This window comes from Coprobacillus cateniformis (assembly GCF_009767585.1).
Classification (GTDB): Bacteria; Bacillota_I; Bacilli_A; order Erysipelotrichales; family Coprobacillaceae; genus Coprobacillus; species Coprobacillus cateniformis.
In genome coordinates this window covers 1,528,146-1,585,816 of the sequence record NZ_WSNW01000001.1, presented here as the reverse complement: position 1 = coordinate 1,585,816, position 57,671 = coordinate 1,528,146, and the positions used below count along the sequence as shown (strand labels likewise).

General features: G+C 34.2%; 52 protein-coding genes, 1 other RNA gene and 2 pseudogenes (1 of these 55 only partly in view). 53 read left to right on the top strand and 2 right to left on the bottom strand.

Annotated features, from left to right (window positions below; all coding sequences use genetic code 11):
• The 3 genes from rnr to ssrA form a co-directional block, all read left to right on the top strand.
• Positions 1 to 1,075: the end of a ribonuclease R gene (gene rnr / locus GQF29_RS08020; RefSeq protein ID WP_054325214.1), read on the top strand. Its footprint begins 1,130 nt before the window's first position; the window shows 1,075 of its 2,205 coding nt (coding positions 1,131-2,205); its start codon lies beyond the left edge, outside the window; its stop codon occupies positions 1,073 to 1,075.
• 16 nt (positions 1,076 to 1,091) lie between these two features.
• Positions 1,092 to 1,538: an SsrA-binding protein SmpB gene (smpB, locus tag GQF29_RS08015; RefSeq protein WP_054325213.1), complete on the top strand. Its 447-nt coding sequence runs from the start codon at positions 1,092 to 1,094 to the stop codon at positions 1,536 to 1,538.
• Between the two features lies 1 nt (position 1,539).
• Positions 1,540 to 1,891: a transfer-messenger RNA gene (gene ssrA, locus GQF29_RS08010) on the top strand.
• A 107-nt stretch (positions 1,892 to 1,998) separates the two neighbouring features.
• Here ssrA and GQF29_RS08005 read toward each other — a convergent pair.
• On the bottom strand, positions 1,999 to 3,138 hold the full coding sequence (locus GQF29_RS08005) for an IS3 family transposase (protein WP_117769115.1): 1,140 nt from the start codon (positions 3,136 to 3,138) through the stop codon (positions 1,999 to 2,001).
• 273 nt (positions 3,139 to 3,411) lie between these two features.
• On the opposite strand from GQF29_RS08005, the gene GQF29_RS08000 reads away from it, so the two are divergent.
• The 29 genes and pseudogenes from GQF29_RS08000 (at position 3,412) to GQF29_RS07865 (ending at position 33,635) form a co-directional block, all read left to right on the top strand.
• On the top strand, positions 3,412 to 5,514 hold the full coding sequence (locus GQF29_RS08000; RefSeq protein WP_117769116.1) for an AAA family ATPase: 2,103 nt from the start codon (positions 3,412 to 3,414) through the stop codon (positions 5,512 to 5,514).
• A gap of 182 nt (positions 5,515 to 5,696) precedes the next feature.
• Positions 5,697 to 6,881 (top strand): recombinase family protein, encoded by a 1,185-nt coding sequence (locus GQF29_RS07995; protein WP_117769117.1) that lies wholly within the window; start codon positions 5,697 to 5,699, stop codon positions 6,879 to 6,881.
• A gap of 57 nt (positions 6,882 to 6,938) precedes the next feature.
• A complete protein-coding gene (locus tag GQF29_RS07990; RefSeq protein WP_117769118.1) occupies positions 6,939 to 7,484 on the top strand; it encodes an ATP-binding protein in 546 nt (181 codons plus the stop codon).
• A gap of 2 nt (positions 7,485 to 7,486) precedes the next feature.
• Positions 7,487 to 8,980 (top strand): GNAT family N-acetyltransferase, encoded by a 1,494-nt coding sequence (locus GQF29_RS07985; protein ID WP_117769119.1) that lies wholly within the window; start codon positions 7,487 to 7,489, stop codon positions 8,978 to 8,980.
• A gap of 32 nt (positions 8,981 to 9,012) precedes the next feature.
• Entirely contained in the window at positions 9,013 to 9,387 is a 375-nt protein-coding gene (locus GQF29_RS07980; protein ID WP_054325198.1) for an ASCH domain-containing protein, read from the top strand.
• A gap of 12 nt (positions 9,388 to 9,399) precedes the next feature.
• A complete protein-coding gene (locus GQF29_RS07975) occupies positions 9,400 to 10,326 on the top strand; it encodes a DUF2971 domain-containing protein (protein ID WP_117769120.1) in 927 nt (308 codons plus the stop codon).
• Positions 10,327 to 10,458: 132 nt separating this feature from the next.
• Positions 10,459 to 10,596 (top strand): annotated as a pseudogene (locus tag GQF29_RS19045) (recombinase zinc ribbon domain-containing protein); the annotation flags it as partial.
• A 9-nt stretch (positions 10,597 to 10,605) separates the two neighbouring features.
• A complete protein-coding gene (locus GQF29_RS18620; RefSeq protein WP_236916406.1) occupies positions 10,606 to 10,785 on the top strand; it encodes a hypothetical protein in 180 nt (59 codons plus the stop codon).
• Positions 10,757 to 11,056 (top strand): hypothetical protein, encoded by a 300-nt coding sequence (locus tag GQF29_RS07965; RefSeq protein WP_117769122.1) that lies wholly within the window; start codon positions 10,757 to 10,759, stop codon positions 11,054 to 11,056. The genes GQF29_RS18620 and GQF29_RS07965 overlap by 29 nt, the downstream gene beginning before the upstream one ends.
• A gap of 381 nt (positions 11,057 to 11,437) precedes the next feature.
• A complete protein-coding gene (locus tag GQF29_RS07960) occupies positions 11,438 to 11,824 on the top strand; it encodes a Fic/DOC family protein (RefSeq protein ID WP_160340780.1) in 387 nt (128 codons plus the stop codon).
• 145 nt (positions 11,825 to 11,969) lie between these two features.
• A complete protein-coding gene (locus GQF29_RS07955) occupies positions 11,970 to 15,404 on the top strand; it encodes a VaFE repeat-containing surface-anchored protein (protein WP_160340779.1) in 3,435 nt (1,144 codons plus the stop codon).
• A gap of 249 nt (positions 15,405 to 15,653) precedes the next feature.
• The gene (locus GQF29_RS07950; RefSeq protein WP_005363246.1) at positions 15,654 to 15,968 is read left to right on the top strand and encodes a YdcP family protein; all 315 of its coding nucleotides are present in this window, start codon (positions 15,654 to 15,656) and stop codon (positions 15,966 to 15,968) included.
• Between the two features lie 15 nt (positions 15,969 to 15,983).
• Positions 15,984 to 16,376, top strand: a complete 393-nt coding sequence (locus GQF29_RS07945; protein ID WP_009203304.1) for a YdcP family protein — start codon at positions 15,984 to 15,986, stop codon at positions 16,374 to 16,376.
• Positions 16,377 to 16,392: 16 nt separating this feature from the next.
• Entirely contained in the window at positions 16,393 to 17,796 is a 1,404-nt protein-coding gene (locus GQF29_RS07940) for an FtsK/SpoIIIE domain-containing protein (RefSeq protein WP_009203305.1), read from the top strand.
• 182 nt (positions 17,797 to 17,978) lie between these two features.
• The gene (mobT, locus tag GQF29_RS07935) at positions 17,979 to 19,184 is read left to right on the top strand and encodes a MobT family relaxase (RefSeq protein WP_464227765.1); all 1,206 of its coding nucleotides are present in this window, start codon (positions 17,979 to 17,981) and stop codon (positions 19,182 to 19,184) included.
• A 93-nt stretch (positions 19,185 to 19,277) separates the two neighbouring features.
• On the top strand, positions 19,278 to 19,499 hold the full coding sequence (locus GQF29_RS07930) for a hypothetical protein (RefSeq protein WP_008393067.1): 222 nt from the start codon (positions 19,278 to 19,280) through the stop codon (positions 19,497 to 19,499).
• A gap of 59 nt (positions 19,500 to 19,558) precedes the next feature.
• Positions 19,559 to 20,155: a hypothetical protein gene (locus tag GQF29_RS07925; protein WP_054688755.1), complete on the top strand. Its 597-nt coding sequence runs from the start codon at positions 19,559 to 19,561 to the stop codon at positions 20,153 to 20,155.
• A gap of 67 nt (positions 20,156 to 20,222) precedes the next feature.
• On the top strand, positions 20,223 to 20,468 hold the full coding sequence (locus GQF29_RS07920) for a hypothetical protein (protein WP_015530244.1): 246 nt from the start codon (positions 20,223 to 20,225) through the stop codon (positions 20,466 to 20,468).
• On the top strand, positions 20,441 to 20,944 hold the full coding sequence (locus GQF29_RS07915) for an antirestriction protein ArdA (protein WP_040015660.1): 504 nt from the start codon (positions 20,441 to 20,443) through the stop codon (positions 20,942 to 20,944). The genes GQF29_RS07920 and GQF29_RS07915 overlap by 28 nt, the downstream gene beginning before the upstream one ends.
• Before the next feature lie 23 nt (positions 20,945 to 20,967).
• Positions 20,968 to 21,456 (top strand): antirestriction protein ArdA, encoded by a 489-nt coding sequence (locus GQF29_RS07910; RefSeq protein WP_008393064.1) that lies wholly within the window; start codon positions 20,968 to 20,970, stop codon positions 21,454 to 21,456.
• A 115-nt stretch (positions 21,457 to 21,571) separates the two neighbouring features.
• The gene (locus tag GQF29_RS07905) at positions 21,572 to 21,961 is read left to right on the top strand and encodes a conjugal transfer protein (RefSeq protein ID WP_021865983.1); all 390 of its coding nucleotides are present in this window, start codon (positions 21,572 to 21,574) and stop codon (positions 21,959 to 21,961) included.
• Entirely contained in the window at positions 21,948 to 24,398 is a 2,451-nt protein-coding gene (gene tcpF, locus GQF29_RS07900; protein ID WP_160340777.1) for a conjugal transfer ATPase TcpF, read from the top strand. Before GQF29_RS07905 ends, tcpF begins: the two co-directional genes overlap by 14 nt.
• A 5-nt stretch (positions 24,399 to 24,403) precedes the next feature.
• Positions 24,404 to 26,533: a CD3337/EF1877 family mobilome membrane protein gene (locus tag GQF29_RS07895; RefSeq protein WP_160340776.1), complete on the top strand. Its 2,130-nt coding sequence runs from the start codon at positions 24,404 to 24,406 to the stop codon at positions 26,531 to 26,533.
• On the top strand, positions 26,530 to 27,534 hold the full coding sequence (locus GQF29_RS07890) for a bifunctional lytic transglycosylase/C40 family peptidase (protein WP_118011477.1): 1,005 nt from the start codon (positions 26,530 to 26,532) through the stop codon (positions 27,532 to 27,534). The genes GQF29_RS07895 and GQF29_RS07890 overlap by 4 nt, the downstream gene beginning before the upstream one ends.
• A gap of 14 nt (positions 27,535 to 27,548) precedes the next feature.
• Positions 27,549 to 28,454 carry a conjugal transfer protein gene (locus GQF29_RS07885; RefSeq protein ID WP_160340775.1) on the top strand — a complete coding sequence of 302 codons (906 nt, stop codon included), beginning with the start codon at positions 27,549 to 27,551 and terminating at the stop codon, positions 28,452 to 28,454.
• Positions 28,455 to 28,579: 125 nt separating this feature from the next.
• Complete coding sequence (locus tag GQF29_RS07880; RefSeq protein WP_008788620.1) at positions 28,580 to 29,527, top strand: helix-turn-helix domain-containing protein; 948 nt, start codon at positions 28,580 to 28,582, stop codon at positions 29,525 to 29,527.
• A 132-nt stretch (positions 29,528 to 29,659) separates the two neighbouring features.
• Entirely contained in the window at positions 29,660 to 31,474 is a 1,815-nt protein-coding gene (locus GQF29_RS07875) for an ABC transporter ATP-binding protein (RefSeq protein ID WP_160340774.1), read from the top strand.
• Between the two features lie 5 nt (positions 31,475 to 31,479).
• The gene (locus tag GQF29_RS07870) at positions 31,480 to 33,213 is read left to right on the top strand and encodes an ABC transporter ATP-binding protein (RefSeq protein ID WP_005335599.1); all 1,734 of its coding nucleotides are present in this window, start codon (positions 31,480 to 31,482) and stop codon (positions 33,211 to 33,213) included.
• Positions 33,214 to 33,251: 38 nt separating this feature from the next.
• Complete coding sequence (locus GQF29_RS07865) at positions 33,252 to 33,635, top strand: iron dependent repressor, metal binding and dimerization domain protein (protein WP_054688747.1); 384 nt, start codon at positions 33,252 to 33,254, stop codon at positions 33,633 to 33,635.
• Here the strand turns inward: GQF29_RS07865 and GQF29_RS07860 are convergent.
• On the bottom strand, positions 33,632 to 33,988 hold the full coding sequence (locus GQF29_RS07860; RefSeq protein WP_054688745.1) for a helix-turn-helix domain-containing protein: 357 nt from the start codon (positions 33,986 to 33,988) through the stop codon (positions 33,632 to 33,634). The two genes, GQF29_RS07865 and GQF29_RS07860, sit on opposite strands and share 4 nt — an antisense overlap.
• A 581-nt stretch (positions 33,989 to 34,569) precedes the next feature.
• Here GQF29_RS07860 and GQF29_RS07850 point away from each other — a divergent pair.
• The 21 genes and pseudogenes from GQF29_RS07850 to GQF29_RS07745 all read left to right on the top strand — a co-directional run bounded on the left by GQF29_RS07850 (position 34,570) and on the right by GQF29_RS07745 (position 57,617).
• Positions 34,570 to 34,986 carry a sigma-70 family RNA polymerase sigma factor gene (locus tag GQF29_RS07850; protein ID WP_005335591.1) on the top strand — a complete coding sequence of 139 codons (417 nt, stop codon included), beginning with the start codon at positions 34,570 to 34,572 and terminating at the stop codon, positions 34,984 to 34,986.
• Positions 34,987 to 34,988: 2 nt separating this feature from the next.
• Positions 34,989 to 35,225, top strand: a complete 237-nt coding sequence (locus GQF29_RS07845; RefSeq protein WP_005335589.1) for a helix-turn-helix domain-containing protein — start codon at positions 34,989 to 34,991, stop codon at positions 35,223 to 35,225.
• A 495-nt stretch (positions 35,226 to 35,720) separates the two neighbouring features.
• Positions 35,721 to 36,572: a metallophosphoesterase family protein gene (locus GQF29_RS07835; RefSeq protein WP_054688743.1), complete on the top strand. Its 852-nt coding sequence runs from the start codon at positions 35,721 to 35,723 to the stop codon at positions 36,570 to 36,572.
• A gap of 297 nt (positions 36,573 to 36,869) precedes the next feature.
• The gene (locus tag GQF29_RS07830) at positions 36,870 to 38,483 is read left to right on the top strand and encodes a recombinase family protein (protein ID WP_009203313.1); all 1,614 of its coding nucleotides are present in this window, start codon (positions 36,870 to 36,872) and stop codon (positions 38,481 to 38,483) included.
• Positions 38,470 to 38,748: a hypothetical protein gene (locus tag GQF29_RS07825; protein WP_437177867.1), complete on the top strand. Its 279-nt coding sequence runs from the start codon at positions 38,470 to 38,472 to the stop codon at positions 38,746 to 38,748. The genes GQF29_RS07830 and GQF29_RS07825 overlap by 14 nt, the downstream gene beginning before the upstream one ends.
• A gap of 323 nt (positions 38,749 to 39,071) precedes the next feature.
• Positions 39,072 to 39,689, top strand: coding sequence for a GNAT family N-acetyltransferase (locus GQF29_RS07820; protein ID WP_054325194.1), 618 nt, complete (start codon positions 39,072 to 39,074; stop codon positions 39,687 to 39,689).
• Positions 39,690 to 40,337: 648 nt separating this feature from the next.
• Entirely contained in the window at positions 40,338 to 40,451 is a 114-nt protein-coding gene (locus tag GQF29_RS18615; RefSeq protein WP_236916405.1) for an MBL fold metallo-hydrolase, read from the top strand.
• Between the two features lie 24 nt (positions 40,452 to 40,475).
• Positions 40,476 to 40,943 (top strand): annotated as a pseudogene (locus GQF29_RS07815) (MBL fold metallo-hydrolase); the annotation flags it as partial.
• A 47-nt stretch (positions 40,944 to 40,990) separates the two neighbouring features.
• Positions 40,991 to 41,404, top strand: a complete 414-nt coding sequence (locus tag GQF29_RS07810) for an ASCH domain-containing protein (RefSeq protein WP_008789095.1) — start codon at positions 40,991 to 40,993, stop codon at positions 41,402 to 41,404.
• A 476-nt stretch (positions 41,405 to 41,880) separates the two neighbouring features.
• A complete protein-coding gene (locus GQF29_RS07805; protein WP_017144030.1) occupies positions 41,881 to 42,744 on the top strand; it encodes a PRD domain-containing protein in 864 nt (287 codons plus the stop codon).
• Positions 42,737 to 44,110 (top strand): PTS transporter subunit EIIC, encoded by a 1,374-nt coding sequence (locus GQF29_RS07800; RefSeq protein WP_008789097.1) that lies wholly within the window; start codon positions 42,737 to 42,739, stop codon positions 44,108 to 44,110. Before GQF29_RS07805 ends, GQF29_RS07800 begins: the two co-directional genes overlap by 8 nt.
• Entirely contained in the window at positions 43,996 to 44,562 is a 567-nt protein-coding gene (locus tag GQF29_RS07795; RefSeq protein ID WP_282767595.1) for a PTS sugar transporter subunit IIA, read from the top strand. Before GQF29_RS07800 ends, GQF29_RS07795 begins: the two co-directional genes overlap by 115 nt.
• A gap of 49 nt (positions 44,563 to 44,611) precedes the next feature.
• Positions 44,612 to 46,501 (top strand): oxidoreductase, encoded by a 1,890-nt coding sequence (locus GQF29_RS07790; protein WP_008789099.1) that lies wholly within the window; start codon positions 44,612 to 44,614, stop codon positions 46,499 to 46,501.
• Positions 46,502 to 46,510: 9 nt separating this feature from the next.
• Positions 46,511 to 46,999, top strand: a complete 489-nt coding sequence (locus GQF29_RS07785) for a PTS sugar transporter subunit IIA (protein ID WP_008789100.1) — start codon at positions 46,511 to 46,513, stop codon at positions 46,997 to 46,999.
• Positions 47,000 to 47,469: 470 nt separating this feature from the next.
• A complete protein-coding gene (locus tag GQF29_RS07780; RefSeq protein ID WP_236916404.1) occupies positions 47,470 to 47,655 on the top strand; it encodes a hypothetical protein in 186 nt (61 codons plus the stop codon).
• 99 nt (positions 47,656 to 47,754) lie between these two features.
• On the top strand, positions 47,755 to 48,126 hold the full coding sequence (locus GQF29_RS07775; RefSeq protein WP_008789102.1) for a YkvA family protein: 372 nt from the start codon (positions 47,755 to 47,757) through the stop codon (positions 48,124 to 48,126).
• A 327-nt stretch (positions 48,127 to 48,453) separates the two neighbouring features.
• On the top strand, positions 48,454 to 49,836 hold the full coding sequence (locus GQF29_RS07770; RefSeq protein ID WP_008789103.1) for a sensor domain-containing diguanylate cyclase: 1,383 nt from the start codon (positions 48,454 to 48,456) through the stop codon (positions 49,834 to 49,836).
• A gap of 204 nt (positions 49,837 to 50,040) precedes the next feature.
• Positions 50,041 to 51,612, top strand: a complete 1,572-nt coding sequence (locus GQF29_RS07760) for a tetratricopeptide repeat-containing diguanylate cyclase (protein WP_181987823.1) — start codon at positions 50,041 to 50,043, stop codon at positions 51,610 to 51,612.
• Between the two features lie 125 nt (positions 51,613 to 51,737).
• The gene (locus GQF29_RS07755) at positions 51,738 to 52,121 is read left to right on the top strand and encodes a PAS domain-containing protein (RefSeq protein WP_008789106.1); all 384 of its coding nucleotides are present in this window, start codon (positions 51,738 to 51,740) and stop codon (positions 52,119 to 52,121) included.
• A gap of 490 nt (positions 52,122 to 52,611) precedes the next feature.
• Positions 52,612 to 55,329: a sensor domain-containing diguanylate cyclase gene (locus GQF29_RS07750; RefSeq protein ID WP_008789107.1), complete on the top strand. Its 2,718-nt coding sequence runs from the start codon at positions 52,612 to 52,614 to the stop codon at positions 55,327 to 55,329.
• Positions 55,330 to 55,355: 26 nt separating this feature from the next.
• Positions 55,356 to 57,617, top strand: coding sequence for a bifunctional diguanylate cyclase/phosphodiesterase (locus tag GQF29_RS07745; protein ID WP_008789108.1), 2,262 nt, complete (start codon positions 55,356 to 55,358; stop codon positions 57,615 to 57,617).
• The last annotated feature ends 54 nt before the right edge of the window (positions 57,618 to 57,671 follow it).

The following is a 57,671-nucleotide window of genomic DNA, read 5'->3' as shown; positions in this document are numbered from 1 at the left end:
TCAAGAGGTTGTTCCATTATTTTTCTTAATGCAGGAACTTGCACTACTATTAAGAAGCAAAAGGGATGAGCGTGGTGCCATTGATTTTGATGTTAATGAAGCTAAAGTGCTTGTTGATGATAAAGGGAAACCTATAGATATTGTTCCAAGAACTCGTGGCGCATCAGATAAAATCATTGAAGAGTTTATGCTACGTGCTAACGAAACTGTCGCTCAACATTTTAAATGGATGGATTTACCTTTTATTTATCGTGTTCATGAGCATCCTAAATTGAAGAAACTTCAACAGTTTGTTTCTATTGTTAAGCCATTAGGTTATACTATAAAAGGTTCATTGGAACATGTTTATCCTAATGAATTAAGTGCAATTGTTGATGCTTCTAAGGGAACAGAAGAACATACAATTATATCTACTTTATTGTTACGTTGTATGCAAAAAGCAAGATATGATAGACAATGTTTAGGACATTTTGGGTTAGCGGATGAGTATTATACACATTTTACATCACCAATCCGTCGTTATCCGGATTTATTGGTACATAGATGTATTAGAAACTTCTTATTTGATCAAAACTATGAAGCAACTGCCCATTTTGAAGAAGTTATACCTTTATTGGCTGAACAATCTTCTTTTAGAGAAAGAGAAGCTATTGATATTGAGCGTGAAGTGACTGATATGAAGATGGCTGAATACATGTCTTATCATATAGGTGAAGAATTTGAAGGAATGATTTCTTCTGTTACACAGTTTGGATTCTTTGTTGAATTACCAAATACAATAGATGGTTTGGTTCATATGACTGAATTGACTGATGATTATTATCATTATGATGAAAAGAATTTAATGCTAGTTGGAGAAATGACAGGAAAGACATACAAATTATCTGACAAAGTGAAAGTCAAAGTTATTTCTTGTAGTAAAAAAGACCGTACGATTGATTTTGAATTGGTAGGTCAGAAAGCTAGAATTAAAAAGAAGAAAACAATTCAGATAAACGACAAAAAAGTAAAGACAAATCCTAGAAAAAAGGGTAAAATAAATAAGTCAAAGAGATTTCCAAGAAAAAGAAGATAGAAAGGGGTTGATATGTATGAAAATCGTTGCACAAAATAAGAAAGCTTATCATGATTATTTTATATTAGATACTTATGAAGCTGGTATAGAATTACAAGGAACAGAAATTAAATCTATTCGTAAGGGAAGTGTAAATTTAAAAGATTCATTTATTCGTATTAGAAATGATGAAGCTTTTATTGATAACATGCATATCGCTCCTTATGAGCAAGGAAATCGTTTTAACCATGAACCACTTCGTCAAAGAAAACTCTTATTGCATAAAAAAGAAATTAAAAAATTGCAAAAAGAGCTTAAGGAAAATGGTTTAACGATTGTACCTACAAAGTTATATTTCAATACATCTAAACTGAAAGTAGAAATTGCTTTAGCAAGAGGTAAGAAATTATATGACAAACGTCAGGATCTTAAAGAAAAAGATTCTAAACGCGATATTGAAAAAGCATTGAAACATGCTTATTAATGGGGGCGTCTTGGATTCGACAGGGGTCAGTTTGAATGAAGTTGCAGCCGTGGGCACACGTTACATGCACAAAAAAATATCTGGAAACAGACAAACTAATTACGCTTTCGCTTAGTCGACATAGACGAGAAAGCTGCCATTATTTAGCGTGCCTATAGCTATTTAACTGGTAACATAACTCATAGGATAAGGATATAAGGAGTCTGGACTTATGTCATGAAAATTTACAGAATCGCTAAGTGAAGGACTGCTTGTGGATCGTAGCTTAGTTAAATTCATTCCACAAGATAAGCTGTAGACGCTTCATATGGGACGGCTTTTGGACGCGGGTTCGATTCCCGCCGCCTCCACCAAATGAGATACCAACGATATTTTGAACCTAAAAACTGGACAACTCAAAATATTGTTTTTTATTTGCCATTTTTTAAAAGGAGATTTTATTCTCCCCTTTTTTTGATTGTTAATCATGATTTGAAGCGTAATCTGACTCTACTTGTGCAGGTGTTTTGTACCCCAAAGTTTGATGTGGACGTCTATTATTATAAAAATCAATATAATATCCAACATGATATAGTAAATCTTCAAAGTTACTGATTTCTTCTACATATAGCTGTTCTCTTTTTAAACAAGAAAAAAAGGATTCAATGACTGCGTTATCATATGGAGTGCCGGGTTTTGAAAAGGATTGTTTTACTTTTATTAATTCAAGTTTTTTCCTAAAATCAAATTCAGTGAGTTGACAACCTTGATCACTGTGGAAAATCAGTTCTTCATAATAGGGCTGTCTTATTTCAATTGCTTGATCAAATGTATGTACCAAGAGTTCAGTTCTTAAATGGTTTGCGATAGAATAACTAATGACTTTTCTTGAGAACAAGTCGATAATAACACATATATAATATTTTTGCTCATAATCAACATTGAACTGTGAAAAATCACTAACCCATACTCTATTTGGATGTTCAGGATAAAAATCCCTTTTTAATAAATCTTTAAGGGCAGGATTTGAGCCTTTTCGTGGAATTGTAATTCTATTAGCTCGTTTTGTTCTGGTGCATTTGATATCTAATTCCTTCATTAATCTTGATACTCGCTTTTCACAACATAAATAGCCTTCATTTTTCATTAATGCAGATAACTTTTTAGCGCCAAGTTTTCCTTCTGTTAAGCTAAATAATTCTAGCAATTTTATTTTATATATTTCATCAGTTTGCTGGATTTGCGAAATTTCAACTTTTCTATAGAGATGATTTAAAAAAGTCCCTTTTTTTACATCCAGTGTTTTGCACAGGGAAGCATGAGTAAATTGCTTTTCTACCTTTTTCATAGCTTCTAACTTCTGTGATAATGGCATTGATTTTACACATTGTGTTGCATCATAAATTTTTATAGTTTGACGAAGAGATTCTACTTCTTTTCGAAGTAGATAAATTTCTCTTGCAGATATGTTGAAATTATCTACAGATTTAGGTGCATTATCACTTCTCCACTGATAAATAGAGCTTCTGCTTACACCATATTCTTTGGTCAAATTATCAATGGGTTCACCTCCTTCCAAACGCTTTAAAATTTCCAGTTTGATGTTTTCTTTAATTGACATAATTTTGTCCTCCTTTTTTAATAAAAAACCTCTAGTATTCTGTAATAATTAGAGATTTTAAAGTATATCACAAAAAAATGAGGATAAAACTTACTATAAACAAATAAAGAACTTTTACAAAATTGAACTAATATAAAAAGGCATTGCGTAATAAACAAAGCTTTTAGAATAATTAATTAATCTTGATCTTTGTCGCAAGATAATTCAAATAAAATAGTAATATTTGTAATTCAGCGTTATAATGTTTATATAAGAATAACTGTGGAGGAAATTATGGAGATTAAAGTAGAAAATTTAGGTGTTATTACTGAGGGTAAAATTGAACTAAAGAAAAATGTTGTAAATATTAAGTATGGAATCAATGGTTCAGGAAAAAGCACAATTTCTAAAGGTATTGAACTTTCTGTTAAAGGTGAAGATTTGAATAAATTGAGAACATATGGAAGTGAAATTGAACCTACTGTTTCTATCAGTGAAGATATTTCAAGTGTAATTGTATTTAATCAGGACTATGTAGATGATTATCTATTTAAAGATGATTTAGCAAATAATAGTTTTGAAATAATGATTAATACTGACGAATACAAATTTGGGAAAAAGAAAATAGATACTATGTTTGTGGACTTGATTGCTAGTATAAATAACACGAACACAAAAACAATCATTGAAGAATTAGAAGCATTAAAAATTAATGTACCTATCGAGAAAAAAAAGACAAAAGCAAACGGTATTCAATACATAATGAAAGGTACTTCTAAGTTTGTTAAAGCTAGAAAACTTGCTGATTTAGATGAATTATTGGATGAACAAGCAATGAAGTATAAAGAAAGATTGGAAAGCAATAATAATCATATGTGGTTAAAATGGTTTCAAGCTGGAAAAGATTTTATTGAAGAAAACCAAAAATGTCCTTTTTGTTTAAATGATTTACCGACAGATTTCATTGATACAAGTGAAAGTATTAAAAATTCAGTAAATGCAACGGGATTGAAACAAAATATCGAAATTAAAGAGGTAATATCTAAAACTGAAAAGTATATGACAGAAGAGAATATAGATATTATGAATTCGGTTATTAACAATAATGAGGATTTAAGCGAACAAGAGTTGAAAAAAATATATGAGATTATTACAGTGTGTGATATAGAATTAACTAAGTTGTGTAATTTAAGGTCAATTAATATATCAGGAGTAAAAAAGAAATATGAAAATAATACTTTGATTGATTTTTTAAAGAGTAATATTCTTAATCCAAACTTCTTTGAAAAATTATCTGATGAAGTAAAAGCGGATGTAGAAAATATAAATGAAGCTATAAGTAAAATTATGGCTAAATCAAAGGAATTAGAATCAATAACAAAAGATTTTTCTGATAAATTGAATTTATTAGTAAAAAGCAAAAAAGAATATATTAATAATTTTTTGAGTATATCAGGTATACCTTATTTAATTGATATTGTTGAAAGTGATGATGCTAAATTTAAAACTGTCCTAAACCCTTTAAATTCTAGTGAGTTAATAACACAAAAGAGTCTAAGTTTTGGTGAGAAAAACGCTATTTCATTAATGTTATTTTCACTTGAGGCAAGCAAAGACTATGATTTAATTATATTGGATGACCCAGTATCTTCATTTGACAACAATAAAAAGTTTGCTATTTTATATTATTTATTTACAAAAGAAGATGCAGTATTTGAAAATAAATCAATTTTGTTATTTACTCATGATTTTGATATAATTGTTGATTTCATTTATAAAGATGAGTTTAAAAAAGTAGAGAATAAATGCTATTTTGTTAAAAATACAGGTGGGAATTTAGTCGAAAAGAAAATTGCTAAGGATAGTGTAAGTTATACAATAAGACACTGGAGGAAAAACGCTGAAAAAGAAAGCTTACATCCATTATTAAGGATTGTTAATCTAAGAAAATACCTACAATATACTCAGCCTAGTGAAACTGAGGCAATAAATATTTTGTCTTCACTGGAGCACAATGATGTAAAACCTATGGAAAAGATAAGCGGTAAAAAGCAAGAAATAGCTAATAAAATCAAACTAGATAAAGGTATGATTTGCATAAAAGAAAGAATAAAAGATTTTGATTATGATACATATCTTTTACGCATTCAAAATAAGGATGAATTAAAAAAATTATATGACAGTACTGACTCGTCTATAAGTAAATTACAAATATTAAGAATGATAGTGAATCTTACAGGGAGAAAAGTTGAGAATCAAGTCTTTTGGGATTATTTAACTGAATATTATCATGTTGAAAATAACGAAATGACATCTTTAGATGAAAAGAAATTTGATGTGGTTCCTAATTATATTATGAAAATGTCAGATGAAATAATTGGCGAAATTTTCAAATAAAATTAGTGATTACTTAATTGGAGGGATAACTGTGATTTCTGGACATCCGTTCTGGCACAGTGCTCCAATAAATCTAATTTTGTGACTCACAATTGTGCGAGTCATTTTTATATAGGTGTTATAATTTGATACAACAAGAGTATTTGTTGTATCTTTTTTTGTTGGAATGTGAGGTGGTTATTATGAAGAAGAGAGTAGCAGCGTATTGTAGAATAAGTAGTAATTCCAAAGAACAACAAACAAGTGGAGATGCACAAGTAATGTATTATATTAATTTGCTTTATAATAATGATGATTATATAGTTATTGGAATTTTTTATGATGTTGGAAGTGGATTAAGAACAAAGAATAGAAAGAATTATTTAAAGTTAAAGAACATTATAGAAAATAATGGAATAGATATATTGTTTTGCAAATCATTAGCAAGAATTTCTAGAGATAGTTTAGAGTTAATTAAGTTTATTAGGTTGTTAATTGAAAATGATGTAGTAGTAAATGAAGGAGGGAAAATGATTTATGATCTTAAAGATAAAATGTTTAATTATGAGATATATGCAGTCATATATCAATGGGAATCTCAAATTAAGAGTGATGCAATTAAATGGGCATATAAAAGAGGATTTGAAAATGGGAGTGTATATATGACGAATTTATATGGATATAGTAGTAAAAATAATAATATTAAGATAATTGAATATCAAGCTAATATTGTTAAAGAGGCTTTTAGCCTTTACTTAGAAGGGATGTCTGAGTATGAAATAGCAAAAAGTTTTGAAAATAGAGGATATATAAATAAATCAGGAAAAACAAGTTGGTCTTATTTAAAAATAAGAGATATGTTGACCAATGAAAAGTATATAGGACAAACTATTGGTCCTAAAACATATTGCAAGGATATAATTACAGGGAAAAGATATGTAAATGATTGTTTTAATCAATACTTGCTTGAAGGAAGTCATCCACAAATTATTTCTAAAACAATATTTGATGAAGTTCAAAGAAAAATAAAAGACAATAAAACAAATGGTTATCGTAAAAGAAAAGATGAAACAGCTTTAGCAAGAAAAATTATTTGTGGTGAATGTGGTGCTTTTTATATAAGAAAGACTTATTTGAATAGAGATAAAAGTGTACGAACTTATATGTGGAAATGCTCAAAAGCAAATAAAAAACAATGTGAAAAATCTATGTCCTTTCATGAAGCGTATATTATTGATAAAATTATAGAGTTTCTAAAAAATAAAAATTGTAAGGTAGTATATGAAGAAAAGAGTGTGAAGGATGAAAACATTAAATATTTAATTGATAAATATATAGAAAAAATTGAGATAAATGAGTCATCAATAATTATTTTTTTTAGAGGCTAAAATAATTGGAAAATGTTGATTTAAAAGATATAATTATAAACATAGAGGGGTGAGGGTATGGATAAAAAGATTATTTTTATTGCAGGAAGTTATGGTGTGGGGAAGACAACTATATGTAATCAATTAGCTAATATTTTAAAAATTCCTTCATATTCAGCAAGTGATTTAATTTCTAAACAGAATAAAGAATCATATGGTAAAAATAAATATGTGAAAGATAGTAACTTAAATCAAAATATTTTAGTAGAACAGGTTTCACAAATTAAAGATGAAATATTTATAGTAAATGGTCATTTTTGCTTAAAAGCACCAAATAATAATATCATTTTATTGGATAAGGATATTTTTAAACAATTATCCTTAGAGGCAATAGTATTAATTGAATCTAGCTCTGAATTAATATTGCAAAATCTATATAATAGAGATCAAAAAAAATATAATAATGAATTTATAGATAAACTACTTTTAAGCGAGAAAAACCAAGCTATTTATGTTTCTAAAACTTATAATGTTCCATTATATTTTTATAGAATGAAATATGATGGAGAAGATTTGAAAAAAATATTACTTATTTTTGATAATATACTTGAAGGGGTGAATTAGATATGGAGTATATTCTATTAGATACTAATATCTTAATATATCGAGAAGGGGAAAAGATTTTAGAACCAGATGTTCAATTACTTTCTAGATTACTTATGGATTCAATGGATTATAAATTATGTGTTCATCCAATGTCTATTGATGAGTTATCTAAGCATAAGGATGAACGTCAAAGACAAGTTATTTTATCTAAAGTAGGGATATATAAAAAATTAGAGGATATTCCAATTGTTACACAAGAGTTTATTACAAAATGTGAAAAAAATGGTAATGAGCATGAATACATAGATAATAATTTATTATATACAGTGTATAGAAACTGTGTTAGTTATTTAATAACGAATGATAAAGGAATTTTAAAAAAGTCAGAAAAGTTAGGTTTATCAGACAAAGTACTTACAATATCTAAGGCACTAAGCTTGTTATCAAATAAGTATGATTCTATTTTATTGAAAACACCAGCAATAATCAAAAAAGAATATCTATATAACATTGATAATGAAGATTCATTTTTCGATTCATTAAGACAGGATTATAAAGGGTTTAATGATTGGCTAACTAAAAAAAAGTTAAAACATGAAATTGCTAGAGTGACTTATAAGGATAATGGTAAACTAGGAGCGTTTTTAATGCTTAAAACAGAAGATGAAAAGGAAGACTATAGTAGCTTTGATACACCATTTCAAAAAGGAAAAAGAGTTAAGATATCTACATTCAAGGTTGAAGATAATGGGAAATCAATAGGTGAGGCTTTTATTAAGATTGCTATAGATTATGCTATAAGAAAAAATATTTATGAAGTATATGTTACTATTTTTGATAAACAAGATAGATTAATAAACTTATTTAAAGAGTATGGTTTTGATTTGTATACATATAAAGAGACTCAAAAACAAGATGGTACATTTGAAAAAGAGGGTGTTTATCTAAAAAGAATGTATTTTGACAAAACAAATTATCCAATAATAAAACTAGATGAACAAGATATATATATACTGTCAATACAAGAGGAATTTGGACAGATGCTTTTCCCTGATTTATTTAATAATCATCAATTATCCTTTTACGATTTAGATGGAACATCTACTTATAGCAATGTTATAAAGAAAGTATATATATCAAAGAGTAAGATAAAACCAATGAAGAAGAATGATATATTAGTTTTTTATACCAGTCAAATTAAAAAATCTATTGCATGTGTTTGTGTAGTTGATGATGCCTTTAGAGCAAATGAAATTGAAAGTTTTGATGCTTTTGAAAAGATAGTAAGGCGAAGAACGGTTTATCCATCATCATATTTAAAAGAGGCTTATGAAAATGGATATTTAATTATTTTATTTAAATACTATGTGAACTTACCAATACATATACCTCTTAAAGTGGCAATAGCTGAGGATATTGTAAAAGCAGCACCTCAATCTATCCAAAAATTATCAAAAGAGAAATTTGAAAAAATAGTAAAATTAAGTGGAAGTGATAAGCAAATTAAAATATAATATACAAATAACAATGTAAGGGGGAATAAATAGTGTGTAAAGTTTTAATGCCGATTAAACCAGAATATGCAATGCAAATTTTAGAAGGTAGTAAAACATTTGAGTATAGAAAGAATAGATTCAAAAGAACAAATGTAGATGCAATTGTTATTTATGTGACTTCTCCAGTAATGAAAGTTCTTGGTGAAGTTGAATTAATAGATACATTAGAGGGCTCTCCTATAAATATTTGGAAAGAAACTTCACAAAGCGGGGGCATCAATAAAAAATCTTATGATAAGTATTTTGAAGGAAGAAATAAAGCAGTGGCATATGTACTAGGAAAAGTAAAAAAATATAATAATGCGAGGTCACTAGATGATTTTAATATTAATTATTATCCACAGTCATATGTTTATTTAGATTAGGAGGAATTAGAATTGTTATTTCATGAAGATGCAAAAGAGCTTGTTAAGCTATACAATAGCATGGGAGTAGATGAATATTTAAAAAAACAAGATATTGATATTTTTCATTATACGTCCCCGTCTGTTTTAAATAGTATATTAAGTAAAAATCGATTTTGGTTTACTGATAGACAGTATTTAAACGATAAAACAGAAGGTTTATATGTTTTAGATAACTGTATTAATTTAATAGATGAAAATAGTTTCAAAGATGAATTCTATAGATACTTAAGAGAAGAGTGTAAAAATAGAAAGAAAATGCCATCTCGAGGGCGAGGATTTTATGTGTATCAAATATCTTTTTCATATGATGAGGATAATCTTGGTTTATGGAATTATTATACTAGAGGTGAGGGAATTAAGGGATATAATTTAAAATTCAAGTCTAATGATTTATTAAGTAAGCTAAATATAAAACCGAAGTTGCCTTCTGGGAATAGACCGAAACCTTATGGTGGAAAAGTAATCTACAATAAAGAAGAACAGGATAAAATAGTTTATGAGATAATTGATAAATTTAGAACTCATTATGATAAATATGGCAATACAGATAATCTTTTATTTGAATGGTTAGTTGATAAATTACTTATGATTGGTACTTTTTTTAAGCCAGAATGTTTCTCGATTGAAAAAGAGTATAGAATAATTATTGATCTATATATAAATAAAGAAGGTGAATATGATACTATAGCTAATGAATCAGGAATATTTGAAAGGAATGGATATTTAATACCTTATATTGAAGTTGAATTTAATAAATCTTGTTTGCAGGGTATAACAGTTTCACCCACAATGGAGTATGAAGATATCCGTACTAATATTTTAAATGTGACTATAGGAAAATTTGAAAATATTAATCAAGAAACTATAAGGAAATCAAAAATACCATTACGTTATTAATTTAATCAATATTTTTGGGAGGGTATTTCGTTATTAGACAATAAGATAAAATATTAATAATTTTATTATGAAAATTTAGATAAGCATGATTCAAAAAGTAGGTATTCAGGAAAAAATCATCTTAGCGATAGGATCATCTGTTCAGATTGTGGCTCCTTTTTTAGAAGGGCTGTCTGGAGAAAACGTAATGGTGAAAAAGAGCCAGTATGGAGATGTTCCAATAAATTGAAAAATGGCAAAGAGGCATGTCCACATAGTATTACTTTAAAGGAGTCATTGTTGTTAAATGAATTAGGAATAATGGTTAATAGTAAATTAAATTTAAAAGAGAGGACGAAATCAGAATTAGCCAAAGTATTATCGGATTTTGTGAATCCAAAAGATATAAAAACAAGACAGGATCAAATCAATAAAGAACTATTAGAAGTTGATGATAAAATCAAAAAAAATACTAGATAAGGAAATGCTGCTGGTATCTAGAGGCGTTCAAGATGAAAGTCTATTAGAGGAACACTTAGAACAATGCAAGGTGACTAAAAGAAAGCTCAAAAATGAATTGCAAAGTTTGGATGAGAAGTTAGAGTCCATTAAACAAAGTAGACAGAATAAAATATTAACAACGTTAAATCAAGAAGATTTTCAACTAGATGAAATGACTCAAGAAGAAATATCAGTATTTATTACATATAGTTGTTACAAGAGAGAAACTCCAAGTGACAACAATGGATGAACAAATGCAGGAGATAGAACTAAGTAAGGTCAGGTAATGTGATAAATGTAATAAATAGTAATTATTAAGAAGTTATATGTTAGAATATGACTTTTTATTTTGTTAAATAAGATTTGTGTACATAACAATCATATGATATAATGCTCAAAAAGAATAATTACGAAAATTAGATTATATCTTTTAACTTTTTTTCTACATTACATTTAATAAAGATTAAATTAATGCAGTTCGTTCGAGGAGGAAGTGGGTATATATGTTATCCGTTTTACCTCTTCTTTTCTGAGCTATTAAATGATTAATGGTTGAGGTGAAGGTGAAAGGAAAAAGAAAAAGGATTAATTTATAATCCTTTTTTTGTATATAAGAAAGGAGCAAAATAAAATGTTAAAAAATAAACTTGGTATAAATAATTCAGCAGAACTTGCACGCAAAGGAGAACAGATTAGTAAGGCAAAAGCAGTGGATCTATTTGAAAATGAATTACTTAAAACTTTTGAAGTTGGTACTTTTAAAGGCTTGGCACAAATACACCATTATTTATTTAGTGACATTTATGATTTTGCTGGAAAAATAAGAGATGTAAATATTGCTAAAGGTGGATTTCGTTTTGCTCCTGTTATGTATTTAGGGGCAGCTTTAAAAAATATTGATGAGATGCCACAATCTAATTTTGATGAGATAATTGAAAAATATGTAGAAATGAATATAGCACATCCATTTCGTGATGGTAATGTACCATTGAGATACCAACAACAAATAGCGGCATAACAGCAGCAAACAACTTCATATCACATAAATACAGTTAAATAACATATAGAATTAGGAATACTTGAAAAACGGTATTCCTTTTTTATTTCCAGACGTTCAGAAATGAGCGTCTATTTTTTTACCCAAATGAAAGGAGAATCAAAAAATGAATAAGATATTGAAACGATTGCTTACAGGTGTTCTTACTCTCGCAACCGTCTTTACTGCTCTACCCACAACTGCTGTCCATGCTGCGGAAACACAATACTGGACAGAATCGGAGGAACGTGTCGGCATTGTTGAGAAAGTAATGAATGATGGTTCTATCGGCTCTACATTTAATGAGGGGCATATGACCGTTGAGGGCGAGGACGCTTATTGTATCGACATCAACACAGGCTTTAAGAATGGATATAAGACCAGAAGTGACGCAAGTACACGCATGACTGCCGACCAGATAGAGGACGTTGCTTTATCTCTTGAATACGTCAAACAGTACACGAAAAGCCATACAGGATTGAGCAGCCAGCACGCCTACCTTTTAAGACAGCTTGTAGTCTGGCAGAGATTGAGCGTCCATCTTGGGTGGAGCTGTGACAATGTACGAGCTTCCTATGATGAAATCTCAAAATCCGTGCAAGATGAAGTATTCGCCGGAGCGAAAGCCTTTGTAAGAGAAAATAAAGGACGCTATGACTGTTACGGTTATATCTACACTGGTGAGGGGCAGGATTTAGGACAGTTCTTCGCAGAGCTGGCTGTCGGCAATGGCAAGATTCAGAAATCTTCCAGTAATACCACAGTCACAAACGGGAATGACTGCTATTCTCTCTCTGGTGCGACTTATGGTGTCTATTCTGATAAAGGCTGCACGAAATCTGTTGCCATACTTACGACAAATGCCAATGGTAATACGGACACTGTGGAATTAAGAGCTGCGACATACTATGTGAAAGAAACGAAAGCTCCAAAGGGATTCCAGTTAGATAAGAACGTCTATACTATGACGGTCAAGGTTAATGAAACTACGACTTTAAAAGTCAGCGACAAACCAAAAGTCACTGACACTTTGGTTGAGCTTTTCAAGATTGATATGGAAATTTCCAAAGCTACGCCACAGGGTAACGCTTCTTTAGAGGGTGCGGAGTTCGTCTGGAAGTATTATGACGGTTACTATACAAAAGACAATCTTCCATCAGAACCAACACGCACATGGACGACAAAGACAATCGCTGAAAAAGACAGCAACAATGAAGTCCATTACATCACAAGATTAGCCGATTCCTACAAGGTATTGGGTGACAGCTTCTATACACAGAATGGTACTATCTGCTTGCCGCTTGGTACTATCACTGTAGAAGAAAAGACAGCTCCAAACGGTTACTTATTGGAGGGTGCTTATATGCAGGCTGCCGGAAGTTCTGAACAGATAAAAGGTGTCTATGTGGCACAGATTACAGAAGATGGTGAGCTTGCAGCGTTAAGCGGCAGCAACCAGTATTCCGTATTAGACAAGGTTATCCGTGGCGGTGTCAAAATCCAGAAACGTGACCTTGAAACCAAAGATACAAAAGCACAAGGCGGTGCGACTTTGAAAGATACTGCCTTTGAAATCATTTCCTTAAATGATAACGCTGTCTTGGTAAATGGCAAGTTATACAACAAGAATGAAGTCGTCAAAACAATCCATACTGGCGTTGACGGTATCGCTACAACTGCCGCCGATACATTACCATACGGAAAATACCATATTGAGGAAAGCAACGCCCCAGAGGGATATTTGACGGACGGTGCAAAACCGATTGAATTTGAAATCACAGAAGATGGAAAAATCGTGGATTTAACAGATGAAGCACATTCCATCTACAACCAGATTAAGCGTGGAGATATTGAGGGTGTAAAAATCGGTGCTGGCACTCACAAGCGACTTGCGAATGTTCCCTTTAGGATCACAGGCAAGACGACTGGTGAGAGCCATATCATTGTGACAGACGCAAATGGTCAGCTTTCCACTTCCTCTGATTGGGTATCTCATAAGCAGAATACCAACGCCGGAAAGACCAGTGAGGACGGTATCTGGTTCGGTACTTCCACACCAGACGACAGCAAAGGTGCATTGCTCTATGATACTTACACAATCGAAGAATTACGCTGCGATTCCAACAAGGGAATGACGCTAATTCCGGCATTTGATGTAGTGGTGTCAAGAAATAAAGTAGTCGTGGATTTAGGTACGCTTACAGATGAATACGAGCCAGAAATCACTATCCATACGACTGCCACAGATAAGGTGACAGGTGAAAAATCAATCGTTGCTGGAAAGAACGTGACTATCGTTGATACTGTGACTTTAGATGGTTTGACAAAAGGCACAAAATATCAGTTGAAAGGCTGGCAAATGGTGAAGTCTGAAAACGCACAGCTTTTGATTGACGGTCAACCTGTGGAAAGTAATTACACATTCACTGCGAAAAAATCAGAAATGGAAGTTGAGGTTTCCTATACGTTCAATGCTTCTGCTCTTGGCGGAAAAGACCTTGTGACATTCGAGGAATTGTACGACTTATCCAATCCAGAAGAGCCTATCAAAGTGGCAGAACACAAGGACATTGAGGATGAGGGGCAGACCGTGACTATCGAAGAACGAGTGATTGAAATTCATACCAACGCTGTCGACAAAGCCACAGGTGAAAAGATGATTGTTGCTGGTAAAGAGGTAACTGTCATTGATACGGTCACTTTAGATGGCTTGGAAAAAGGTACAACCTATCAGCTCAAAGGCTGGCAGATGGTGAAGTCTGAAAACGCACAGCTTTTGATTGGCGGTGAACCTGTAGAAAGTGACTATACCTTTACTGCAAAAGATTCTAGCATGGAAGTCCAGATTGCCTTTACATTCAATGCCAGTGAGCTTGCAGGAAAAGACCTAGTAACATTCGAGGAATTATACGATTTATCCAATCCAGACGAGCCTACAAAGGTGGCAGAACACAAGGACATTGAGGACGAAGGGCAAACAGTGACGATTACGGAACGTATCATCACTATGCACACAATCGCTACCGATAAGGCAACAGGTGAAAAGACGATTGAAGTAGACGACAAAGTAACTATCGTTGATACGGTCACTTTAGACGGTTTGGAAAAAGGCGTGAAATACACTCTTAAAGGTTGGGAAATGGTGAAGTCTGAAAATGCTGAACTTCTGGCGAATGGTAAACGTGTGGAAAATGACCTTACTTTTACCGCTACTGACACGAAGATGGAAGTTCAGATTGAATTTACATTCAATGCCAGTGAGCTTGCAGGTAAGGAGCTTGTTACTTTTGAAGAATTATATGACGTAACCAATCCAGAAGAGCCTATCAAAGTGGCTGAACATAAGGACATCAAAGATGAGGGGCAGACTGTAACAATCAAAGAGAAACCAGAATCCCCTACCACACCAGATGAACCTAGCACACCAACTAAGGCAAGCACATCACCAAAGACAGGTGACAATACGCCATTTGCCGCATTATTCGCCATGATGGGGATTTCCGCTGCTGGTCTTATCTTTGCATGTTATAAGAGATTCCGCAGAGTAAAAAAGTCTAAATAATACGGGAGGTATCAGCTTATGAAAGCAACGCCCCGTTCACCGCCCATCATAAAAAAGTCAGTCTGTGGCTGACACTATATCTAACTTCTGCTTGATTACGATTTATCTTTCTGAATGGGGATTGTCAAGGGTGCTTTTAGCACAACGCTTGCCCTTGATAATTCACAGGCAGACAGATATTATCTCGACAGCAGAATGACACTAAATAACAAATCAATCAAAATCAGAAAGAAAAGAGGTAAACAATTTATGGAATTAAAACACGTTATCCCAAACATGGAAAAGACATTCGGGAATTTGGAGTTTGCAGGTGAGAATAAGGTGGAACAGCGTAGGATCAACGGACGTATGACGGTCGTTTCCCGTAGCTTCAACCTTTATTCGGATGTACAGAGGGCAGATGATATTATCGTGGTGCTGCCCGCTTCTGCTGGTGAGAAGAACTTTGAATCAGAGGAAAAAGTGAAACTTATCAATCCTAAAATCACCGCAGAGGGTTATAAAATCGGCACAAGAGGATTCACGAACTATATCCTGTCAGCAGACGATATGGTGAAAGCATAAGGAGTTACAGAGATTATGAGATTAGCAAACGGAATCATTATAGACAAGGAAAAGACTTTCGGAGTATTGAAATTCTCTGCATTAAGACGAGAGGTACATATTCAAAATGAGGACGGTACGGTTTCTGAAGAAATTAAAGAACGTACCTACGATTTGAAGTGTAAGGAGCAAGGACGCATGATTCAGGTGAGTATTCCGGCTTCTGTTCCGTTAAAGGAATTTGACTACAACACAGAGGTGGAAATCATCAATCCTGTAGCTGATACGGTGGCAACCGCTACATTTCAAGGTGCAGACGTTGACTGGTATATCAAAGCAGATGATATTGTCTTGAAGAATAAGAACGGTCAGCCAGCCGGAAATAACCACGCTCCCAACAATCCGCAGCAGCCACAGCATAAAAAATAAGGAAAGGATTTAGCCTATGCCACAATTCAATAAACGTGGGAATCGTATCAGAGCCAGTGACAAATCGCTGGTTTTTCGTTTCTCGTCTGGTTCGTTGCTCCTGCTGTTCCTTGCGGTGGTTATGCTGCTGAACCTAAAAACAATCATCACTACGGACTGGAAAGTAATCTCGCTTTTTCAAGATGGCAGTGTCCATCTGACGGTCACACCATATAGGATAATGACTATCGTTTTGGCAGCTTTGGTCTGTGTACTGGCTACCCTTTTCTATCGCAGATTCCAGTATGACAGAGTGAAACAGCTCTTTCACCGTCAAAAGCTGGCTCGTATGCTGTTGGAAAATGGCTGGTATGAATCGGAATCCACACAGGATAGCGGATTCTTCAAGGACTTGCCAGCTACTACTAAAAAAGAGAAAATCACCTATTTTCCAAAACTGTATTACCATATGGAGCATGGACTTTTATATATCCGTACGGAAATTACATTAGGGAAATATCAAGACCAGCTTTTACACTTGGAAAAGAAGCTGGAAACAGGCTTATACTGTGAGCTGGTTTCCAAAGAATTGAAAGACAGCTATGTGGAATATGTGCTGCTCTATGATACGATTGCGAACAGAATCACTATCAATGAGGTACAGGCTGAACATGGCAGCTTGCGTCTGATGAAAAATGTCTGGTGGGAGTATGACAAGCTCCCACATATGCTAATTGCTGGCGGCACTGGTGGTGGTAAAACCTACTTTATCCTTACTATCATTGAAGCTCTGCTCCGCAGCAATGCGGTCATGTATATTTTAGACCCAAAGAACGCCGACCTTGCGGATTTGTCCGTTGTCATGCCGGAAGTCTGGTACAAGAAAGACGATATAACCGCCTGTATTGACAGGTTCTATGACGGTATGATGGCAAGAAGTGAAGCAATGAAGCTCATGGAGAATTACAGGACAGGTGAAAACTATGCCTATTTAGGACTATCGCCCCACTTCCTTATTTTTGATGAATATGTGGCGTTCATGGAAATGCTCACCACAAAGGAAAATGCTGCTGTCCTTAACAAGCTGAAACAGATAGTCATGCTCGGACGACAGGCAGGATATTTTCTCATTCTCGCCTGTCAGCGTCCAGACGCAAAGTATCTCGGTGATGGAATCCGTGACCAGTTCAATTTCCGTGTGGCTCTTGGGCGTATGTCGGAGCTTGGGTACAGTATGATGTTCGGTGAAGTAGACAAGGACTTTTTCTTGAAGCAGATTAAAGGGCGTGGCTATGTTGATACGGGAAACAGTGTCATATCCGAGTTTTACACTCCCCTTGTACCCAAAGGACATGACTTTTTAAAAGAGATAGGAAGATTGTCACAAAACAGGCAGGACGGACAGGCGGCGTGCGAAGCGAAAGACGCAGGTACGGACTAGCCTGTGTTGGGGTGGCGTAAGCCGCCCCAACCATCTGCCCCCGTTATCTAACAGGGGGGCACAAATTATCTGGAAACAGTCAATTACATATCAAAAAGTCCTTGAAAACAGAGGACTTTTCAAACATTCAAAGAAGTGTGACAAAATCGGTAACTGTCACATTTCTTTTTCGATTGGAGGGATTGAAACTGAATGATACCGATTGGATAAACGATTTTAAGGAAAAACGGACGCAGTACGGCGTTTCCCAGAATCGTCTTGCGGTCATGGCTGGTATCAGTCGTGAGTATGTCAGCAGGATTGAATCTGGAAAAGTAGCCTTGACAGAAGAAATCAAGGGGAAATTCACGGACGCTCTGGAAAAGCTGAATCCAGAGAATCCGTTGGAAATGGTCTTGGATTACGTCAGAATCCGATTCCCCACACAGGACGTTCGGCACGTTGTTGAAGATATTCTGCAATTAAAGCTGGATGTAATGATACATGAGGACTACGGATTCTACTCCTATGCGGAACATTATGTGCTTGGTGATGTGTTCGTGCTGACATCACCCGATAAAGAGAAAGGCACACTGCTGGAGCTGAAAGGCAAAGGCTGTCGGCAGATGGAAAGTTATCTGCTGGCACAGCATAGGAGCTGGTATGACTTTCTCATGGACGCTCTGGTGGAAGGAGGTGTGATGAAACGTCTTGACCTTGCCATCAACGATATGGCAGGAATCTTGGATATTCCAGAGCTGACAGAGAAATGCAACCGTGAAGAATGTATTTCCGTATTCCGCAGCTTCAAGAGCTACCGCAGCGGTGAGCTGGTGAGAAGCAATGAACAGGACAGATACGGAATGGGAAATACGCTTTATATCGGTTCGCTCAAATCAGAGGTTTATTTCTGTATCTATGAAAAGGACTATGAGCAGTATGTGAAATACGATATACCCATTGAAGATACGAAAATCAAGAACCGTTTTGAAATCCGGCTGAAAAATGAGCGAGCCTATTATGCGGTGCGTGACCTGCTGACCTACCATGACGCAGAGCGTACCGCTTTTGACATTATCAACCGTTATATGCGGTTCGCTGACAAGGAGGTGGAGAAAAGACGCAGCGAATGGCAGACCAATGAGAAATGGGCGTACTTTATCGGCTCTGATCGTGGGCGTTTGAAACTGACGACCAAACCAGAGCCTTATACGCTCACTCGGACGCTCAACTGGATAAGCAGACAGGTAGCTCCCACTTGGAAAGTCTTACAGAAGATTGACAGTACCAACGGTACGACTTATCTCAAAGACATTTTAGACCATGCGAAGCTCTCGGAGCGTCACAAAAAGCTGATTGAACAGCAGACAACTTCCACAGAGGAAATGATTACAGAAACGGAGGAATGACAACATGAAGCATATCTTATTTGATTTATTCCTGTTCTCACTTGGAGCAGCCGCAGAAAGAGAAATTGAAATGATGGAAAGGAGCAGAAAATAATGAATTTCGGACAGAACTTATACAACTGGTTTTTATCTAACGCACAGAGTTTGGTACTCATGGCGATTGCGGTTATCGGCGTATATCTCGGATTCAAGCGTGAGTTTTCTAAACTGATTGGATTCTTGGTGATTGCCTTAATCGCTGTCGGCTTGGTATTCAATGCTTCTGGCGTAAAAGACGTACTGTTGCAGTTATTCAATAAGATTATCGGGGCGTAAATTGTATTTATTGTGTAAAAGTAGTATAATTTAAGCAGAATTTGAAAGGAGTGTTTTGTGTGAAAGAAAGTACAAAAGCCTATTTAGTAGATATTTATAACAGTATTCCTAAAAAAACAAAGGCTACTTGCTTAAAATTTTACTATCAATATCACAATGTTAATGTCAATGTATATTTTGACGCATTTGATAATCAAAGTGTAGTATTGAGCATTGTTCTTTCCTCTAAAAAGAAATATTATTATACGCCTTTAAATATTTTGAATACTGGTATGATAACAGAGTATTTGAGTGAAATTCCTCCTCAAATACTTGAAAAGATTTTAGTTGACAATCATTTAGATGATTTCTATGAAAATATGGAAAAACATCTTTTAGAGGACAAACCACATTTTAATTACTATAATGAGGACACATACTTTGTCAACACTATAAAATATGCTAAAAGTAAATTGGATTTACCTTTCTGGTGGTATCTTCGTAAAGTACCTATGTCGGATGATACTCTATATAAATTAAATGCTAGAGCAGATATTACATTTGATATATTAAGAAAAATACAGCAAGAAGGATATACTTTAGTCAGAACACCAGACCCAGAAAAGCGAAAAGAACTTACTTTAATTTTGAAACAAATAGGAATCAAATTATCATAGACAAAGAGCAGTTAATTCTTTTGAGTTAGCTGCTTTTTCTATGCAAATTTTAAGATTGGAGGACAACATGAAAACAGATATATTTGAGGATATGAAAGAGCGTGTCGGCTGTGAAAATATTTCCGACCTTCCCTACCGCAAACGTATGGTGTGGGAAATCATCAAGCAGCACTCACCACTTGATTATCCAAAAGAACAGTTAGAAAAGTTTTCTCATTATGTATTCGGTGTAGATTATGCTGTTATAATGGGAATACTGGATATGATGAAAGGAAGTGACAGACCATGCAGGAAATGCGAATCTACCTGTTAAACAATACAAAACCGTATCGTGAGGGTGACGAAGAATATTCCGGTGCTTGGTTCAACTGCCCTGTGGACTTTGAGGAAGTCCGAGAAAAAATCGGCGTGGAACATGAAGAACAGATTGAGATTGCAGACTATGAGCTGCCCTTTGACTTACACAGTGATATGCCACTCTGGGAAATCAACGCCAACTGCCGCATGGTGCTGGAATTGGAGGGTACGCCTATCGGCAATGAAATGAAAGCAATTCAGCAGAAATGGTTTTCCAGCTTCGAGGAATTTATCGACCACAAGGACGAGATACGCTACTATGATGTGGGTGACGGTGCAGCTCTGGCAGAATACCTTATCCGTGAAGAATATGTTTTTGGTGAGATTCCTCACGAACTGTTGAAACATATCGACTATCACTCCTATGGTAGTGAGCTGGAAATGGACGACAGATACTTATTTACCACAAGCGGCGTATTCCGCTATCAGTAAAGGGGTGATGTGGTATCGAAGAAATGCGAATCTATATCGCCAATCTTGGGAAATACAACGAGGGTGAGCTTGTGGGTGCATGGTTTACGCCGCCCGTTGATTATGACGAGATGGCAGAACGTATCGGCTTGAATGACAGATACGAAGAATACGCAATCCATGATTATGAGCTACCCTTTGAGATTGACGAGTACACACCCATTGAGGAAGTCAACCGCCTGTGTGAAATGGTGGAGGACTTACCAGAGGACATACAGGACGAATTATCGGAACTGCTAGGCTATTACAGCAGCTTGGAAGATTTGTGCGAACATGCAGACGATATTATCCATTATCCCGATTGTGACGATATGACAGACGTTGCCTATTACTTCATAGATGAATGTCAAAGTCTGGGTGAGATACCAGACAGAATCCGCAGTTACATAGACTATGAAGCCTACGGGCGTGACCTTGATTTAGAGGGGCGTTTTGTCGTCACCAATCATGGCGTGTTTGAATGCTCGTATTAACAATTACAACTGAATATTTTTTATCTGCCAGTGAAATGACACTGGTTATTTTTTTGCAGCAGCCTTGAAACATAGGCTGCTGTTTCCATTTTAGAACAGAAAGGAGCTGTGAAAATTGAAGAAAATCAAAAGCTATACAAGCATATGGAGCGTGGAAAAAGTCATTTATGCAATCAACGACTTTCAGCTCCCGTTCCCGCTCACATTCAGTCAGATGGCTTGGTTCGTGGTGTCGCTGTTTGTGGTGATTCTCTTTGGGGAGCTGCCGCCCTTTAACATGATTGACGGTGCATTTCTCAAATACTTTGGAATCCCTGTGGCGTTCACTTGGTTTGTATCGCAAAAGACCTTTGACGGAAAAAAGCCTTTTGGATTCCTAAAATCCTGTGTGAGCTTTTTCCTCCGACCAAAAGTGACCTATGCAGGAAAAGCTATCAAACTGAAAAATCAGAAATTCAATACAAGCGTGACCGCAGTTAGGAGTGTGATGTATGTTCCCGATTAAGTACATAGAAAACAATCTGGTGTTCAACCATGACGGTGAGTGCTTTGCCTACTATGAGCTGACACCTTACAATTATTCGTTCCTGTCACCAGAAGAAAAATACATGGTGCATGACAACTTCCGTCAGCTTATCGCCCAGAACCGTGACGGAAAAATCCATGCCCTACAGATTGCCACAGAGGACAGCCTGCGTGCAGTACAGGAGCGTTCCAAAAAGGGAATCACAGGCAGATTAAAAGAGATTGCCTGTAAAAAGGTAGATGAACAGACAGAAGCGTTGGTTGAGATGATTGGTGAAAATCAGATTGACTACCGCTTTTTTCTTGGCTTCAAGCTGCTGGTAAATGAGGAAGAAATCAGCTTCAAGGGTATGCGAAAATCAGCAGCTATGACCTTTGCGGATTTTATCTATGAAGTCAATCACAAGCTGATGGGTGACTTCGTTTCCATGAGTAATGATGAAATCAACCGTTTCCTAAAGATGGAAAAACTCTTGGAAAGCAAAATCTCACGCCGCTTTCAGTTCCGCAGACTAGATAAGAACGACTTCGGCTACCTCTTGGAACATATCTACGGGAATACCGGCGTTGCCTACAGTGATTACAGTTATGACCTCCCGATAAGAAAGTCAAAGCGTGAAACACTGGTGAAGCGATATGACCTTATCCGTCCGACACGCTGCATGATTGAAGAAAACCAGCGATACCTAAAGATTGAGCGTGAAGATCAGACAACTTTTGTTGCCTACTTCACGATTAACAATATCGTGGGTGAGCTGGATTTTCCGTCAAGCGAGATATTTTATTATCAGCAACAGCAATTCACGTTCCCCGTTTCCACTTCTATGAATGTGGAAATCGTCACCAACAAAAAGGCTCTGACGACTGTTAGGAACAAAAAGAAAGAGCTGAAAGACTTGGATAATCATGCTTGGGAATCCAACAACGAAACAGGAAATAACGTCATTGAAGCTCTGGATTCAGTCAATGAGCTGGAAACGAACTTAGACCAGTCCAAAGAATCCATGTATAAGCTGTCCTACGTTATCCGTGTGGCGGCTAATACTCTGGAAGAACTGAAACGCCGCTGTGATGAAGTCAAGGACTTCTACGACGATTTGAATGTGAAGCTGGTACGCCCATTCGGTGATATGTTGGGGTTGCATGGTGAGTTTATCCCGTCCAGCAAAAGATATATCAATGATTATATCCAATACGTCACTTCTGACTTTCTGGCTGGACTTGGATTCGGTGCGACACAGCAGCTTGGGGAAACGGACGGTATCTATATCGGCTATAACCTTGATACAGGAAAAAATGTATATCTGAAACCCAGCCTTGCGGCACAGGGCGTTAAGGGTTCCGTCACCAATGCGTTAGCTGCCGCTTTTCTTGGTTCTCTTGGCGGTGGCAAGTCATTTTGTAACAACCTTATCATCTATTATGCGGTGCTGTTTGGAGGAAAAGCGGTCATTGTAGACCCTAAATCAGAGCGTGGCAACTGGCAGGAAACACTACCCGATATTGCACATGAAATCAAAATCGTCAACCTTACCAGCGAGAATAAGAACAAAGGACTTCTTGACCCTTATGTGATTATGAAGCGTACAAAAGACGCTGAAAGCCTTGCGATTGATATTTTAACATTCCTTACAGGTATTTCTTCCCGTGACGGTGAGAAGTTCCCTGTATTAAGGCGTGCAATCCGTTCTGTTACCCAGAGCAAAAAAAGAGGACTGCTCCGTGTCATTGATGAACTCCGCAAAGATGGTTCACTCGTGGCAGAGAATATCGCAGACCATATTGAGAGCATGACGGACTATGATTTTGCACACCTGTTATTCTCGGACGGTGATGTGGAACAATCCATCAGTTTAGACCGACAGCTTAACATCATACAGGTGGCTGACCTTGTATTGCCAGACAAGGACACAAAATTTGAAGAATATACCACAATGGAGCTGCTTTCCGTGGCAATGCTTATCGTTATCAGTACCTTTGCCTTAGATTTTATCCATTCGGATAGGAGCATTTTCAAGATGGTGGATTTGGACGAAGCGTGGACGTTCTTGCAGGTAGCACAGGGAAAAGCACTCTCTAACAAGCTGATTCGTGCTGGTCGTTCCATGAATGCCGCTGTGTACTTTGTGACACAAAACTCTGGTGATGTGGACGACGAAAAGATGAAGAACAATATCGGCTTGAAGTTTGCCTTTCGTAGCACAGATATAAAAGAAATCAAAAATACCCTTGAATTTTTTGGTGTGGATAAGGAGGACGAGGGCAACCAGAAACGACTTAGGGATTTGGAAAACGGACAATGCCTGTTTCAAGATTTGTATGGGCGTGTGGGCGTTATCCAGATTCACCCTGTATTCTCTGACCTGTTCCATGCCTTTGATACCAGACCGCCAGTACAGACGGAAGAAATGAGGTGAAGCCTATGGACAAGAGAAAAATAGTCCGTTATCTGCTTATCACGCTTTCGGTGATTCTCGGTGTGCTGGTATTTTTATCTATCACGGGTACGGTAGCTCATGCGGCTGGTCTGGTAGACAATACGGTGAGTGACGCTAACACCTATTCCAAATATCCGCTGGAAAACTACCAGCTTGATTTCTATGTGGATTCAAGTTGGGATTGGCTGCCGTGGAACTGGCTTGACGGTATCGGCAAAAGTATTCAGTACGGACTATATGCCATCACAAACTTTGTCTGGACGGTGAGCTTATACATTTCCAATGCGACAGGCTATGTAGTACAGGAAGCCTATAAGCTGGACTTTATCTCTGATACTGCAAGCTCTATCGGAAAGAACATTCAGACATTAGCTGGTGTGACTTCCAATGGCTTTTCCAGTGAGGGATTTTATGTAGGATTCCTGCTTATCCTCATTCTGGTAATGGGAATCTATGTGGCATACACAGGACTGTTAAAAAGAGAAACCACAAAAGCCATTCATGCGGTTATCAACTTTCTTGTGGTATTTATTCTGTCAGCGTCCTTTATTGCCTATGCCCCAAACTATATCAGCAAAATCAATGACTTTTCCGCAGATATAAGCAGCTCGGCATTATCGCTCGGTACAAAAATCGTGCTGCCCGATTCCAACAGCAAAGGAAAAGACAGCGTAGATTTAATAAGAGACAGCCTGTTTTCCATACAGGTGAAACAACCGTGGCTGCTTTTACAGTACGGGGAATCGGATATAGAAACGCTCGGTTCTGACCGTGTGGAAAGCCTGTTATCGGAAAGTCCAGACACGGACGACAGAGAGGACGTTGTGATTGAGGAAATCGAGGATAAGGACAATGACTATTTGAGCGTCACAAAGACCATGACCCGTTTAGGTATGGTAGTGTTCCTGTTTATCTTCAATATTGGTATCTCGGCATTTGTCTTTCTGCTTACCGGCATGATGATTTTCTCGCAGGTGCTATTCATCATTTACGCCATGTTCCTGCCGATTAGTTTTATCCTCTCCATGATACCGACTTATGAGGGCATGGCAAAAAAGGCTCTTACGAAGCTGTTCAATACCATTATGATGAGAGCCGGAATCACACTGATTATTACCACAGCCTTTAGTATCTCGACTATGTTTTATTCCATTTCCTCCGGCTATCCGTTTTTCATGGTGGCATTTCTACAGATAGTCACCTTTGCCGGAATCTATTTTAAATTAGGTGACTTGATGGCAATGTTCAGCCTGCAATCCTCCGATACACAGCAAGTCAGCAGACGAATCATGCGACACCCGTATATGTTCCTCAACCGCAGGGCAAGACGCTTGGAGCGTAAAATCGGTAGGACAATGGCGGCTGGTGCTGCTGGTGGTGTAGCTGGTGCTGCGGCGGCTTCTGCTTCTACAAAAAAGGCAGACAATACCAAACAGACAGGTAATACGCATACCAGAGCAAATCACAATACTTCTGCTTCTTCCAGTGGAGGTAACAGCAAGCCGCCAGCTCTGCCGGATTCCAAATCACAGAAGCCGCTTGCATTGCCGGATAAGAAAAGTCAGACGGATTCCTCACAGACCGTACATAGTTCACAAAGCAATACACAGGAATCACAGTCTACCTCAAAGCGTGGAATTGTGGATAAAAAATCGGTATCGAAACAGCCGCAGTCAGACAAAAAGAATCCGCAGCGTCCGATTGTGGATAAGGAGCGACAAATCAACGGATCAGCGACAAAGAGAGCTGCCCCGGTGCATGAGCGACCAGCCACAACGCCTGTTCCTCTAAAATCGGATTCACAGGCGGCAGCTTTAAAGCCGGAGCAGAATGTCAAAGAGCGTCCTGTCACAGTGACAAAGGAGCAGCCGCAATCAAGCAAGAGTAAGGAGCCTGTGACAAAATCACAGGAGAATGTAAGAACACAGGTTGTCAGAGAATCCCGTCCGGCAGATAAACAGGCTTCATCAGCAGTAAATAAACATTCACAAGCTACCACAGATATTTCAAGGCAAACGGTACAACGTCAGAAGCAGACAAAGACGGTTCAGAAAAAGACCACAAATCAATCAACAATGAAGAAATCTACAAGTAAGAAAGGCGGCAAGAAATGAAGTTAAGGCATTTTGCTGTGTTCGGTGGGATTTTCACAGTGATTATCTGTCTGCTTCTGTTTCTGTTTATCGTGACCTCAGATGATGAAGAAAGTGGTTCTTCCAGTCTTGATTTTTCTGGACTGAACCTATCAGCGGAAGTATTGAAACATCAGTCTACGGTAGAAAAGTATGCAAAGGAATACAGAATCTCTGACTATGTGAACTATCTGCTTGCGATTATGCAGGTGGAATCCGGCGGCACTGGCACGACAGACGTTATGCAAGCCAGTGAATCTTTAGGATTACCGCTTAACTCCCTATCCGTGGAGGATTCCATCAAACAGGGGTGTAAATACTTCTCGGAGCTTTTGAAATCCGCAGAAGCAAAAGACTGTGACATCAACACAGTGGTACAGTCCTATAACTATGGTGGCGGCTTCATTGATTATGTAGCAAAACACGGAAAGAAGTACACCTTTGAGCTGGCGGTCAGCTTCGCAAAGGGTAAATCCGGCGGTGTCAAAGTCACCTATAAGAATGACATTTCCATAAAAGAAAATGGCGGCTGGCGTTACAAGTACGGGAATATGTTCTATGTAAAATTAGTCAGCCAGTATTTGGCTGTGCCTAGTTTCAGTGACGCTACCGCACAGGCAATCTTCAATGAAGCGTTGAAGTATCAAGGCTGGAAGTATGTGTATGGCGGCAGCAATCCCAACACTTCTTTTGACTGTTCGGGATTGGTTCAGTGGTGCTACGGAAAGGCTGGTATCAGCTTACCCCGTACCGCACAGGCACAGTATGACGCTACGCAGCACATACCGCTGTCACAGGCAAAAGCTGGTGATTTGGTATTCTTCCACTCAACCTATAACGCTGGAACATACGTCACTCATGTAGGAATCTATGCTGGAAACAACAGAATGTATCATGCTGGCGATCCTATCGGATATGCAGATTTAACAAGCTCGTACTGGCAGCAACACTTGATTGGTGCCGGACGGGTGAAAACCAATTAGAAAGGAATGGTGCTATGCTATTTAAGAAAAAGGATAAGGAATCGAAACCAAAGAAAGAGAAAAAAGTGCCTGTGATGAAAGTCGGCACACACAAGAAAACCGTGATTGCCTTATGGCTGGTGCTGATTGCAAGCGTCAGCTTTGGGGTGTATAAGAATTTCACCGCCATTGATATGCACACGGTACATGAGAAAGAAGTCATTGAGCAACGTATCGTTGATACCAACAAGATAGAGAACTTTGTAAAAGCCTTTGCGAAGTCCTACTATTCTTGGAGCAATACGCAGGAATCCATTGAGAAACGAACCGCAGCCATCAACCAATATCTGACAAAGAGCTTGCAGGATTTGAATGTTGATACGGTACGACAGGATATACCCACAAGCTCTACGGTGACGGACGTTAAGATTTGGGAGGTTGAAGCGGCTGGAACGGACGACTTTACCGTTGTCTACTCGGTAGATCAGACGGTAACAGAGGGAGAGACTTCTATCGGTTACACTTCCGCTTATATGGTGGTGGTTCATGTAGATGGTGACGGAAACATGGTTATCACGCAGAATCCGACCATCAGCAGCATACCGACAAAATCCAGCTATGAACCAAAAGTCAAGGAATCGGACGGAACGGTGGACGCTGCCACTATGGAGGAAGTAACAGAGTTCTTGGAAACATTCTTTAAGCTCTATCCTACCGCAACAGAAAAAGAACTTGCCTACTATGTATCGGGGAATGTGCTGGAACCTGTAAACTGTGAGTATGTGTTCTCGGAGCTGGTAAATCCAATCTTCACACAGGACGGTGAACAAGTGAAAGTATCGGTATCGGTAAAATATCTCGACCAAAGGACAAAAGCAACGCAAATTTCACATTTTGACTTAACGCTGGAAAAAGATAGTAACTGGAAGATTGTAAAATAACATGAAGAAAAGCGTGCATTTCCACATAAATCGGATTTGCACGCTTATGTTTTTATTGTTTTGGGATAAAAAATACAGTATGATAATAGTTAGATGTTGCTAATCGACATATGGAGGTACATAATGTGAGTTCTACATTTAATAAAGACTGGTACAGTGATAAGGCAAAAATTATCAAGCAAGATGAAAATTTTATGATTATAGATTATGGGTGTCAAGGGAAAGGAATTGTTACAAGTTACACGCTTTTTGATGGTATTCAACTCTCTTTTTTGGACTTTGATACAGACATAAGTATGCCTTCTCAAAAATTCAATCCTAATATTATTTCAATTACACATTGTCGCTCTGGACGCTATGAATGTGAGTATGCCAATCATACAGTTTCGTATTTACCAGAGGGATATTTTAGTGTGACTGGAACACAACATTTACCAGTTTCTTTCTCGTTTCCATTAAAAAAATATTATGGACTTAGCCTTGTGATTGATAAACAATCCTTATCAGAAGAAATCAAAAAAATGATGGAAACTATTCCGCTTAACCTTGATAAAATTGGTTCAACATTAGGGATTGAGAATAATGGATATTTAAGTTCCACTCCACCTAAATTACATCATTTATTTTCTGAATTATATGAAGCACTTAACATAGAACAATTAGGATATTTCAAAATTAAAGCAATTGAATTACTTTACCATATAGACCAGCTAACTAAAAATCATGGCTGTGATTTCAAATATTATGATAAACGTCAGATTCAAGCTACTAAAGAAATTCAAACATATATGATAACTCATTTAGATGAACGAGTATCGTTAGAACAACTCGCCTTTCGGAATCAAATTAACTTATCACTGTTTCATAAAATTTTTTTACAGATATATGGTGACACACCATATTCATATTTAAAGAAATATAAGATGAATATTGCAGCACATTGGCTTTTAAATGAAAATATGAAAATTGGAGATATAGCGGTAAGTCTTGGATATAATAATGCTAGTAAATTTGCAATAGCATTTCAATCTGTTTATGGTATTTTACCGAAAGATTACAGAAAACAAAAGTAACACTTTTGGGCTATTTTTACCCAAATATACTAGAGATGGAGTAGAAGAAAAATAGTATTTCCTTTAGAATACGTGGTGTGGTTAGATTAAGCTAACCCACCACGTATTTTATATTTAAGGAGGATTCGTACTATGGCAAACAAAAAGCCAAAACAAAACAAACCCAAAACGGGTTTAGCACGATGTTTAGAATTAGCTTCCAATAAGAAAGGATTAGTATTTTTATCGGCTATACTTTCCTCGTTAGCGGCTATAGCGTCGTTTGTTCCGTATATTGCGGTATATTTTATTATTAGTTCCATTTTAAAAGTCTATCCTAATTTAGAATTGCTGGATATGAGCAAGGTTATGAATTATGGCTGGATAGCTTTAGCTGGTATTATTGCTAATATACTATTATATTTTTTAGCAATTTTCAGTTCTCATATGGCAGCATTTGGAACACTTTATGAATTAAAACTTCACTTCGCAGAACATATTACCAAAATTCCTTTAGGTTATCACTTAACCATAGGTAGTGGTCGTTTAAGAAAAATAATGGACGAAAACATTGAGAGCATTGAGGGTTTCATTGCACATCAATTTCCAGATTTTGTTGCTTCTGTAACTGCGCCTATTGTTATGGTTATTATTCTACTGGCTATTGATTGGCGATTTGGTATTGCTTCATTAGTTGGAATTGTGCTTGCTTTTGTCGTACAATTCAGTGGATTTGGTAGCGGAGCAATGAAAGAAAACATGGGAAAATATCAGATCGCATTGGAAGATATGAACAATGCTTCTGTAGAATATGTTCGTGGTATGCCTGTTGTGAAAGCATTTAATCAAACAGCTTCTTCATTTGCTCGTTTAGAACATGCTATTAAAGAATACACAGAATGGGTTCTAAAGTTCTCTCTAGGTTGGCAAAATTATATGCCAGCGTTTACTACCATCATTAACAATATATATTTGGTTATCGTTCCTGTAGGTATTTTGTTAGGAGCTAATGCACAAGATTATAAGAGCTTTACTATGACATTTATATTTTACTTGCTTTTTGTTCCGGCAATCGCTGGTATTTTAAACAAAATAATGTATATCTCTGAATCATTTATGCAAATTGACGGAAATGTAGCAAGAATGGACGAAATTTTCAATATACCTGTTCTACCACAAACTACCAGTCCTAAAAAAACTCAAAAAGATGATGTTGTGTTTGATAATGTTAGCTTTACATATACAGGAAAAAAAGAAGAAATGGCTATTGAAAATGTATCTTTTAAAGCCAATCAAGGACAAATAACAGCTATTGTTGGCTTATCTGGTGGTGGAAAAAGTACAATTGCAAATTTAATTTCACGCTTTTGGGACGTTACAGAGGGAAGTGTAAAAATCGGCGGTGTTGATATAAGAGATATTTCAGAAAAAGACTTAATGAATCATGTTAGCTTTGTATTTCAAGATATTTTCTTATTCAAGCAGAGTATTTTAGATAATATTCGCATGGGAAATCCAAACGCTACAGAAGAACAAGTCATTGAAGCCGCGAAAGCTGCACAATGCCATGAATTTATTTCAAAACTTCCTAATGGCTACAAAACTGTATTTGGAACAAAAGGTATTCATCTTTCTGGCGGTGAGCGTCAACGTATCGCTATTGCTAGAGCTATTATCAAAGATTCCCCTATTATTGTTCTTGATGAAGCAACTGCATTTAGCGACCCAGAAAATGAGTGTTTAATTCAAAAAGCATTCGAGAAACTTATGCAGAATAAAACAGTTATTATTATTGCTCACCGTTTATCTACGATTCGTAATGCTGACAAAATTATTGTTATGGAAAAAGGTCATCTAGTTGAAGAAGGTAAACATAATGAATTAGTTGCTGCTGGTGGACGTTATTCGCAAATGTGGAACCATTACACAGAAGCGGTTGATTGGAAAATCAGCGGAAAGGCGGTGTAATAAAGATGAAAAAACTAAAAGAGTTTCTTTTTCTATCAGATAAAGGTTATAAAGATTTAAAAAAAGCTATTGTTGCTTGTACGATAACAAATCTAGCCTTAATGCTACCGTTTTGTGTTACAGTAATGTTATTTAATGAATTACTGAACCCGTATGTAGGAAAGCAAATTGCATGGAATCATATATGGTTGCTTTGGGGAATTGGAGTTGTTTCTGCTGTTTTGGTGTTTTTAGCAGCAAGAAATGATTATAGAAAGACATACATTGCGTCTTATCAAGAATCAAATAAAACAAGACTTAATATTGCAGAGCATTTAAGAAAATTACCAATGAGTTTCTTCAATACAAAGGATTTGTCAGAATTGACAACTAACATGATGTCTGATTGTAGCAGCATGGAATCAATGTTAAGTAGTACAATTCCACCTCTCATTGCAAATGGTATTACTGTTACTCTTACTTGTATTTTACTTGCTTTCTTTGATTGGCGTTTAGCGTTATGTATGTATATTACGCTGCCAGTTGCATTTTTGATAATTTGGTTAAGTAAGAACTATCAGAAAAAATTATTTGAACGACAAGTACAAGCAAAGCTAGACGCTTCTAGTCAAGTACAAGAATACCTTGAGGGAATGAAAATTATTAAATCATGTAATTTAAGTGGTTCTCACTTTTCTGCTCTTAACAAAGCATTATTATCTATGAAAAAGATTGCTGTGAAAGTAGAAATGATTTGTGGCGTATTTATGTCGAGTGCAAGCATGATTTTGCAAGCCGGAATTGGTATTGTCATTTTTGTTGGAACAATGTTGTTAGTTAAAGGTGAAATAGAACTGCTCCCATTACTAATGTTCTTTTTGATGGTTACTCGTATATATGGACCAATTCTTGCGATTCTTTCACAATTAACTACATTACTAAATCTTAATGTTGTTACAGAAAGAATGCGTACTCTTTTAAGTACATCTGTAATGCAAGGAAATGATAAAGAAATTGAAAATTGTGATATAGAGTTGGAACATGTTACATTCAGATATAATACAAAAGATGTCATTAAAGATGTGACTTGTAAAATTCCACAAGGAAGTATCACCGCATTGGTAGGTTCATCTGGAAGCGGGAAAAGTACAATTTCAAAATTGATTGCAAGATTTTGGGATATACAGAAAGGTACAATTCGTGTTGGTGGTAAAGATATACGAACAATGGAGCCAGAAAGTCTTATGCGAAAAATGGCTTTTGTATTTCAAGACGTAACATTATTTAATGATACTGTTTTTAACAATATCAGTATTGGAAACCCTAACGCCACAGAGGAAGAAGTTATGGCGGCTGCTAAAGCTGCATACTGTGATGAATTTGTGCGTAATATGCCAGACGGTTATCAAACTGTTTTAGGTGAAAATGGTAGTACATTATCTGGTGGTGAAAGACAAAGAATATCTATTGCACGTGCTTTATTAAAAAATGCTTCAATTATTTTTTTAGATGAAGCAACTGCTTCTCTTGACCCGGAGAACGAAGTTTTAGTGCAAAAGGCTATAGCTCAATTGGTTGAAAACAAAACAGTAATTATGATTGCTCACCGTTTAAGAACAGTTGTAGACGCAGACCAAATATTAGTATTAGATGATGGCAAATTAGTTGAATATGGCACACATAATGAATTGATGAAGAAAAAAGGTGTATATCAAAAATTGTATCATATTCAGCAAGAAAGTCTTGGGTGGACAATTTAAAAACTGATTGAATCAAATATTTAAGAGGTGATAATAATGTGACATTGGGAAAGTCATTAGAAGATTATTTAGAAACAATACTTATACTTAAAATCAAAAAAGGCATGGTTCGCTCTATTGATGTGGCTGATTATATGGGATTTTCAACGCCTCGTGTAAGTCATGCAGTAAAGCAACTTAAAACACAAGGATTCCTACTAATGGATAATAATGGTCAATTGCTTTTAACAGACAGTAGGCAGGCTATGGCTGAGAAAATTTATGAGCGACATTGCTTTTTTACAAAATATCTTACAGAAATGGGTGTAGACCCAAAACTAGCAGAATCAGACGCTTGCAAACTGGAATACGTAATCAGTGACGAGTGTTTTCAAAAATTAAAAGAATCAACTCGTATAGGGAGTGAAAAAGAGGAAGTTTAATCTTCCTCCACTTCCCTAGATTTAATAATTCCGTCAGCGACACTTTCCATGATAACTAAATCTTTATCAGACAGGTTATCAAGCTGCTTTTCTAACTGTATTCTTCTGGTGCTTTTCGCCAGATCAGAAGCAGGAAGAAAAAAAGCGTCTACTGATACATTCAATAAATGAACAAGGTCATAAAGCACTTGTAAACTTGGGTGATGCCCCTTATTTTCAATATTTGTCAGATAACGTGGGTCAATCTCAATCATTGCTCCCACTTGTTCACGGGTTAGACCCTGTTTCATACGAGCTTCTTTGATGGCAAGACCAAAAGCTCTGAAATCGTACTTATCTTCTTTTTTACGCATATGTAATCACCTCAATACATTTTACTGTTCCTGTTGATTTTCTAACAGGTATAGAAAAACGTGTTATATGGTTTGTCAGTTCCTAGTGTGTTAAAAGAACAAAATTACTGTTATACGGTAAATAAAAAAAACCGTTATCGGCAGTAACCTTTTTGCTTATCCAAAAATATTTCTGATTTGATGGCGGTCAAGATAAAGCCGCCGTTTTTCTTTTTCCTCAATTCGGTGGATAAATCATATAAGGTTTTTTTGTTTTGCGGCTCTAGGAGGTAGCCGCATTGAAAGAATCTCATAATCGACATTTTATGACATACCCTTTATTGTCAAAAAAACTGAAATTACCATAGCAGGACAATACACCCTTGAATGTGGTTTTTTACATCATATAACAGGTACAAATGATAAAGCACAAGAACGCTATACAGCCTTTTCTCTTGTGCTTTTTTCGTGCGTAAAAATATTTTTCAAGTTCATTTCTGAAAACGCAACAAATAGCTGCTGCGTGGGTAGCTACTGTGCGGAAAGGGGGATAGAGGGAAAACACCCTCATCTACTCTCACGCAGAAAGGAGGTGAATCAGCATGAAGTCATCTTCTTTCCAACAGGCTATTCAAGCACAGTTTGATTGCCTTACAAAGAAAGTCATTAAAAGAGCAGCAATGAAGTATAACCGTGATATTTCAAGACGCTTGAAACATGAAGTTCCGTTTTCTGAAATTTCAGATTTGGAATTGAACAAAGCAGGCGTTTATGACAAGTATTCCAGCGATTATACAGCGTTCAATGTTCTTGGCATGGAAGTACAAGTATCTGACGACCAGTTAAGCAAAGCACTCAAATGTTTGCCAGAGAGAAAACGCAATATCATTTTGTTGTCATACTTTATGGATATGTCTGACGCAGAAATCGGAGAGCTTATGAACGTGGTACGCACTACTGTTTACCGTCACAGGACAAGCACTCTGGAAGAATTACGAAAAATGATGGAGGAGGAATAAGCATGGACAAAGACCAAAAACATATACCGTTTGCTGTGATTGTGGCGGCTACGAATGGTGATGAAACTGCAATACAGGAAATCTTGGATTTCTATGACGGGTACATATCAAAGTTGAGCTTACGCAAATTGTATGACGAATACGGTAACGTCTACATGGTAGTGGATTCTGAATTAAAAGGCAGAATACAGGCAGCAGTCATGGATATGATTGCAAACTTTGAGATAGTCGTAATCTAATCATTCAGACGGGCGGAGCATTTTCCCCTTTCCTCTGCTCCGCTTGTCAATCTATGAAAGTCCATTATCTAGGTAGTGGATTTTCATAGACTGGCAAATACAGTCGGTAGTTCTTTGACAACTGAATAAAGCAGTCAGATACGTTTGATATGCAGCGAGCCAGCGGAAATTGTACGCCATGACCTAAAAAAGCGAGCGATTCATGCAATGATCCGAGAGCGACTTGTGGAATGGTCGTTCTGCCATGACCTGTATATCTGAATAATGATACACTCGCATGGTGCGGTTCTGCTCATAGGAATGAGAATGGTGAAAGTCCAGTGGAGCTTCCAAAGCCATCTGACTGCTTCGGAAACACACAGTAAAGGAGGTGCATAAGGCAAAAATTTTGCAGTCTGTATGTCAGATATAAGCTGCTGATAATCTATCTCTGATATGGTATACTTTTAACTATGATTAGGAAGAAATGCTGTATTAAAAGGGGTAGAAAGTGATATGAAGATATTGTATGTTACAGATTTACACGGAGATAAAAAGAAGTACAGAAAGATTCTGGACGTAGCCATTGAAAAGGAAATCAAAGTCATTGTAAATGGCGGGGATATGTTACCAAAACAATGTGACCGCCACAGTGAGCAATCGTTTTTTATCAATGGATTCCTTGATGAATATTTTGAGGAACTGAAAAAGCAGGACATCACATACCTTGCCATGCTTGGAAATGATGATTTACTGGCAGCAGATGAAATGTTTGACAATCTTTGCGACAGATTTGAAAATGTCTGCAATATAGCTGGTAGGAAATTTTCTGTCAATGGATATGAATTTATCGGCATGAACTATATTTTAGACCATCCGTTCGGTTGTAAAGACAGGGTTGTTACAGAAACACATTATATTCCGCAGCGTCAGTTAAGTCCTGTAGCCGGAATCTCTAATGCTGTTGATTATGACAGGATTTACAACTGGCTGGAATATTCCAGAACAGAATTACCGCATATGTGTGATGTGCTGAAGAAACTTCCATTGCCGGACGATAGACAAAAAGTGGTTTACGTTATGCACATGCCGCCTGCGGGATTGAGATTAGGACAGTTGCGCTATCAAGATTTGGATATAGGCTCTGTTGATATTTACGAATTTCTGAAAGAAAAACAGCCACTTCTTTCTCTGCACGGACATATACATGAAAGTCCTGACACAGAGAAAGGAAAGTGGATAAACCAGATTCATCAGACAACCTGTATTCAGACTGGACAGACGGAACTTGATGACAAATACATGGTTTATGCGGAGATTGATTTGCAGGAAAAGAAGTATGAACGCAAAGTAATCAGTGTAGATTAGCAGAAAGACACCAGAAATGGTGTTTTTTTGTTGGAAGAAATGAGGTGGGATTATAGGAAAAACAGTACAGTCCAATACAATAAAAATAGGAAATACGACCTTTTATGTAACGTCAGTGTTCTCCGGTACAGTGGATTTGCAGCATTTGATTAAAAGGCTGATTCAAAAGGAAATCGAGCAGGAAAACAATGGATATTAAATTGAGAACAGTGTAATAAGCGGCTGAAAATAATTAAGTAGCGTGGTATAATATTAACAGGATATAAGTTGTTTGTTTGCTGTTGGAAAGGAGTAAAAATGACGAAACAGCAAGCAAGATTAAGAGTTAGATTATATGCACGTTTATCCAAAGATGATGGTGACGCTGATAAAGAAAGCAACAGTATCACAAACCAGTTGCAAATGCTCCGATATTATTCAAAGGAAAAAGGATTTGAAATCATTGACGAGTATGTAGATGATGGCTATTCCGGCACAACATTCAACAGACCGGATTTAAACCGCATGATTGAGGACGCTATGGAAGATACACAGCCTAGTGGAATCATGGTAAAGGATATGTCAAGGTTCGGTCGCAACAATGCCATGTTCATGTATTACGTGGAAGAAATCTTCCCGAACAATGACATTCTCTTTATCGCACTGAATGATGATGTTGACACAAGATATGAGGATAACGAGATGATGCCATTCAAATCTATTATGAATGAGTATTATGCACGTGATACCTCAAAGAAAATCCGAAGCGTCAAGAAAACAACTGCTTTAAGTGGCGGGTTCTGCGGTTCATTCGCTCCGTATGGTTATAGGGTTGACCCGAACAATAAGCGTAAACTACTGATAGACCCGGAAACAGCGCCTATCGTCAAGCGTATTTTTGAAATGTCGAAACAGGGAAACAGTGTTCATCAGATAGCAAGAACATTGTGTGAAGAAAAGATTTTGATTCCGAGAGCCTACAGAGCAATGAAGAATGGCACGCTGGAAACAAGCACAGGGTTCCGATTCCCTACCGACTGGGTTGGAAAAAATGTTAAGATGATTTTGGAAAATCAAGTGTATCTCGGTCATATGGTATCGCACAAGACACAGACAAAATCATTCAAGAACAGAAAACTGGTAGCGGTTCCTAAGGAAGATTGGATTGTTGTAAAAAACACCCATGAAGCTATCATTGATGAAGAAACCTTTGAACTGGTACAGAAATTCATCAGTGTAAAGAAAAGACCAAATAAGACTGGACGACCAAATATGTTTGTGGGGCTTGTAAAATGCCCGGACTGTGGACGCAATATGGCGTTCTCCAATCCAAACGGGAGAGAGCCGAGATTTCGTTGCAGGACATATGCCAGAAACAGCAACCTCTGCACAACTCATGCAATTTCCTATGACGCATTAGTGAAGATTGTCATGGACGACATTCAAAAGCATATCAAGAATATGGAAACATTAGGCGACCAGTTCATTGAAGAAATGAGGGTGTTGAGTGAATCCGGCGGCGGTAAGAAAATCAAGCAGTTTAAACAGGAATTGGAACTGGCAGAAAAGCGTATTGCTGAAATTGACAGTATCATAATGAAGCTGTTTGAGCAGAATGTAGCAGGAAAGATTTCTGATGGACGTTTTGAGAAAATGTCTGTAACTTATGAAAATGAGCAGAGAGAACTTGAAGAAAGGCGTAAGGCATTAAAAGAGAAAATCGAAGCCGAGGACTACAAGACGAAAAATACAAACAAATTTTTAGAAACCATACGCAAGTATGAAAATGTAACAGAGTTAAACCGTTCTATGCTGGTTGAACTGATTGACAGTATATATGTGTATCAAGCAGAGGGAACCGGCAAAGAACGTACTCAAAAAGTGGAAATCAATTATAGATTTCTTTGTGAGTCCCAATGTGGTATTGCATGAAGGCAATGGACGTAGTACAAGAATTTGGTTAGACTGTATTTTAAAAAAAGAATTAAAATGTGTTATTGATTGGAATGAAGTTGATAAAGAGGATTATTTATTGACTATGGAGAGAAGTCCAATAAAAGATGTGGAAATTAAGGTTTTATTAAAGAACGCGTTAACAGATAAGATTGCTGATCGAGAAGTATATATGAAGGGAATTGATGCTAGTTATTATTATGAGGGATATAATATTTATAAGTCAGAAAATTTAAAAAGATAGAGTTATCTTTTTAAACTGATGAAATAAAAGGGATAACTATGTACTAATATTTGAAAACTGCATGTTAAACCCAAAATTAACACGTGGTTTGGATGTCATTAAAATGTTAATCGTGGACTAGACTTTATATATAATTAGTATAATAAAGTAAAACAAAGAATATGATCAGAAGCTAAAAAATTATATATATTAAAAGAGTTGAGAAATCTAAAAAGAATAGATTTCTTTTTTTCATAATTTATATTTAATTGTTGGTATAAATTTTCTATGCTACAATAGCAATAGAAATAATTTCATAAATTAAAATTGTGAGGTGAAACTGTTTGATTGAAATAAAAGAAATATGTAAAAATGATTATAAAAAGGCACAAAAATTTGCAATTCAAGGAATGCATTTAGATTGGTATATGAATAGCAAAGCAGTTTTGGCTTTGTACGCAAAATATTTTTGGTATATGGAATTGAATCGTGCAACAAAAGTTTATGGTGCTTATGTTGATGATGCTTTTGTGGGTGTTTTGATGGCTGAAATGAAGAATGAACCGAAATGCTATCACAGCTTATCTAAAGCGATTTATGTGAAGATATTCGATTGGCTTCAACATCTCATCGCAAGAAAAGGTGTTGCCGAATATGACGAAGCAAATCATGATATGTATAATTCCTTCTGCCAAAAGAATAATCCAGATGGAGAAATTATTTTTCTAGCTGCCGACCCCAACTGCAAAATTAAAGGTGTTGGAACAGCATTGTTGTCTGCGTTTGAAGAAGATGAAAAAGAGAAGATTGTTTATCTATATACAGATAATGCCTGTACTTATCAATTCTATGAGCATAGAGGCTTTGAACGGTCAGAGGAACGACAAGTTATACTTGATTTGGATAAAAAGCAAGTTCCTTTAACCTGTCTGCTTTATACAAAGAAAATTGCTGGAAAGTAATAAGTGAATAAATTGCAGTTTATGAAACAGGGAGAAGTATTGTTTATACAGCACCAGACTGTCAGGCTGTAGCGTCTTTTAAAGTAAGTGATCCAATGTAAAGTTAAAGTAAATAAATTTGGTAAGTTAGAATTAATCAAATACAACGTAGATTTAATACGTGGTTTGGATGTCATTAAAAATACTAATGGTGTACTAAACTTTATACATATAATTAATATAATGCAGTTAATGGGGATGATATTATGAAATTCAATTTTTATTTTAGGAACCAGATCAATAAAAGAAAGAGATAAGAAGAAATGGGTGAAAAAGTTATTATTACATCAAATAGTATGGGTGCAATATTGCTAGCAATAGTTGTTAAAAAGTAGATTTTGAAGTTGCTGAAAAATCCAATATTCGGATTGATAATCACTATATGGAAGTAATTTAGATTGCTTCTTGGCATTATAGAAAAGATAAAGCAAAAAAACTACCTCGTATGTATTGGTCAACCGTGAGATAATTATTTCATAGTTGTAAATCTAAGGTATGATTGCTTATCGACTGTTCTTTTTCTCACTTACATTGTAGTTCATGCATAAATGAGTGCCAAATACAAAATCAACTAATAAAATATAATTATTAGAATTTGATGAGGTCTATATGAAAATAGAAAAAATAACATGTGGTATAGCAAATGCTTTTTTAATCCATAGAGATAATGGCAGTATACTAATAGATACTGGCACTAAAAGATACAAGAAAAAGGTTTTATAATGTTGTGAAAAAGCAAATGTAAAACTTATTATTCTAACTCATGGACATTTTGATCATTGTCAAAACACTTCTTATTTAGTGAAAAAATTAAATTGTTTTGTAGGAATTGGAAGAGAAGATGTTTTGCTTCTAGAAAAAAATGAAAAACGTAAACTGTTTGGTAAGGGATTATGGGGGAGTTTCTATGCAAGGGCATCAAATTGCAATATTTGGAAAAATAATGTAGAGAGTGTTTCACCTAATATTATTTTAGATGCAGGAATGTCATTGTTGGAATATGGAGTAGATGGAAATGTTATCAGACTGCAAGGTCATACCAAAGGCTCTATAGGTATAGCATTAACGTCAGGAGAACTTTTTGTTGGGGATGCAATGCAAAATATTATTTTTCCTACTACAACATGGTGCTTTGAAGATTATCAACAGGCACAAGAAAGTGCTAAACTAATAAAAAGTATAAATGCGAAAAAAATATATTATGGGCATGGGTGAAGAACAGAAAGAGTAATAATTTAAATATGAGGAGGATAAAATAGTAAATGAAAGCTATAGAAAATACAAATAAAACTTACTTTGAATGTTTTGCATTTGGTGACAATCCTGAAATGGCAGACGAGCTTTTGGCTCTAGTACTTTCTGGAAAGAAAACTGCAACAGTTTCCGTTGTATTGGAAAATGAGCAGGTACCAAGTGTTGGAGACTTATCACTGGTGCTTGATGGGCATGGCAACCCAGCCTGTGTGATAAAAACAGTGTATCTTGAAATTGTTAAGTTTTGCGACCTAACTTGGGATATGGTAAAACTTGAGGGTGAGGACGAAACCTTTGAACAATGGAGAACGGGTAATATACGCTATTGGACGAGAGATGCTATAAAACGTGGTTATACTTTTACAGAACAAACACCTATTACTTTTGAACGTTTTGAAGTTGTCGAAGTATTTAACAAATAAGATTTGGAAACTTCTGTTTGTAGGGCAAGAGATTAATTAGAATAATAGAATAGCAATTAATCTGCAATCTATGTAAGAGAAGTCAACTTGTAAACACTGTCTACCTTGGAAATATCATATCAATAAATGAAGTAAAATTTTAGATACATTAGAGGAAATGAGAACACCAATGGAGGGTACAATTCAGGGAGAACTATTATCATAATGTATGGACTTTGACATATGTTTTATTCATTGAATAGTAACAGTTTGTATTTAATGTTCAAAAAAATAATACTTGAAAACGCTTAAATATATGCTATAATATTTGTAACTAGTTTATACATACTGATTTAGTGCACTAAAAAGTATGGTTGTTAGGGTTGTTACTGATAATGCAGGCAAAGCCTAAGTAAATAATTTTTTTCACATTTGTGAGGATAATTTTATTTATTTAGGCTTTTTTTGTTGCCTAAATAATAGAAAGGATGATTCGCTTGAAGATTAAAAGAGTATTTAATAACAATGTAGTATTAGTCTACAAAGATGACGACGAAGCTGTTATCTTTGGTAAAGGTATTGGTTTCCAAAAGAAGCATGGAGATACTTTAGACGAAACTAAAATTGGTAAGATTTTTACTACAAACAAAAAACAAAGTTCTAACTTTGAAACTCTATTTAATGAAATATCAACTGAATATGTAGATTTAACTTACAAAATTGTTGAACAAGCTGAATCAGATCTTAACATTGAGTTCAATAGTAGTATCTATATTGCTGTCATGGACCATATAAATTATGCATTAGTTAGAGCTCAAGATAATTTATTTATAAAAAATGACTTAATATGGGAAATTCAAAGAACTTATCCTAATGAATATAAAGCTGCTCTTAATACTTTAAGTATTATTAAAAAAGATACAGGTATAGAGTTACCAGTAGATGAAGCAGGAACTTTAGCAATACATTATTTTAATGCCGAAGATCATAAAAATCATTTAGATAACTCTTTAAAAGCTGCTGATATTATTCAAGGAATTGTTAAGATTATTCAATTCTATTTTAAAATAGAATTTGATCAAACTGATATGAATTATAACAGACTTATGACGCATTTAAGATTCTTTATAAATAGTCTATTAAGCAATGAAAAAAGAAATGAAAATGATGATGAATACTTATTTAATCAAATGGTTATTAAATATCCAGATATTTATGATTGCACTTTAAATATTCGTAAATATATTATGAATAAATTGAATAAAGAAGTAAAAAATGAAGAACTATTATATCTGATGATTCATATTAATCGTATTATAGAAAAAGAAAAAATAAAAAAGGAGACTTCGATTCATGAATAAATATGAACAACTTACTAAAGATATAGTAAGTGCGTTAGGTGGAGTTGAAAATATTCAAAGCGTTACTCATTGTGCAACAAGATTACGTTTTTCTTTAAACTCTAAAGATAAATCTGATAAAGCTAAAATTGAAAAAATCAATGGTGTATTAGGTACACAAATCGGTGCAGGAACATTCCAGGTATTAATCGGAACACATGTTTCTGATGTTTACGATGAATTATTAACGATTCCTGGTATTACAGGAAAAGGTGAAGTAGCAGATGATGAAGATACGACTATTGCTAGTGAAAAAGTAAGTTTATTTGATCGTTTTACTAGAATGATGTCTACAGTATTCTCTCCATATATTCCAGTATTAGCAACTGGAGGTATTGCAAGTGGAGTTGTTGGTTTATTAGCCAACCTAGGTGTAATGACTACAGATAGTTTAACTTATCAAACTTTCTATTCTATTTTTTATTCACTCATTTATTTCTTCCCAATCTTATTAGCATTTACAGCAGCAAAACATTTTAGATCTAATCAATATGTTGCTGCAGTATTAGGGGCAAGTATTATGTATCCTGGTGTTGCTGATTTATTGGTTGCTGGTGAAAAAGCTGATTTATTTGGTATTAATTTTCCAGCATTTCATTTTGCCAGTTCATTTATCCCAATCTTATTAGCAATTTTCTGTATGAGTTATTTTGAAAGATGGTTAAAGAAAACAGTGCCTGCTACGTTACAATTTATTGTTGTACCTGCTGCCTGCTTATTTATATTTGTACCATTAACGATTATGGTATTTGGTCCAGTAGGAAGTTTAGTTGCTAATGGAATCTCTACTGTATATCAAGCAGTTATGGCTTATCCAATTATAAGTTGCACATTATTAGGGGCTTTATTTTCATTAATTATTCTAGTAGGAATGCATTGGGCTGTAACTCCTATCATGTTAGGAATTTTAGCGACTCAAGGATATGAAGCAGGTCTTGCTGCTGGTGGTATGGGTAACTATGCTGTATTAGGAATTTGTTTAGCTGTTATGATTTTTGATAAAAACAAAGAAATGAAACAAACAGCTGGATCAAGTTCATTTACTTTAGCATTATGTGGAATTTCTGAACCTTGTCTATATGGTGTTATATTAAAAGATAAAAAATATATTATGAATATGTTAGTAGCTGGTGCTATTGGTGGATTCATTTGTGGTATCACAGGTGTAGCTGCAACTAACTTTGCATATGCTGGTATTTTATCATTTGGAGCATGGTTAACTGCAAAAAGTTTTGTATGGTATTGTGTGGCAATTGTCGTTTCTGTTGTTGTTGGATTTGTATTAACTGCATTTATGTTAAAAACGAACCAATCAAAAAAAGCTTAAGTCCAAACGAAATAATTACATCGCCTGTATCAGGAGATGTAATTGATTTGATTTATGTCAATGATCCTTTATTTGCTAATGGAATAATAGGTGAAGGTGTAGCAATTCTTTCTGCCGATGAGGATATATACGCTCCAATAAGTGGTGTGATTTCTGTATTGTATAAAACGAAACATGCTATTGGAATCACAAGTGATAATGGTGTGGAATTATTAATTCATATTGGAATTGATACTGTACGTTTGGACGGTAAATATTTTAAAAGTTATGTGCAGAAAGGTGAAAGAATTACATTAGGTCAAAAACTATTGTCTTATAATCAAAAACAAGTTCAATTAGAAGGTTATGATACTACAATTATGGTCATTGTTACTAATTCAAAAAAATATAATATGAACTGTTGTTATGGTTATGATATTAGTGAGGGAGAAAAAATTATTAATATTAAATAAGCAAAGGGGAAACATAAGTTTCCCCTTGTATATAGAAAGTAGGTAAAATATGAAATATAAAAATTTATTTACACCAATTAAAATTAATCAAACAATAATTAAAAATAGGATTGTCGCTGCACCGATTGGAGATGTTTTTGAAGAAAAGGCAATAGGTGGAGCAGGGATAGTTGTTGCTGGACATGCAATTGTTGAATATGGTAGATCTAGTTTTGCTAGTCCAACAGAACCAGATGTGTTTTCTAAATATGAAGTAGAAAAAACAGTGGAAAGAATCAGAAAAATTCATGCTGGTGGAGCAAAAGCTTCTATTGAGATTTTCCACGGAGGGAGATATGCTAGAGTTTTAGATTTTGCTGTAGGGCCTCATGATGAAGTCAGAAAAGATGGAGTCGTTGTTAAAGCAATGGATGAACAAATGATGAAAGAAGTTTGTGATGCCTATGCTAATACTGCAAAAAATGCTATGGATGTAGGGTTCGATATGATTTTCTTGCACTTTGGGCATGGATGGTTACCTGCTCAATTCTTATCGCCTTTATTTAACAAAAGAGAAGATGAGTATGGTGGAAGTCTAGAAAATAGAATGAAATTTCCAAAAATGATTCTAGAAACAATTAGAAATAAAGTTGGACCTCATTTTCCTATTGATATGAGAATAAGTGCTAATGAGTGGGTAGAAGGAAGTATTGAATTTAAAGATGTTAAAACTTTTATTAAAGAAGTAGAACACTTAATTGATACTGTACAAATCTCCGCCGGATTAGATATTAATCATGAGGGTAACGTACATTGTATTACGACAAACTTTATCGAACATATGCCAAATCTAGAATATGCAGCACAGGTTAAAAAAGAAGTTTCTATTCCTGTTTCTGTAGTGGGTGCTGTATTATCTCCTCAAGAAGCAGATTCTATTATTGCGGAAGGGAAAGTAGATTTAGTTGCGTTTGGAAGGTCTTTTATCGCTGATCCTTCTTGGCCCAATAAAGCGATGGAGGGAAGGGATGATGACATCTCTCCTTGTTTAAGATGTTTACAATGCTATCATATATCAACAAATCATCGTAATGTTGGATGTTCAGTCAATCCTAGATTTATGAATGAAGACTTTATTCCGAAAACATTTACAACATCTGCTCATAGAAAAAAAGTTGTCATTATTGGTGGTGGTCCTGGTGGTATGAAAGCGGCCATCACAGCAAGTGAAAGAGGGCATGATGTTACTCTTTTAGAAAAAGACTCAAAACTAGGTGGTCAACTTAAATATATTTCTAAAGAGTTCTTTAAAGAAGATGTAAAAAAATTCTATAATCATTTGAAAGCACAAGTAGCAAAACATGATATCTTAGTGAAAACTCATTGTGAAGCAACACCTTCTATGGTTAAGGAGATGAATCCTGATGCAATTATAATAGCAGTTGGTGCGAGTGAAACTATTCCACCTATTAAAGGGATTGATAAAAAACTTGTAATTAGTGCGACTCATGCTTTGGAAATTGAAGATCAATTAAAAGGTAATATTATTATACTTGGTGGTGGAACTGTGGGCGCAGAGATAGCTCTCGAACAATCACTTATTCATAAAAATAATGTTTCAATCATTGAACTGGGTGATGAACTAGCGACGCAAGGAAATATGCTATATAAAATTGGATTAAGACAAACTATGGAGAAATGTGAATCCTTAACAACTTATCTCAATACGCAATGCACTGAAGTTAAAGATAACAGTGTCATCATAAAGAATGAAGCTGGAATTATCAAAGAAATTCCAGCTGATAAAGTTATTGTTTGTACAGGAATGAAATCATTAAATATATTAGCAGAATCTTTCTATGGAATTACACCAAATGTGACTATGATAGGTGATTGTGTTAAACCAAGAAAAATTATGGAAGCAGTTTTTGAAGGTCATTCAATTGCTTTAAATTTATAGGAGATAAATATGAAATTTTTTAATAGAAAAAAAGAGAATGAAAATAATATCAATATTGTATCTCCAATAAAAGGAGATGTATTACCAATTGAACAAACTCCTGATCAGTTATTTGCTGGAAAGGCATTAGGAGATGGAGTCGTTATTAAACCTAAACATGGAAGCTTATATAGCCCATGTCATGGTGTTGTTGAGGTTTTATTTCCTACAAAACATGCTATTGGAATAAGACTAGATAATGGCGCAAGTCTTTTCATTCATTTTGGCCTTGAAACAGTTCGTTTAAATGGACAAGGATTTGAAACCTTTGTAAAACAAGGTCAAAGAATCAAAAAAGGTAAATTATTACTTGAAGTGGATTTAGACTATATTAGAGAAAATGCAGCAGATGATTGCGTTATTCTTGCTATTTCTGAATTAAAAGATAATTTCACAATAAATAAGAACTATGGAGTACATGAAGTAGGAGATGATATTATTACTATTAAAGGTAAGTAGTATTTAAATGTAAGAAAAATAGCTTTGCATGATTAGTAATTATGCAAATTATAAAAAGACTGTGAGGATTTGGGATTTCAATCTTCACAGTTTTTGTAGTTTAGAGCTATTTTAGATGTTGATTTTGAGAAAGATAAACTTCATGATTTCCAACAAAAAAGATATTATTAAACAATTTTGATGCACTAAGCATAGAAATATAGATATCATTGAAATGTATACTAGACTTTATATATAATTTGTAAAATAAAGTTAATTGTTATTTAATAAGTATCTCGAATATGTAGATTAACTACCTTTAGAATAAATTGTAGCAAATATAGAATATGCCTTAACAGAAGGACAATGACTATCTAATGAAAAAGTAAGAGAAGGTATCTTTTATAAAGGGTGTATATTTAATTGGTGATATAAAGTTTCTATGATAAAATAAAGTTAGAATTATTAGAGATTTTTATAAACGATATATGATGAAAAATAATGCATCTTTGAATGAAGATTTTAAAATCATTGAGGAAATTGTTGGAAAGGTTAAAGAGTATAAGCCATTTTCAGATAATAATTATTCTATTGGATTAGAAGAAGGTGGGGGAATATTTGTTGTTATAAATAAATATTCAGACTTCACAATATTCAAGTTCTTAGTAAACTCATAGTTTACAGGAAGTCAGAATGAAAAATTTTTATTTCATAAGCTAAAAATGATTAGTTATAAATTATAATTTTCTATATGCATATGAAATGGTGGAGGATATATGAACTTTAAAGAACGTGCAAAGAATTTAAAACAAGATATTCCAACTGTCTTCTTATCTTTAAAAGATCAAGATATGCCTATGTTAGCAAAAACGCTGGCGATGATTACTATTATATATGCACTTTCGCCAATTGACTTAATTCCTGATATTATACCAGTTTTGGGATATTTGGATGATATTATTATTTTACCATTTTTAATAGCATTGACAATCAAGTTGATTCCTAAAAATATATGGGAAAGAAATCACAATGCAGCTAAGGATTTATGGAAAGATGGCAAACCTAAAAAATGGTACTATGGAATTCCAATCATTTTGATTTGGATTTTGATTGTATTGTTTATTTTAAAAATATTATTCTTTTCATAAATCTTCTGAAAATTAATAAAAAACTGTGCTCATGATTTCATTATATGATTTTGTAGTTAAGTAAGTTTATTTTTATTGAGGAAGAAAGAAGTTCAAAGAATGAAAAGTCATAATATTTATGAAATATGAAGAATTTAATAAAAAATAAATCTAACAGTTATTAAACGAGGAAATAGTGTTATTTCATAATAATAAAATTAAAAATTTTTAATTATATATATCTAAACATATGATATAATAGAGAATATATAGGAATATATTGTAATTATTTATAATTTGTTGCACTTATAAATGAATATAATGGATTATCAAAAAGAGGTAAGGAAAATGGATAAAGATGAAGATATAAATCAATTGACAGATTTATTAATTGATAATGAAATTGATGAGCGTACAATAGAAATTGCTTTGTCTATTATATGTCATCGTTTCTCATTTACAAGCGGAGCTGTATATGAAACAGATGATATACGCTTTTTTTATAAAAAAGAAACATATAGTAATGGATTTAATCTACCTGATAGAGTTTCGTACACTATTTCTAAAATACCTGGGAAAGTAGATCAATCAATGCATTTTATTACGAGAGTGACTTATAAACCTTCTACAGAAATTAATATACTAGATGTTTTTCATACAGAGAATCTGATTATTGTTCCATTAACTAATACTGAATCGCAAGGATTTCTTGTGTTTACAGGTAATAATGAGAGTAGGGAATTAAATAGTCAAGAAAAGCGTCATTTGTTTATTATGACAGGGCTTATATCTCGATATATAATTACAAGAATTGGTGAAAATAAAGTCAAATTAATGCAAGCAACTTATGAGAGCATTATGGATAGTACTGGTATTGATATCTATGTAAATGATTTTTATACACATGATATTCTTTATGTAAATAAATCAATGGCAATACCTTATGGTGGAAAAGAAGTTTTTGAAGGAAGAAAATGTTGGGAAGTACTCTTTCCAGGTCAAACTGGACCATGTGACTTTTGTCCTCAGAAACATATCATAGATGGAAATGAAAAACCATCATCTGTTTATACATGGGATTATCAGCGTGCTTTCGATGGATCTTGGTTTCGAGTATTTAGTTCTGCTTTTTATTGGACAGATGGACGTCTTGCCCACGTAGTTAGTAGTGCTAATATTACAGATAATAAGCAAAAAGAGGAACTTATTCAATATATGGCAAATTATGATGAATTAACGAGTCTGCCAAATCATAGAAAATTATTAAGAGATGGCGAACAAATCATTGAGCATATAGAAGAATATGAGAAGATGTTTCTTTTGTTTTTTGATATAGATGGATTTAAAGCCATAAATGATACCTATGGACATGATGCAGGAGATAATTTTCTGATTGAACTTAGTCAATTCTTTAAAGGAATACCAATGCTTAAGGATTGTGTATATCGTAAAGGTGGAGATGAATTTGTAGCTATAATTCATGGAAAAGGTATGACAAGAATGAATATTACTAATCTTTCAAGGTTTATTCACAATCGTTTTGAAAAAACATGGTTACTGAATAAAACTAAAGTCAAATGTGATGTTAGCATTGGTGTTGCCTGCTATGGAGAAGATGCTACGACTATGAAAGAACTTTTGTATATTTCAGATATGGCAATGTATCAAGCTAAAAGGAAAGGGCCTGGTAACACGTGTTATGGAATAGATGTTGTTAAAAACTTTGATTAATGCAAGTTTGATGTATAATTTTAGGGAGTCTTATATCTTTCTTTGTTTTAATGAAATAATGCTAATCAGTCTATCTCGTTTACAATCACTTTGGAATGTATAGAAGTTAAAAAAGGTCTATAGAGTCTTCTAAAAATAGGAAAATGACTGCGAAATAGTTCAAAAAAGATTTATAATTAAAATGAATAGTAGGAGAAGATATTTATGGATAAGTATATTGAAAACTGGAGCCTAAAAGAATTACAAGAAGAAATTATAAAGATACGTCTTATTGATTTAAAGAAACAATATGAACTCTGTATGATTTTATCAGAAAAAGCAAAATTAACAAATGATTTATATGCACTGGCTTTTTCATATACTTTTATTAGTGATTTTTATTTGGCTTCTAAGAAAAATAAAAAATGTTTCATTTATTTAGAGCGTGCAAGGAAACTTTGTGAGTCAAAACATTACATAGAATTATTGGCTAGAATATATAATTTTTATGGGATGTATTATAATGCTAATTATGAAGAAATTAAGGCTCTAGAATATTATTTAAAGTCACTTGATGCATCCGAAGAGTGTCAGAATCAGATGTTAATTTCAAGTGCATATAATAACATAGCAACATGTTTTGATATGAAATGTAACTATTTAGAAGCTATCTATTACTATGATAAATGTTATCATTTATTGGATAATATGAATATGAATACAGGTTATTCTAAGGCTGTTGTTTTGTCTAATTTGTGTAATTGTGAATACAAATTGAAGCAGAAAGAGAAGTTGCATGAGCATCTTAAACTTTTTGAGAGATTAAAAGAAAATGAATTTGTTGAAGGAATGCAACTATTGTATCTATTCTGTAAATTAATGAATATCCATTCTCAGAATAATACTTCTTTGAATACTATAATGGATGAGATACTGAATGAACAGAAAAAAGTAGAAAATCGACTTCTCGTATATCAAGTATTAAAAAACATTTGTTCAATTATGCTTGAAATAAATAATCAGAAATATTCAAATAAAATATTAAATATTTTGAATGAAATTCAAGATGATGCTGAAATTAAATCAAAAAGAGAACTACAAAAACTGATTATCAGTTATTATGAAAAATTTGGAACACAAGAGGAACTATTGAAGGCATATCAAGAATTTTATAACATTATTCTTACAATTGAAGATATTGATATGGTAGATAATAGTGGTGGTCTTTCTGCAACCATTGAACTATATAGGACAAAAGAGCGACAAGTTTCATTAGAAAAAGAAAATGAACAGCTTGAAAAATTAATGAATACTGACGATTTAACTCAAGTTTTTAATCGTCGTTGTTTTAATAATGATATAATTAATCAAACACTGCAAAACAAATCATCTGTAGCAGTGGCAATGATAGATATTGATTATTTCAAACAATACAATGATATTTATGGACACCAAATGGGTGATCAGGCATTGATAGAAGTTGGAAAATGCATGAATAAATACAACAGAGAAGGAATTGTTCGCTTTTATCGTTATGGTGGTGATGAATTCACAGTAATATTTATTGACCAATCAGAAGAAAACGTTTGTGAAATCATGGATAGTTTAATAAATGATATAAAGTTTAAAGAAATTCCCCATAAAGGATCAAAGACAGATTGTATTTTAACATTATCTTATGGCTATGCTATTTGTACAGGTCAAAAGATTGATATTCAGGCTTTAATAAAACAAGCTGATGAACAACTGTATCAACATAAGAAATTACGTAGGTTAGTTACACTGAATAAAAAATGAATTGATTGAGAAGGTGCAAATTGAAACTAATATAAGAAATTCTTATTCATTTGCATAATTCATATCTTTAGGAAATGTAATGATCATGAACTAGGTAAAATCAATTTATAAAGGAGCGTGGAAATATGCAAATAACAAAGGAAATTTTATATGGGATTTTAGATGCTTATGTTTATGAAATTATATTTGTAGATAGAAATCATACTGTATGTTATATGAATAAAACAGCAAAGCAAAGATATGGGGATCGCGTTCAAGTAGGTAAAAGTCTTTTTAATTGTCATAATAAAAATTCTAAAGAAAAAATTGAAGAGTTTCTAAGAAGGGCAGATGCTGGAGAGAATGAAATGTTTGAAATTCTTAATGAAAAAACTGGTGAAAGAGAGTTCTTTGTTCCTGTTAGAAATTCAGATGGTGATGTCATAGGGTATTATGAAAGACATGAGGTTTCTTGGACTAAGGATACTCCTCATATACCAATATATGAGTATTGGAAAAATAAACAATGAAATCAAATAACTAGAAATAAGTTAGGTTATTCAATCTTCATAGGCACGCAAGTATTTATATAAAACATAGTGGTATTTACAGACAGTATTAGCGTTAAACTTATATCATTCAAAAAGATGAACAGAAAGTAGCCAGTATGATATTATTCATTTGATGATTATAGTAGAACGCAATTGTCAAAATGATAAATGTTTAATAACATTTGGTCAATATTGTTAAAAAAATCTGGTTCAAGGGTGTTCATTAAAATTATGTTTTGGTAGGAGACTTATAATCATATAAGTCTTTTTTGAAGCTATAATATTGTTATATTCAAGTGCAAATGATTTCATTTGAATTTAAATTATGATATGATAAACATATATATGAGCAAGGTATTGCAAATATAAAGTTGCAATTTTTAATGTCTAAAGACGAGTATTCATTCATAAAAAATGATCAGCAATTGTGTGGTAGATATAGAAAATGATAAATATCAGGAGGCAAAGTATGAAAAAAACACTATCGAAAGTAGGAGCAATATTAGTTCCAGTTATTCTATGTACCTCCTTAGCATTTACAGCATTTCTATCAATCCAATTAATTGATGATTTACAAGGGAATGCAAGGGTTGTTAACTATATTGGTATTGTGCGTGGTGCTACACAAAGGCTCGTAAAAAAGGAATTAAATCATGAACCTGATGATAATCTTATTAAACATTTAGATAAGATTTTAGATGGACTATCAAATGGAAGTGATGAATTTGATTTAATAAAACTTGAAAGTCAACAATTTCAATCGTTATTAGTAGAAATGAAAAATGATTGGAATCACTTGAAAACAGAAATACATAAGTATAGATCTGGTTTAGATAATCAAACTTTATTTGAAATGAGTGAAGACTATTTTGAATTAGCAGATAATACTGTACTTGTAGCTGAAAACTATATAGAAGAAAGAGTGCAGAGTGCAAGAAATTTACTGCTCATCATGAATTCTGTATTCATAGTCATGGCAGGTGGATGTACTATTTTCACGTATTATCAGCAGAGGCGCCAACAAAGAATTATAGAGATTGAAAATGAAAATATCAGAAAAAGTGAACAATTAGCAAGGCGTGCTCAGCAATTGCTTGCACCTATGAATGAAATATCAGAAATGATGTATGTTTCAGATATAGATACATATGAATTATTATTTATAAATGATGCTGGTAAAAGAATATTCCAAGTTGATGATACTCAAAAAAGTTTAAAATGTTATAAAGTTATACAGGGATTTGATGAACCTTGTCCATTTTGTACAAGTTCACTTTTAAAAATGGATGAAACACATTCCTGGGAATATACAAATCCTCTATTAAAGAAACATTATCTGTTGAAAGATCGATTGATTGAATGGGATGGACGAATTGCAAGAATGGAAATCGCTTTTGATATTACAGAAGCTAATAATGAGAAAAAAGAATTAAAACAAAGACTGAAAAGAGATAACATTCGTTTAGAATGTATTCGTGAACTTTATCATAACCGTGATATTAACATGGCTATGTCAAATATTTTAAAACAAATTGGTGAATTATTTTTAGCTGATCGTGCATATATTCTCCTGTTTCATAATAATCATTTTTCTAATCTTGCTGAATGGTGTAGAGAAGGTGTTGAACCACAGATTGATAGTCTACAAGATATACCTTTAACTGGTTATGAAGTTTGGGTAAGCGAACTTGAAGAACATAAAGATATCGTTATTGATGATATTAGGGAGTTAAAAAACAAATTGCCATCAGGTTATGACTTTCTTGCTCAACAAGGTATTAGAAACTTAACATGGGTTCCTTTAGAGAAAGATGGACACTTAAATGGTTGTATTGGTTTAGATAATCAACCGTTAAATATGTCAAAAATGGCTGTTCCTTTCTTACGAACAGTACAGTATTTTATTGCATTAACAATGGAAAGAAATGAAAATGAAAAAACATTATTTGAGTTGAGTCATTTAGATAAATTGACATCATTTTATAATAGGAATTGTTTTATTCAAGATGTTGCAGATATGAGCCATCAGCATGAATCAGTTGGAGTTATCTATTTAGATGTTAATGGTTTAAAAGAAACAAATGACAATTTTGGTCATGATGCTGGGGATAAGTTATTAAAAGCATGTGCAGAAATTATAAAAAGAAGTTCGACTTCAAAATATCTTTATCGTATTGGTGGAGATGAGTTTGTGGTTATATATATGAAAATAAGTAAAGAGGAGTTTGAATATAATGTCCAAAAGATGAAAAATAACTTTATGAGCAGTCAATGCCGAGTTGCTATTGGAGTTCAGTGGACAAAAGATAGTCAAGATATTCAAAATATAATAAAGCGCGCAGATGAATTAATGTATTCAAATAAGCAAGAATATTATTCAACGCATAAAACAACAGGACGCTATAGACATGATAAAACTTTACAATATTTATCGAATCCAGATATTCTTGATTTGAAAATATCTCAAGGACAATTTCATGTATATTTGCAGGCAAAAATAGATGTTAAAAGTTGTGAGTTAGTCGGAGCAGATGCATTAATAAAATACAAAGATGATTCTCAATTTATACAGTCACCTGATAAATTTATTTCTATATTAGAGGATTCTCATCAAATTGATAAGATAGATTTTTTTGTATTTGAGAAAATATGTCAGCAATTACAAGAGTGGAAAAATGCAAATAAAAAATTATTTCCAATATCAAGTCATTTCTCAAGAAGTACCTTTATGAAATCTGATTTTTTAGAAAGACTCGAAACAACAGTAGAACTATATGATGTTCCTAAAAAATATTTAGAAGTAGAGATTACTGAAAATATGTTTACCACAAATTATAAAGAAGTAAAAGAACGAATTACTCAAATTAGATCAGCAGGATTTATTGTTTCAGTTGATGATTTTGGTATTGAAAGCTCGAATCTTGCTCTTTTAGCAACAGCTCAATTTGATATTCTCAAAATAGATAAAAGTTTTATATCAGATGTTGTATCTAATAAAAACACCAGAACTGTTATTGAGTCTATGGTTGATGTTTGTACAAAAATGAATATTAAACTTATTGCTGAAGGTGTTGAAAATAAAGAACAATTAAATGTATTAAAAGAATGTGGAATTAGAACAGTTCAAGGTTTTTTGTTTAGTAAACCTATACCAATGATTGAGTACGAATGGAAGTATATGAAATAAATGGGAAAATATAAAGAGGATAGAATATGAAGAAAACAGATTTACTGGAAAATAAATTAAAGACTAAGGGAATTCTTGCTTTTTTAATCATTATTAGTGTCATAGCATTACTTTGTTCATTGCTCATTAAGCGTGGTTCGGATATAGCCAATAATGAAGTCAATAGATATTTATCAGAGATTTCACAACAGACTTCCTATAAGGTGAATCAAGGAATAGATATGAATATTGATAAATTAACGACCATAGGGCGTTCTTTAAGATATTTAAATAAAGAAAAGCAAGAGAGTTATATTAAGGAAATATTAGCTGACAGTGCTTATGAATGGATAGGCATTGTCTCATCTGAAGGAGTTATAAGGACTACAAATGATCAAGGTGTTCATCTAAATAATTTACAGATTATTCAAGAGGTTTTACAAGGTCAATCTGTAGTAAGTGAAGAAATCGTAGAAAATTCACAAGGTGAAAAGGGGACACTTTATGCAGTACCATATCAGGAAAATAATGAAAAAAATGTACTTGTTGGATGGATGCCCAGTGATACAATGAGGTTATTATTAAATACAGATACATTTGATGGAACAGGATTCTCGCATATAGTATCAAAAAATGGGAATTTCATATTGTATTCAGCAAATTCTAACTCAGCACTTAAAGGAGATAACTTCTTTACTTCATTAGAAGAGCAAGGAAAAGTGAGTGATGGCTATCATTTAGAATCTATGAAAAAGAATCTTTTAGATGGGAAAGATGGTGAAATTGAATTTACAATTGGTGATAATGAGGAGCGAGCTTTGATATATACAGCTTTAGATGAGGGGAATTGGTATCTCTTATCTATTGTTCCACCTGACATTTATAATACTCTCATTAGTTCATATATATTTCAATCTGTTTTAACAGTGGCAGGCAGTGTATCAGTGTTGTTCATTTGTTTGTTTATAATGATATGGTGGGTAACGAAGAATAAGAATCAAGAAATTTATAATATTGCTTTTGTTGATCCCATTACTCTTGGGTTTACACAGCCACGATTAAAAATAGAAATAGATGAATTGATGAATCATTTTGAACCTTTCTCTTTTATTACACTTGATTTAAAGAAGTTTAAATTAATTAATGACTCATTTGGCAGTTATGAAGGAAATAGGGTCCTTAATCACGTATATCATTGTATAAAGAAAAACTTAAATGATAAGGAATCAGTATCAAGAATTAATGCTGATAACTTTGATATTATCTTTAAGACAATTGATAAAGAAGAAATATCTGAACGTTTAACAAAGATAGCAACAGATATTAATGAATTTAATAAGGAACGAGAAATTCCTTATTTTATACCCATTATTTGTGGAACGTATATTGTAACACAAAAAGATGATACAATGATTACTATTCATGACCGTGCTAATGCGGCACGAAAGAAAAATAAACAAAATGGACAGTTACTTTGCAATAATCTTTTTTATGAAGAATTAGAAAGACTTAATATGATCAAAGAAAAAGAAATTGAAAATTCAATGGAAAAAGCATTAGAAAATCATGAGTTTGAAGTTTATCTTCAACCAAAGGTATGTTTAAAAACAGGCAAGGTTATAGGTGCAGAAGCCTTAGTTCGTTGGATACATCCAACGAAAGGAATGATTTATCCAAATGATTTTATACCATTATTTGAAGAGAATGGCTTTATTTTAAAGTTGGATCAATATGTTTTTGAAGAAGTGTGTAAATTATTACGTAGATGGATTGATGAAGAAAAGCCACTTCGAAGAATTTCTGTTAATCTTTCACGTAATCACTTAAATAAACAAGGGTTTTTAAAAGAATATAGTGTAATTCAAAAAAAATACAATGTACCACCAGAACTATTAGAAATAGAATTAACTGAAACAATTGTTTTTGAGAATCTATCCTTGCTTAAAGATATTATTGATGATATTCATAATATGGGGTTTCTATGTTCAATGGATGATTTTGGAAGTGGTTATTCTTCACTTAATGTTTTAAAAGAGGTGCCTGTAGACATATTAAAGCTTGATCGCATTTTCTTTGTCAATGAAGCTACAAAACGCAGCAATGATGTTGTTCAAAGTGTCATTGAATTGGCAAAGAAATTAGATATGGAAACTGTTGCTGAGGGAATTGAAACAATCCCTCAGGTTGAGAGTCTACAAAAGATGCAATGCGATATTATTCAAGGATATGTTTTTGCAAAACCAATGCCTATAAGTGAATTTGAAGAAAAATATAATAAAGATCTTGCCATTATTGATGTAAATCATTAAATAAAAATATCCTTTGAAACAGAAGATAAAATTAAATCTGTGAATGAGGATATT

What these genes read in the sequence shown, in the direction of transcription:
- GQF29_RS18615 (WP_236916405.1), top strand. Translation starts at nt 40,338, where the DNA reads ATGAAAATAGAAAAAATAACATGTGGTATAGCAAATGCTTTTTTAATC.
- GQF29_RS08000 (WP_117769116.1), top strand. Translation starts at nt 3,412, where the DNA reads ATGGAGATTAAAGTAGAAAATTTAGGTGTTATTACTGAGGGTAAAATT.
- GQF29_RS07990 (WP_117769118.1), top strand. Translation starts at nt 6,939, where the DNA reads ATGGATAAAAAGATTATTTTTATTGCAGGAAGTTATGGTGTGGGGAAG.
- GQF29_RS07760 (WP_181987823.1), top strand. Translation starts at nt 50,041, where the DNA reads ATGGATAAGTATATTGAAAACTGGAGCCTAAAAGAATTACAAGAAGAA.
- GQF29_RS07785 (WP_008789100.1), top strand. Translation starts at nt 46,511, where the DNA reads ATGAAATTTTTTAATAGAAAAAAAGAGAATGAAAATAATATCAATATT.
- tcpF (WP_160340777.1), top strand. Translation starts at nt 21,948, where the DNA reads ATGTTCCCGATTAAGTACATAGAAAACAATCTGGTGTTCAACCATGAC.
- GQF29_RS07810 (WP_008789095.1), top strand. Translation starts at nt 40,991, where the DNA reads ATGAAAGCTATAGAAAATACAAATAAAACTTACTTTGAATGTTTTGCA.
- GQF29_RS07770 (WP_008789103.1), top strand. Translation starts at nt 48,454, where the DNA reads ATGGATAAAGATGAAGATATAAATCAATTGACAGATTTATTAATTGAT.
- GQF29_RS07845 (WP_005335589.1), top strand. Translation starts at nt 34,989, where the DNA reads ATGGACAAAGACCAAAAACATATACCGTTTGCTGTGATTGTGGCGGCT.
- GQF29_RS07985 (WP_117769119.1), top strand. Translation starts at nt 7,487, where the DNA reads ATGGAGTATATTCTATTAGATACTAATATCTTAATATATCGAGAAGGG.
- GQF29_RS07885 (WP_160340775.1), top strand. Translation starts at nt 27,549, where the DNA reads ATGCTATTTAAGAAAAAGGATAAGGAATCGAAACCAAAGAAAGAGAAA.
- GQF29_RS07875 (WP_160340774.1), top strand. Translation starts at nt 29,660, where the DNA reads ATGGCAAACAAAAAGCCAAAACAAAACAAACCCAAAACGGGTTTAGCA.
- GQF29_RS07950 (WP_005363246.1), top strand. Translation starts at nt 15,654, where the DNA reads ATGGAATTAAAACACGTTATCCCAAACATGGAAAAGACATTCGGGAAT.
- GQF29_RS07940 (WP_009203305.1), top strand. Translation starts at nt 16,393, where the DNA reads ATGCCACAATTCAATAAACGTGGGAATCGTATCAGAGCCAGTGACAAA.
- GQF29_RS07790 (WP_008789099.1), top strand. Translation starts at nt 44,612, where the DNA reads ATGAAATATAAAAATTTATTTACACCAATTAAAATTAATCAAACAATA.
- GQF29_RS07745 (WP_008789108.1), top strand. Translation starts at nt 55,356, where the DNA reads ATGAAGAAAACAGATTTACTGGAAAATAAATTAAAGACTAAGGGAATT.
- GQF29_RS07920 (WP_015530244.1), top strand. Translation starts at nt 20,223, where the DNA reads ATGAAAACAGATATATTTGAGGATATGAAAGAGCGTGTCGGCTGTGAA.
- GQF29_RS07910 (WP_008393064.1), top strand. Translation starts at nt 20,968, where the DNA reads ATGCGAATCTATATCGCCAATCTTGGGAAATACAACGAGGGTGAGCTT.
- GQF29_RS07915 (WP_040015660.1), top strand. Translation starts at nt 20,441, where the DNA reads ATGCAGGAAATGCGAATCTACCTGTTAAACAATACAAAACCGTATCGT.
- GQF29_RS07890 (WP_118011477.1), top strand. Translation starts at nt 26,530, where the DNA reads ATGAAGTTAAGGCATTTTGCTGTGTTCGGTGGGATTTTCACAGTGATT.
- GQF29_RS07795 (WP_282767595.1), top strand. Translation starts at nt 43,996, where the DNA reads ATGGTTAACTGCAAAAAGTTTTGTATGGTATTGTGTGGCAATTGTCGT.
- GQF29_RS07835 (WP_054688743.1), top strand. Translation starts at nt 35,721, where the DNA reads ATGAAGATATTGTATGTTACAGATTTACACGGAGATAAAAAGAAGTAC.
- GQF29_RS07860 (WP_054688745.1), bottom strand. Translation starts at nt 33,988, where the DNA reads ATGCGTAAAAAAGAAGATAAGTACGATTTCAGAGCTTTTGGTCTTGCC.
- GQF29_RS07955 (WP_160340779.1), top strand. Translation starts at nt 11,970, where the DNA reads ATGAATAAGATATTGAAACGATTGCTTACAGGTGTTCTTACTCTCGCA.
- smpB (WP_054325213.1), top strand. Translation starts at nt 1,092, where the DNA reads ATGAAAATCGTTGCACAAAATAAGAAAGCTTATCATGATTATTTTATA.
- GQF29_RS07870 (WP_005335599.1), top strand. Translation starts at nt 31,480, where the DNA reads ATGAAAAAACTAAAAGAGTTTCTTTTTCTATCAGATAAAGGTTATAAA.
- GQF29_RS08005 (WP_117769115.1), bottom strand. Translation starts at nt 3,138, where the DNA reads ATGTCAATTAAAGAAAACATCAAACTGGAAATTTTAAAGCGTTTGGAA.
- GQF29_RS07960 (WP_160340780.1), top strand. Translation starts at nt 11,438, where the DNA reads ATGTTAAAAAATAAACTTGGTATAAATAATTCAGCAGAACTTGCACGC.
- GQF29_RS07775 (WP_008789102.1), top strand. Translation starts at nt 47,755, where the DNA reads ATGAACTTTAAAGAACGTGCAAAGAATTTAAAACAAGATATTCCAACT.
- GQF29_RS07755 (WP_008789106.1), top strand. Translation starts at nt 51,738, where the DNA reads ATGCAAATAACAAAGGAAATTTTATATGGGATTTTAGATGCTTATGTT.
- GQF29_RS07800 (WP_008789097.1), top strand. Translation starts at nt 42,737, where the DNA reads ATGAATAAATATGAACAACTTACTAAAGATATAGTAAGTGCGTTAGGT.
- GQF29_RS07830 (WP_009203313.1), top strand. Translation starts at nt 36,870, where the DNA reads ATGACGAAACAGCAAGCAAGATTAAGAGTTAGATTATATGCACGTTTA.
- GQF29_RS07930 (WP_008393067.1), top strand. Translation starts at nt 19,278, where the DNA reads ATGAATTTCGGACAGAACTTATACAACTGGTTTTTATCTAACGCACAG.
- GQF29_RS07780 (WP_236916404.1), top strand. Translation starts at nt 47,470, where the DNA reads ATGAAAAATAATGCATCTTTGAATGAAGATTTTAAAATCATTGAGGAA.
- GQF29_RS07750 (WP_008789107.1), top strand. Translation starts at nt 52,612, where the DNA reads ATGAAAAAAACACTATCGAAAGTAGGAGCAATATTAGTTCCAGTTATT.
- GQF29_RS07945 (WP_009203304.1), top strand. Translation starts at nt 15,984, where the DNA reads ATGAGATTAGCAAACGGAATCATTATAGACAAGGAAAAGACTTTCGGA.
- GQF29_RS07965 (WP_117769122.1), top strand. Translation starts at nt 10,757, where the DNA reads ATGATAAAATCAAAAAAAATACTAGATAAGGAAATGCTGCTGGTATCT.
- GQF29_RS07895 (WP_160340776.1), top strand. Translation starts at nt 24,404, where the DNA reads ATGGACAAGAGAAAAATAGTCCGTTATCTGCTTATCACGCTTTCGGTG.
- GQF29_RS07995 (WP_117769117.1), top strand. Translation starts at nt 5,697, where the DNA reads ATGAAGAAGAGAGTAGCAGCGTATTGTAGAATAAGTAGTAATTCCAAA.
- GQF29_RS07850 (WP_005335591.1), top strand. Translation starts at nt 34,570, where the DNA reads ATGAAGTCATCTTCTTTCCAACAGGCTATTCAAGCACAGTTTGATTGC.